Origin of the sequence: Chitinophaga sp. 180180018-3 (assembly GCF_037893185.1) — a bacterium.
GTDB lineage: Bacteria > Bacteroidota > Bacteroidia > Chitinophagales > Chitinophagaceae > Chitinophaga.
Window position 1 is genome coordinate 7,153,701 of the sequence record NZ_CP140772.1, and the last position, 57,671, is coordinate 7,211,371.

At 46.2% G+C, this 57,671-nt stretch carries 49 protein-coding genes (2 of these 49 cut by a window edge); 23 read left to right on the forward strand and 26 right to left on the reverse strand.

The genetic code is table 11. From position 1 onward, the window contains the following. From gmk to UNH61_RS28135, 3 genes are all read right to left on the reverse strand, one after another. Window positions 1-186: the 5' portion of a guanylate kinase gene (gmk, locus tag UNH61_RS28125; RefSeq protein WP_326995332.1), read on the reverse strand. Its footprint begins 384 nt before the window's first position; only the first 186 of its 570 coding nucleotides appear in the window; the start codon lies at window positions 184-186; its stop codon lies off the left edge, out of view. A gap of 86 nt (window positions 187-272) precedes the next feature. After that, a complete protein-coding gene (gene murA, locus UNH61_RS28130) occupies window positions 273-1,586 on the reverse strand; it encodes a UDP-N-acetylglucosamine 1-carboxyvinyltransferase (protein WP_326995333.1) in 1,314 nt (437 codons plus the stop codon). Further along, window positions 1,583-2,293 carry a DUF4290 domain-containing protein gene (locus UNH61_RS28135; protein ID WP_326995334.1) on the reverse strand — a complete coding sequence of 237 codons (711 nt, stop codon included), beginning with the start codon at window positions 2,291-2,293 and terminating at the stop codon, window positions 1,583-1,585. The genes murA and UNH61_RS28135 overlap by 4 nt, the downstream gene beginning before the upstream one ends. A 198-nt stretch (window positions 2,294-2,491) precedes the next feature. Here UNH61_RS28135 and UNH61_RS28140 point away from each other — a divergent pair, with 198 nt between their 5' ends. Continuing rightward, window positions 2,492-3,199, forward strand: coding sequence for an alpha/beta hydrolase (locus tag UNH61_RS28140; protein ID WP_326995335.1), 708 nt, complete (start codon window positions 2,492-2,494; stop codon window positions 3,197-3,199). 5 nt (window positions 3,200-3,204) lie between these two features. On the opposite strand, the gene UNH61_RS28145 is transcribed toward UNH61_RS28140, so the two are convergent. Beyond that, a complete protein-coding gene (locus UNH61_RS28145; protein ID WP_326995336.1) occupies window positions 3,205-4,134 on the reverse strand; it encodes a tryptophan 2,3-dioxygenase family protein in 930 nt (309 codons plus the stop codon). A gap of 59 nt (window positions 4,135-4,193) precedes the next feature. Next, window positions 4,194-4,661, reverse strand: a complete 468-nt coding sequence (locus tag UNH61_RS28150) for an Lrp/AsnC ligand binding domain-containing protein (RefSeq protein ID WP_079471223.1) — start codon at window positions 4,659-4,661, stop codon at window positions 4,194-4,196. A 472-nt stretch (window positions 4,662-5,133) separates the two neighbouring features. Between UNH61_RS28150 and trmB the strand changes: the two genes are divergently transcribed. From trmB to UNH61_RS28195, 9 genes are all read left to right on the forward strand, one after another. Next, the gene (gene trmB / locus UNH61_RS28155; RefSeq protein WP_326995337.1) at window positions 5,134-5,841 is read left to right on the forward strand and encodes a tRNA (guanosine(46)-N7)-methyltransferase TrmB; all 708 of its coding nucleotides are present in this window, start codon (window positions 5,134-5,136) and stop codon (window positions 5,839-5,841) included. After that, window positions 5,813-6,019 carry a DUF5522 domain-containing protein gene (locus tag UNH61_RS28160; protein WP_326995338.1) on the forward strand — a complete coding sequence of 69 codons (207 nt, stop codon included), beginning with the start codon at window positions 5,813-5,815 and terminating at the stop codon, window positions 6,017-6,019. Before trmB ends, UNH61_RS28160 begins: the two co-directional genes overlap by 29 nt. Beyond that, a complete protein-coding gene (locus UNH61_RS28165; protein WP_326995339.1) occupies window positions 5,943-6,371 on the forward strand; it encodes an MGMT family protein in 429 nt (142 codons plus the stop codon). The genes UNH61_RS28160 and UNH61_RS28165 overlap by 77 nt, the downstream gene beginning before the upstream one ends. A gap of 43 nt (window positions 6,372-6,414) precedes the next feature. Then, window positions 6,415-6,858: an IPExxxVDY family protein gene (locus UNH61_RS28170; RefSeq protein WP_326995340.1), complete on the forward strand. Its 444-nt coding sequence runs from the start codon at window positions 6,415-6,417 to the stop codon at window positions 6,856-6,858. Window positions 6,859-6,943: 85 nt separating this feature from the next. Continuing rightward, window positions 6,944-7,174 carry a 4a-hydroxytetrahydrobiopterin dehydratase gene (locus tag UNH61_RS28175; protein ID WP_326995341.1) on the forward strand — a complete coding sequence of 77 codons (231 nt, stop codon included), beginning with the start codon at window positions 6,944-6,946 and terminating at the stop codon, window positions 7,172-7,174. 21 nt (window positions 7,175-7,195) lie between these two features. Further along, complete coding sequence (locus UNH61_RS28180; protein WP_326995342.1) at window positions 7,196-9,280, forward strand: histidine kinase; 2,085 nt, start codon at window positions 7,196-7,198, stop codon at window positions 9,278-9,280. A 26-nt stretch (window positions 9,281-9,306) separates the two neighbouring features. Beyond that, the gene (locus tag UNH61_RS28185) at window positions 9,307-10,056 is read left to right on the forward strand and encodes a response regulator (RefSeq protein WP_326995343.1); all 750 of its coding nucleotides are present in this window, start codon (window positions 9,307-9,309) and stop codon (window positions 10,054-10,056) included. A gap of 251 nt (window positions 10,057-10,307) precedes the next feature. Continuing rightward, window positions 10,308-10,934 carry a TetR/AcrR family transcriptional regulator gene (locus tag UNH61_RS28190; RefSeq protein ID WP_326995344.1) on the forward strand — a complete coding sequence of 209 codons (627 nt, stop codon included), beginning with the start codon at window positions 10,308-10,310 and terminating at the stop codon, window positions 10,932-10,934. Window positions 10,935-11,005: 71 nt separating this feature from the next. Further along, window positions 11,006-11,611, forward strand: a complete 606-nt coding sequence (locus UNH61_RS28195) for an outer membrane beta-barrel protein (RefSeq protein ID WP_326995345.1) — start codon at window positions 11,006-11,008, stop codon at window positions 11,609-11,611. An 80-nt stretch (window positions 11,612-11,691) separates the two neighbouring features. Here UNH61_RS28195 and UNH61_RS28200 read toward each other — a convergent pair whose 3' ends face one another. Further along, window positions 11,692-11,871 (reverse strand): hypothetical protein, encoded by a 180-nt coding sequence (locus tag UNH61_RS28200; protein WP_326995346.1) that lies wholly within the window; start codon window positions 11,869-11,871, stop codon window positions 11,692-11,694. Between the two features lie 92 nt (window positions 11,872-11,963). After that, window positions 11,964-13,688 carry a transcription termination factor Rho gene (gene rho, locus UNH61_RS28205; protein ID WP_326995347.1) on the reverse strand — a complete coding sequence of 575 codons (1,725 nt, stop codon included), beginning with the start codon at window positions 13,686-13,688 and terminating at the stop codon, window positions 11,964-11,966. A 440-nt stretch (window positions 13,689-14,128) separates the two neighbouring features. On the opposite strand from rho, the gene asnS reads away from it, so the two are divergent. From asnS to chrA, 4 genes are all read left to right on the forward strand, one after another. Further along, window positions 14,129-15,568 carry an asparagine--tRNA ligase gene (gene asnS, locus UNH61_RS28210; RefSeq protein WP_326995348.1) on the forward strand — a complete coding sequence of 480 codons (1,440 nt, stop codon included), beginning with the start codon at window positions 14,129-14,131 and terminating at the stop codon, window positions 15,566-15,568. Window positions 15,569-15,784: 216 nt separating this feature from the next. Beyond that, window positions 15,785-16,330 carry a biopolymer transporter ExbD gene (locus UNH61_RS28215; RefSeq protein ID WP_326995349.1) on the forward strand — a complete coding sequence of 182 codons (546 nt, stop codon included), beginning with the start codon at window positions 15,785-15,787 and terminating at the stop codon, window positions 16,328-16,330. A gap of 55 nt (window positions 16,331-16,385) precedes the next feature. Then, complete coding sequence (locus tag UNH61_RS28220) at window positions 16,386-17,342, forward strand: 2-oxoglutarate and iron-dependent oxygenase domain-containing protein (protein WP_326995350.1); 957 nt, start codon at window positions 16,386-16,388, stop codon at window positions 17,340-17,342. A gap of 363 nt (window positions 17,343-17,705) precedes the next feature. Then, complete coding sequence (chrA, locus tag UNH61_RS28225) at window positions 17,706-18,866, forward strand: chromate efflux transporter (protein WP_326996176.1); 1,161 nt, start codon at window positions 17,706-17,708, stop codon at window positions 18,864-18,866. Here chrA and UNH61_RS28230 read toward each other — a convergent pair. The 3 genes from UNH61_RS28230 to UNH61_RS28240 all read right to left on the reverse strand — a co-directional run bounded on the left by UNH61_RS28230 (window position 18,861) and on the right by UNH61_RS28240 (window position 22,220). Further along, the gene (locus UNH61_RS28230) at window positions 18,861-20,204 is read right to left on the reverse strand and encodes a sigma-54 dependent transcriptional regulator (RefSeq protein ID WP_326995351.1); all 1,344 of its coding nucleotides are present in this window, start codon (window positions 20,202-20,204) and stop codon (window positions 18,861-18,863) included. The genes chrA and UNH61_RS28230 overlap by 6 nt on opposite strands. A 61-nt stretch (window positions 20,205-20,265) precedes the next feature. After that, window positions 20,266-21,441, reverse strand: a complete 1,176-nt coding sequence (locus UNH61_RS28235) for a DNA polymerase ligase N-terminal domain-containing protein (protein ID WP_326995352.1) — start codon at window positions 21,439-21,441, stop codon at window positions 20,266-20,268. Beyond that, entirely contained in the window at window positions 21,438-22,220 is a 783-nt protein-coding gene (locus UNH61_RS28240; protein ID WP_326995353.1) for a Ku protein, read from the reverse strand. Before UNH61_RS28240 ends, UNH61_RS28235 begins: the two co-directional genes overlap by 4 nt. 105 nt (window positions 22,221-22,325) lie before the next feature. On the opposite strand from UNH61_RS28240, the gene UNH61_RS28245 reads away from it, so the two are divergent. The 3 genes from UNH61_RS28245 to UNH61_RS28255 all read left to right on the forward strand — a co-directional run bounded on the left by UNH61_RS28245 (window position 22,326) and on the right by UNH61_RS28255 (window position 26,048). Then, window positions 22,326-22,673 (forward strand): hypothetical protein, encoded by a 348-nt coding sequence (locus UNH61_RS28245; RefSeq protein WP_326995354.1) that lies wholly within the window; start codon window positions 22,326-22,328, stop codon window positions 22,671-22,673. 461 nt (window positions 22,674-23,134) lie between these two features. Then, complete coding sequence (locus UNH61_RS28250) at window positions 23,135-24,571, forward strand: ATP-binding protein (protein ID WP_326995355.1); 1,437 nt, start codon at window positions 23,135-23,137, stop codon at window positions 24,569-24,571. 46 nt (window positions 24,572-24,617) lie between these two features. Beyond that, window positions 24,618-26,048 carry an ATP-binding protein gene (locus UNH61_RS28255; RefSeq protein WP_326995356.1) on the forward strand — a complete coding sequence of 477 codons (1,431 nt, stop codon included), beginning with the start codon at window positions 24,618-24,620 and terminating at the stop codon, window positions 26,046-26,048. Between the two features lie 50 nt (window positions 26,049-26,098). On the opposite strand, the gene UNH61_RS28260 is transcribed toward UNH61_RS28255, so the two are convergent. From UNH61_RS28260 to UNH61_RS28270, 3 genes are all read right to left on the reverse strand, one after another. Next, a complete protein-coding gene (locus UNH61_RS28260; protein WP_326995358.1) occupies window positions 26,099-27,532 on the reverse strand; it encodes a sigma-54 dependent transcriptional regulator in 1,434 nt (477 codons plus the stop codon). Window positions 27,533-27,602: 70 nt separating this feature from the next. Next, window positions 27,603-27,965, reverse strand: a complete 363-nt coding sequence (locus tag UNH61_RS28265) for a response regulator (RefSeq protein WP_326995359.1) — start codon at window positions 27,963-27,965, stop codon at window positions 27,603-27,605. A 7-nt stretch (window positions 27,966-27,972) separates the two neighbouring features. After that, window positions 27,973-30,246, reverse strand: coding sequence for a glycosyltransferase (locus tag UNH61_RS28270; RefSeq protein WP_326995360.1), 2,274 nt, complete (start codon window positions 30,244-30,246; stop codon window positions 27,973-27,975). A 409-nt stretch (window positions 30,247-30,655) separates the two neighbouring features. Here UNH61_RS28270 and UNH61_RS28275 point away from each other — a divergent pair, with 409 nt between their 5' ends. Then, window positions 30,656-30,934 carry a hypothetical protein gene (locus tag UNH61_RS28275; RefSeq protein WP_326995361.1) on the forward strand — a complete coding sequence of 93 codons (279 nt, stop codon included), beginning with the start codon at window positions 30,656-30,658 and terminating at the stop codon, window positions 30,932-30,934. An 87-nt stretch (window positions 30,935-31,021) separates the two neighbouring features. Here UNH61_RS28275 and UNH61_RS28280 read toward each other — a convergent pair whose 3' ends face one another. The 11 genes from UNH61_RS28280 to UNH61_RS28330 form a co-directional block, all read right to left on the reverse strand. Then, window positions 31,022-32,044, reverse strand: a complete 1,023-nt coding sequence (locus tag UNH61_RS28280) for an NAD(P)H-dependent glycerol-3-phosphate dehydrogenase (protein ID WP_326995362.1) — start codon at window positions 32,042-32,044, stop codon at window positions 31,022-31,024. A 103-nt stretch (window positions 32,045-32,147) separates the two neighbouring features. Next, window positions 32,148-33,533, reverse strand: a complete 1,386-nt coding sequence (locus tag UNH61_RS28285) for an efflux RND transporter periplasmic adaptor subunit (RefSeq protein ID WP_326995363.1) — start codon at window positions 33,531-33,533, stop codon at window positions 32,148-32,150. A gap of 24 nt (window positions 33,534-33,557) precedes the next feature. Then, complete coding sequence (locus tag UNH61_RS28290) at window positions 33,558-34,907, reverse strand: TolC family protein (protein WP_326995364.1); 1,350 nt, start codon at window positions 34,905-34,907, stop codon at window positions 33,558-33,560. A gap of 146 nt (window positions 34,908-35,053) precedes the next feature. Then, complete coding sequence (locus UNH61_RS28295) at window positions 35,054-35,719, reverse strand: ABC transporter ATP-binding protein (protein ID WP_326995365.1); 666 nt, start codon at window positions 35,717-35,719, stop codon at window positions 35,054-35,056. A gap of 80 nt (window positions 35,720-35,799) precedes the next feature. Then, a complete protein-coding gene (locus tag UNH61_RS28300) occupies window positions 35,800-38,175 on the reverse strand; it encodes an ABC transporter permease (protein ID WP_326995366.1) in 2,376 nt (791 codons plus the stop codon). A gap of 71 nt (window positions 38,176-38,246) precedes the next feature. Continuing rightward, a complete protein-coding gene (locus tag UNH61_RS28305; protein ID WP_326995367.1) occupies window positions 38,247-40,637 on the reverse strand; it encodes an ABC transporter permease in 2,391 nt (796 codons plus the stop codon). Between the two features lie 5 nt (window positions 40,638-40,642). Beyond that, on the reverse strand, window positions 40,643-43,033 hold the full coding sequence (locus tag UNH61_RS28310) for an ABC transporter permease (protein WP_326995368.1): 2,391 nt from the start codon (window positions 43,031-43,033) through the stop codon (window positions 40,643-40,645). Window position 43,034: 1 nt separating this feature from the next. Beyond that, window positions 43,035-45,389, reverse strand: coding sequence for an ABC transporter permease (locus UNH61_RS28315; RefSeq protein WP_326995369.1), 2,355 nt, complete (start codon window positions 45,387-45,389; stop codon window positions 43,035-43,037). 1 nt (window position 45,390) lies between these two features. Then, window positions 45,391-47,805: an ABC transporter permease gene (locus UNH61_RS28320; protein WP_326995370.1), complete on the reverse strand. Its 2,415-nt coding sequence runs from the start codon at window positions 47,803-47,805 to the stop codon at window positions 45,391-45,393. Window positions 47,806-47,832: 27 nt separating this feature from the next. Beyond that, window positions 47,833-48,522: an ABC transporter ATP-binding protein gene (locus tag UNH61_RS28325; RefSeq protein WP_326995371.1), complete on the reverse strand. Its 690-nt coding sequence runs from the start codon at window positions 48,520-48,522 to the stop codon at window positions 47,833-47,835. Between the two features lie 50 nt (window positions 48,523-48,572). After that, window positions 48,573-49,820: an efflux RND transporter periplasmic adaptor subunit gene (locus UNH61_RS28330; RefSeq protein ID WP_326995372.1), complete on the reverse strand. Its 1,248-nt coding sequence runs from the start codon at window positions 49,818-49,820 to the stop codon at window positions 48,573-48,575. Between the two features lie 215 nt (window positions 49,821-50,035). Between UNH61_RS28330 and UNH61_RS28335 the strand changes: the two genes are divergently transcribed. The 5 genes from UNH61_RS28335 (at window position 50,036) to UNH61_RS28355 (ending at window position 56,144) form a co-directional block, all read left to right on the forward strand. After that, complete coding sequence (locus UNH61_RS28335) at window positions 50,036-51,388, forward strand: sigma-54 dependent transcriptional regulator (protein WP_339071586.1); 1,353 nt, start codon at window positions 50,036-50,038, stop codon at window positions 51,386-51,388. Window positions 51,389-51,491: 103 nt separating this feature from the next. Continuing rightward, window positions 51,492-52,832 carry an ATP-binding protein gene (locus tag UNH61_RS28340; protein ID WP_326995374.1) on the forward strand — a complete coding sequence of 447 codons (1,341 nt, stop codon included), beginning with the start codon at window positions 51,492-51,494 and terminating at the stop codon, window positions 52,830-52,832. Window positions 52,833-52,865: 33 nt separating this feature from the next. Next, window positions 52,866-53,537 carry a lysoplasmalogenase gene (locus UNH61_RS28345; RefSeq protein ID WP_326995375.1) on the forward strand — a complete coding sequence of 224 codons (672 nt, stop codon included), beginning with the start codon at window positions 52,866-52,868 and terminating at the stop codon, window positions 53,535-53,537. A gap of 90 nt (window positions 53,538-53,627) precedes the next feature. Then, a complete protein-coding gene (gene nadB / locus UNH61_RS28350; protein WP_326995376.1) occupies window positions 53,628-55,226 on the forward strand; it encodes an L-aspartate oxidase in 1,599 nt (532 codons plus the stop codon). 42 nt (window positions 55,227-55,268) lie between these two features. Continuing rightward, on the forward strand, window positions 55,269-56,144 hold the full coding sequence (locus tag UNH61_RS28355; RefSeq protein WP_326995377.1) for a lysophospholipid acyltransferase family protein: 876 nt from the start codon (window positions 55,269-55,271) through the stop codon (window positions 56,142-56,144). A gap of 67 nt (window positions 56,145-56,211) precedes the next feature. On the opposite strand, the gene UNH61_RS28360 is transcribed toward UNH61_RS28355, so the two are convergent. Continuing rightward, window positions 56,212-56,697, reverse strand: a complete 486-nt coding sequence (locus UNH61_RS28360) for a BON domain-containing protein (RefSeq protein ID WP_326995378.1) — start codon at window positions 56,695-56,697, stop codon at window positions 56,212-56,214. A gap of 133 nt (window positions 56,698-56,830) precedes the next feature. Next, window positions 56,831-57,671 carry the 3' portion of an MBL fold metallo-hydrolase gene (locus UNH61_RS28365; protein WP_326995379.1) on the reverse strand. The gene runs 563 nt beyond the window's last position, so 841 of the gene's 1,404 nt are visible here — the last part of the coding sequence; the start codon falls outside the window, past its right edge — the gene reads right to left on this strand; it ends in the stop codon at window positions 56,831-56,833.

Consider the following 57,671-nt stretch of genomic DNA (forward strand, 5'->3'; position numbering starts at 1 on the left):
CCGGTGGTGAAATTCGTCTGTAGTTAGAAAATAATAATCCTTTCCGTGTACTTCATTGGCGCGTGGCGTGCGAGTGCTGGCGGAAACAGAAAAGGCCAGGACCGGCATGCTTGCCAGTAATTTTCTGACGATGGTGGTTTTACCGGCTCCGGATGGTGCGGTAACGATGATGATTTTTTTCTCCATTATGTTGTTTGCTTCAAATGCAAAACCCAAAAACCAGTGAAATGTTCGGCTGGTATTTGGGTTCTGACCGGCTATAAACGGTTTTGCTATATTCTTTTGATATCTGCTCCCAGTTTTCTCAGACGCTCGTCGATGTACTGGTAGCCGCGATCGATCTGATCGATATTCTGGATAGTGCTTTTTCCTTCTGCGCTCAGCGCTGCAATCAGGAGCGATACACCGGCCCGGATATCGGGCGATGACATGGTAATGCCGCGTAACGCGTGCTGGCGGCCCAATCCGATTACTACCGCACGGTGGGGATCACACAAAACAATCTGGGCGCCCATGTCGATCAGCTTATCGACGAAGAACAAACGGCTTTCGAACATCTTCTGATGGATCATTACACTTCCCTTTGCCTGGGTAGCTACCACCAGCACGATACTCAGCAGGTCCGGGGTAAAGCCCGGCCAGGGGTGATCCGCGATAGTAAGGATAGATCCATCCAGGAAGGTCTGTATCTCGTAGCTGTCCTGCGAAGGAATATAAATATCGTTATCCCTGATCTCCATCTGAATACCGAGTTGACGGAATTTTTCGGGGATGATGCCGAGATGTTCCACCCCTGCATTCTTGATAGTGATTTCGCTCTGGGTCATTGCAGCCAGTCCGATGAAAGAGCCAATCTCGATCATATCGGGCAGCATGCTGTGTTCGCAGCCACCGAGGTGTTTCACGCCTTCGATGGTGAGCAGGTTGGAACCTACGCCGCTGATACGGGCGCCCATTCGATTGAGCATCTTGCAAAGCTGCTGCAGGTAAGGCTCACAGGCTGCATTGTAAATAGTGGTGGTACCTTCTGCCATTACAGCTGCCATCACAATGTTAGCAGTTCCTGTAACGCTGGGCTCATCCAGCAGCATATAAGTGCCTTTTAGTCCACCATCGCCTGTTTCAAGGCGGAAATAGTTATCATCGGCTGCATATACAAAACGGGCACCCAGTTTTTCGAATCCGATGATATGGGTATCCAGCCTGCGGCGGCCTATTTTATCGCCTCCCGGTTTGGGAATAAATGCGCGGCCGAACCTGGCAAGCAGGGGGCCTGCAATCATCACCGAACCACGAAGACGGCCTGATTTCTTTTTGAATTCGGGGCTTTCCAGGTATTTCAGGTCTACTGCATCCGCCTGAAATTCGCAGGTATCCCTGCTGATACGGTTAATTTTAACACCAGCATCTCCAAGCAACTCTATCAGCAGATTTACATCTACGATATCCGGAATGTTTGTGATAGTCACTTTTTCCGGGGTCAGCATCACTGCACTGATGATCTGTAAAGCTTCGTTTTTGGCACCCTGGGGCACAATTTCCCCCTTTAAGCGGTTGCCGCCTCTTACTTCAAAAGCGCTGCTCACTTGTTCCTGTTTTTATTGAATTGTTTATTGTGCTTGTTGCTGTTGTTACCTTTATTACCGCTGTTTCCGCCGCCTTTGAATTTATTCTGCTGGAAATTCTTGCGTTTTCCGGAACGGAATTGCTCTCCACTGCTACTGGTCGGCTGTCCTCCGCCCGCGCTAAAGCTGGTTGTGCCAACCGGTGCATTACCCGGATGATACTCGAGTTGATTTTCGCTGATCGACATCAGTTCGCCCCTGATAGCATCATCATGAACACTTTCCTTATGCCAGTTGGTATAAGCGAGTTTCATATAGTTGGCGATACATTGTGTAAATCCTTCTTTTTTCTCCGGATTCTCTTCATGTATGGCTTTATCGATGATCAGTTCCAGGTTCTTACCGAAGTGGCGATTCCTGGGATATTTTTTAGGATAGGGCAACCTATCCGGTTTTGCTCTCAGTTTTTCTATAGTAGGTATCGGATAAGGCGATTCTACTTTCAGGGTGAAATTGGAAATATTAAAGATGTGGTCCCACAATTTATGCCTGAAGTCCTCCACATTCCTCAAATGCGGATTCAGCGTTCCCATCAGCTCTATCACGGCCATAGCATTGCGTTGGCGCTCATTGTCGTCTTCTATTGTAGACAGGTACTCCACCATTTTCTGGATATTCCTGCCGTACTCCTTCATTATCAGGTGATTACGAGTGGTATTGTATTCCATTATTTGTATTTAAAAAATGATTTGATGCTGGGACATCATAAGTGAAGCATAATAACCGGCAACAATTCATGCAAACATAATAAAAATTACGAATTACGAATTACGAAATAACGGGGAGATAACAGCGAAGTTGATCTTCGTGTTTACTATCTCCCCGTTATTTCGTAATTCGTAATTCCTAATTCGTAATTTTATTCAATGGAACAAGCTAAATTCCCGATACTTCTCCTCCACGGCTCTCTGGGTGCCGCCTCTCAATTTCAGCCATTAGCTGCCGGTTTATCGCCACACTACGATGTACATCAGCTTAATTTCAGCGGGCATGGAGATGCTCCGTTCTCTGAACAGGGCTTCAATATTCAGGTTTTTGCAGGCGAGGTGCTGTCTTACATGGAAAGCCGGCAACTGGACTTTGTAAATATTTTTGGTTACAGCATGGGGGGTTATGTGGCGATGTACCTGGCCCGACACTATCCGGAGAAAACCGGCCGGGTGATTACGCTGGGCACAAAATTCAACTGGAATGAAGCCACTGCGGGCAAAGAGGTCAGGCAACTGAATCCGGATCTGATACTTGAAAAGGTGCCGGCCTTTGCACAACTGCTGGAAGCCAGGCATACTGCGGCCGACTGGCGAACAGTAGTTTCACGTACTGCCCAGCTGATAGAAGAACTGGGGCACCAGGCTTTACTCAGGCAGGGCGATTTTGCGCAGATTGCCACTCCCTGTATGCTGATGATGGGCGACCGCGACAATATGGTGTCTTTCCAGGAAACTATTGAGGTATATAAATCCCTGCCCTTAGCGCAGCTGACCGTAATGCCGGATACGGCACATCCGCTCGAGAAAGCTGATGTACCGCTGCTGGCATATTATATAAGAAGATTTATTACGCAGCCGTTCTAGCGCTATTACTCATCCATGGCCATTTTTCCCCAGTTGGCATATTCTTCTTCCGTCCACAGTTCCGGGAAAAATACAATGCGCTTGTTTTTGGGCGGGAGATATTGCTGCCAGTTGGTACCTCCGGTAGCGGCAATGTCTTCCGGCTTTTGGTGCAGGTACCTGACGGCAGATTTATAATGCATGAGCGGCCAGCGCACGTTGATATTGAGGTCATATTCCCTGAGGAGTGGAATAACAGCCTGTTGTTCATCGGGACTCAGCTGCTTATAACGGGCCTGCATATTACAATCGCGGTAACGGGTAGCCAGTTGCAGGAAGGTATCCATATATTTCAGCTCAAACTGCTTCAGTGTCAGGGTTTTATTGCCGGTGGCCAGTTCAGTGGCACCACTTCTCCAGTATATCTTCTCCAGTATATCCTTCAGCTCCAGGTGTTGTACTTCCCTGCGGGCAGGCTCATATACCAGGTTCGTTAATTCCGTGGAACAAATCTCGATCATACGGAATTGTCCGCTCTGAAATCCGCTGGCGGGCAACAGTGCCATCCTGAACTGCAGGAACTGATCCTTATCCATTCCATCTACCATGATTTCGAAGGAGTGAATGAGGTTGCGGAAATAATTATTAATCCTTTTAAGCTGGGTATTGAATATTTCTGCAGTCAGTACAGGAGCAAGACAGATCTGTTCAATGGCCTGAAGGCTTAATTTAAAATACAATTCCGTGATCTGATGATAAATAATAAAAATGTTCTCATCAGGAATCGGCGTGCGGGGATGTTGTAAATTCAGCAGTACATCCAGTTGAATATAATCCCAGTATGTGAGGTAGTCCGCGTACAGTAATCCATCCAGGTAAGACGACAAGTTCTGACCCATAGCGGCATACTTTTCTTCCAGCCGCTTTATTTTTTCGGCAATTTCTGCGGTAACCATGATGAAAATTAATCATTAAGAATGAAATGGCCCAAACAGGCCGTCATCCTTAAAAATTATTATTCCACCACGTTGATAGTCCGGTAAAAGCTTTCTTCCAGGGAGATCAGGGTTTCAGTTCTTTCAATGCCTTTTATTTTCTGCAGTTCATCGTGGAGTATGCGACGCAGCTGGGTAATATCCTTACAGATGATCTCTGCAAACATACTATAGCTGCCTGTGGTATAGTTCAGTCGTACCATTTCAGGGATCTTACGCAATTCTTTTGCTACAGTGTCGTACATGGAACTTTTCTCCAGGTAAATACCTATAAAGGCAATTACATCGTAGCCTATCATTTTTAAATCTACATGTAATTTAGTACCTTTAACTACACCCAGTTCTTGCAATTTCTTCATTCTCACGTGGATAGTACCGCCGGAAACGAAAAGTTTCTTCCCCAGATCGGCGTATGAGATCTCAGCATTAGACATCATCTCGCTGATAATCTGTAAATCGAGTTTGTCAATATTCAAATTGTGGCTCATTTTTACAATTTGTTTTTGAATGTATTAAAGTTAAGTGCAAATATTTAAAAAATATCGAAAATTCCAAAATTCTTCTTAAAAAATTTGCAAGAAACTACCCTTCTATTTAGATTTGCATCATAATCATTACGAAAACGGCTATAGGAAAGCATTAGCAGTAAATGGTTAATAATATACTGTGGGATGATGAAATTGGCAGACATGCCCTCTTGTCTCGGGGGTGGGGATCACAGGATAAACGTAGTATAATTGGGTTGACCACTAATCTTATTTGTGCTATGGCTAACTGCCTCGTGGAGGTTCGACTCCTCCTCCTACAGCTAATTGGTTTAAAGAGCTCGTAAGCTACCATGCTTCCGGGCTTTTTTTTATTTTAACCGGGGCCCTTCCCCGACGGGCTCTCCGCCCGGGTAACTAAAAGCTGACAGCCAAAGGCTAAAAGCTGTTTTCTATTTTCCTATTTTTGCGCCAAATGGGACAAAAGAAATTACAACGATTTGCAGATATTGAAACTTTCCCTAATGTATTGATATACCCGGAGGGTATGCAGGGAAAGTGGAATGAATTCTTTAAAAATAACCACCCTGTTACATTGGAACTGGCTTGTGGGAAAGGGGATTATACGGTGGGCCTTGCGCGGTTATTCCCGGATCAGAACTTTATAGGGGTTGATCTGAAAGGCAATCGTATCTGGAGAGGGGCTAAAACCGCCCTGGATGAGACGCTGAACAATGCCGCTTTCCTGCGTACACAGATCGACAAGCTCAATAACTATTTTGCGGCGGGCGAAGTAAAAGATATCTGGATCACTTTTCCGGATCCATTTCTGCGTAAATCGAAAGCCAAAAAGAGATTGACACATCCTAAGTTCCTGCAGCTTTTTCAGCCGTTGCTGGCACCGGGAGCTACCATTAACCTGAAAACCGACTCAACTGAGTTATATGAGTTTACCCAGGAAGTGATTGCTGTTACCGGATGTACAGTGGTAGAAAATATTCCGGACGTATATGCGTTACCCGAAGTACCACCTCTGCTGAAGATACAGACCTATTATGAGGGCATGCACCTGGCAGATGGCAGAACTATCCGCTATCTGAAATTCAGATTACCGGATGCTGTGTTGAACTGGAGAGAAATAAAACTACCTTCCGATGAAGCAACCGTTGGTGGAGAAGATTGATTTCTACTATAACGCCGAGGGTTATATGGTATTTACAGAAAAATATCACCTGGAACGGGGATATTGCTGCGGAAACGGTTGTAAACACTGTCCTTTTGAATATGAAAAAGTACCTGAACCCAAAAGATCCGCCCTCCTTGCCAGTCGCAGGGAAGAAAAAGGAAGAGAAAACCACTAAAACGGACTCTTTCTTTCAAGTCGTTTTTAAGATTGCAAGAACGATTCCCCGTGGCAGGGTCACTTCTTATGGCGCCATTGCTGATGCGTCGGGATTGAAACTCACCGGCCGGATGGTGGGCTGGGCCATGAATGCAGCAGGCAGTGCCAAACCGGCCGTACCAGCCCATCGCGTGGTAAACAGCAAAGGAGAACTAAGTGGCAGAAGTCACTTCGCCACTCCTACCCTTATGCAGGAACTACTGGAGCAGGAGGGTGTCAAAGTAAAGGGCGATAAAATAGAGCATTTTAAAACCGTATTCTGGGATCCGGCCCAACCTGAAAAAAAGGCCAGACGGAGCAGGAAAGATTAAGTATTTATCCGGCATCCGGTTGAGGTGCAGCATTATATTCAATATGACAATACTAAAGTTAAAGCTGGATCAGGATCAATTAGTGGAAGACTTCTTCGAAAGTTCTTTCCTGATCGGTATTGCATCTTCTGTACGGGATTACCAACTGTGCTGGCATATTAATCATCACCTGCGTACCAGCTTCAGGATAAACAATCATCTCGAGATCACGTTGTCCAAAAAAACAAGATCGTTTTATTTCCCTGTATTCGAATTCCAGGAGCCTACAATATCCGTAACCCATTATTTATACAATAATCATTGCCATGCGGAATTCCTGTTGCCAGAGCTGAAACACATCGATTTTTTGTGGATGATCAAGGGAGATTATTATCAACCCGCAGAGATAAAAAAATTATTGGAAGAATTGCGCCTTGTTCCGCCTGTACAATTAGTATCTTTACTGGACATCAGGGAAATTAAAAACAAGATGAACCTTATTTTTTAGCGAAGGTATTGTTTACCTCCGCAAGATATTTTGACCAGATTCCGATGACGGACCCCAAAATTTTACTTACTTAAATACCTGATCTATGTGGGAAGAAAAACACAACTCGCTTTACAGGGCATTTGTATTCAAGGATTTTAGGGATGCTTTTGCTTTTATGACAAAAGTTGCGCTGATCGCGGAAAAAATGGACCATCACCCCAACTGGAGCAACGTCTACAATAAAGTAGAAATATCCCTCAGCACACATGATGCCGGTGATATTGTGACTGCAAAAGACAAGTTAATGGCAGAGGCCATCGACAAATTGCTTTAACCAAATTTATAATAGCCTTTTGTGAAGCGCATTATTTTAGTGTTGCTGCTGTATTGTTATTCAGCAGAATCGTTTGCTGTAACCGACCGCGCTCCGTCAGATACATTGATAGCAGATGCCACATTTTCACTGGTGAAAATGGACTTACTGCCTTATATACAAGTGCTCTCCGGTAATGATCAATACCCAGGCATTGCGCAGGTCAGCAGACTCCCGTTTTCCAGACAGGAGCACATTTTCCATAATTATACAAGAAACAATGGCCAGGTGAACGACTCCTGGCTAAAGCTGATCATAAAAAACACATCCGGCCAGCCTTTGTCGGCAGTATTTTTTACGGGCTGGCATGACTTTATGTACTGGTTTTCGCAGTCTCCGGGCGACACGCCTCAGCACCTGATATCCACTGGTCTGATGCTCGACAACGGCAATGTGGAAAGATGGAACCACTACGGGTTTCCGGTACAGGTACCTGCCGGCAGCGTCCGTTCTTTCTACCTTCATATCATCAATAAATCCTACAATGAAAATGCCCTGATGCCGATACTGCTGAGTAAGGATGCATATGCAACGCTGCGCGATCAGCAACAGCATGCATTCCGGAAGGAAGCAGTTGTTATCCAGGTATTACTGGGAGCATTACTGGTGTTTTTCAGCATCTCGGTCATCAACTACATACAATTACCTGACAGATCCTATATTTACTTTGCGACCTATGTGATGGGGCTGATCCTGTTCTTTGCATTGCGGCTGGAAACCAAGCCCTATCAGCTTTCATTCTTTCATCAATGGCCCATGCTGAAATACTACTGGGATATCCCGGGGCTGTTGTTTTGCTTTTACCTGATGTACCTGCTATTTGGCAATTCATTCCTGAATCTGACGGAACGTTATCCTTTCATGGAGAAGGCGTTCACCTGGGTGGCTGCCATTGTAGGCGGGCTGATCATCCTCTGTATGTACAGCATTGCGGAGCAGCAATTTCACCTGCCTGTAATCATATACAGCTATGTTTATTTTGTGACCCTGATACCGTTGCTGGCGGTGTTTGTAGCATTGGCAAAGCGCTCCAGACATCATCCGCTGGTCAGGTTCTTCCTCTATGGATCGGTGTGCCTGTACCTCGCCTGCCTGGGCTCTTTCCTAACGCAGGTTTGGCCACTGGGGCTACTAAGCGCGCTGGGCGAACTGGCCTCCCCTTCGGTGCTGCTGATCAGCGGCGTATCTTTACAGGCCATGTTTTTCCTGGCCGGACTCAGCTACCGGAACAAGCTGGTGCACCAGGAGCGGACACGCACCCAGGAGCTGCTTATCCGCCAACTGAATAAAAATAAGGAACTCCAGCGCAAGCTGAACGAACAACTGGAAGAGCTGGTGAAAGAACAAACCACTGAGATACTGCGCAAAAAACAGGAACTGGAAGAACAACGAAAAATACAACTGGAAACTGAGTACGACAAAAAACTCACGGAAATAGAACTGAAGGCTATCAGAGCACAGATCAACCCGCATTTTATTTTCAACTGTCTGAATTCCATACAGCTTTTCGTCATGCAGCGGGATTATGAATATGCCCAGAAATATCTTTCCGATTTTTCTTACCTTATCCGTAAAACGCTGGATTTCTCCCGTCGTAATTTTATTACGCTGGCAGATGAGATAACCTATTTGAATACTTACCTGGGACTAGAGAAGATGCGTTTCGAAAACAGAATGGAATATGAAATAGTGGTGGATCCCGTTATTGCTACAGCAGAGCTGGAAATACCCGCCATGTTATTACAACCTTATGTTGAGAACGCTGTCAAACACGGTATGACCAACCCCAGGCAGCCAACAGGTAAACTATCTATTTTCTTTAACCAGGTAGCTTCAGATATGCTGGAATGTATAATAGCAGACAACGGTATCGGTATCACGCGTGCACGTTCCATGCGGATGCTCCCCAGGAGTCATCAGTCGTCTGGTATGGAGATCAGCCAAAACCGGGCGGAGCTGCTGAATAAAATGTACAATACAGGTATTCATATAGAAATCATTGACCGATCTACTGCCGACGAATCCGATAGTGGTACTACCGTAAAGATCCTTATACCCCAATTATAATTTAGTGTATCCGTTAATGTTATGTTATGATCAAGGCAATTATAATAGATGATGAAAGAAACAGCAGGGATATTATTGCCCTGATGCTGGAGAAGTATTGTCCGGAAATCACCATTGCAGACATGGCATCAGATTGCGCAGACGGGATAGCAAAAATAAAACAGCATCAACCCCAATTAGTTTTTCTAGACCTCGAAATGCCCGATGGTACCGGATTCGACGTACTTGCCGGCACGTTACCGGAGATCCCATTCGAAGCTGTATTCGTTACTGCTTTCGAAAAGAAATTCCTGCACGTGATTCGTTTCAGCGATGTAGAACTGATACTCAAGCCTATAGATAAAGAAAGCCTCTTACAGGCCGTAGCTCAGGTATCTGCCCGCCTGGGCAACAACTACCAACGTAACCGGTACCAGGTATTATTGGAAAACTTCAACAACAGCAATCCTTCAGCATGGCAACTGTTGATACCAGCCACTAACGGTCAGGCATATATTATCACGATGCCGTCGATTGACTACCTGGAAGTAGTGGGCGAAAACTGTATGTTCTGTTTAAACACCCGCGAGCAGATAGTTGCAATGCAGTCATTCCGCTACTATGCTGATCTTTTCTCCACATTACAATTCTATCAGATCAACAACAGCCAGATGGCGCAAATACCTAATATCCGCAGAATAGATAACAACGGAAAAGTGGTGATGAAAAGCGGAACCCTGCTGGATATTACAGAGCGCAGGCAACGAGACCTGCTACACAGGATCTCGCATAAATAATTTTTCGTGTATGCCTTTCCGTATTTATATAATTTCAATTTTTCAAGGGCCTTCTCTTAGATTTTATCAAATAAACCGGCTTATAACTCCACTGTCTGTACTTTAATACCCGATAATTTCCTTTTTTAACATTTGCGCGAAGAATACGTAACAATTTCTTAACAAAAAAATTGGGTGGAATAACTTTAGGTTGTACATTTGACTCGCAAAACAAAAAAGTCAAACGGTCAGTTTTGTTTGCACCCGGACTTATGGCAGAACAAGACCAGAAACGAACTATCATACTGGAGGCGGCTTTAAAGCGCTTCAAACGGTTCGGCTTGTCTAAAACTACCATGGAGGAAATAGCCAGGGATCTGGAAATTTCAAAAGGTTCTTTGTACTACTATTTTTCAGATAAAGAGTCCATCTATGCAGCGGTAGTGGAGCGGATGATAGCTGATTGTTTTATAGACATGTCGGCTTACGTGAATGAAGCACCTTCGACCATGGCAATTGTGGACCGTTATCTGGCATTGAAAGAAAAGATGTTGCTGGAATATCATTTCCTGTTCGGGGTAAACGAATGGATAAAGGATGTTCCATCAAACCGGATGCGGCAGACCATTGAGCTGTTGCAACAGGTTGAAATTTCTTTCCTCTCCGACACCATAGCAAAAGGCGTGGCCAGTGGAGAACTCAATGGGGATACGGATCCGGACCCAACTGCGCAGTTATTGGTGAATGTATTATTCGGTTTATGGGTAATATGGTGCAAGTGGCAGGCAGCGGGTTTTGATCCTCATGATCGGGAAGCATTAAAATGTTTCATGGCCCGTGAAAAGCAAGTATTGACCATTTTTTTTAATGGGTTAAGATATCGACCAGGAATCAACTAAGGATCGCAAAGATTAATGTAGAGAATCAATATACAGGAATAGTTTTAATGAATATTTAAATTTAACGACAGATGAAAAAGTTGATTGTAATGGCCGCAGTAGCACTGTTTGGCACACAAGTAGCAAAGGCTCAGTTTTCGAAAGGCGATGTTATTTTAGGTGGTAATCTGAATGTTCACTCCCGTTCAGATAAAGAAAAGGATGCAGATCAGAAAAAAACTTCCACTTCCTTTGGCATTAGCCCTAAAGTTGGTGTTGCCCTGAATCAAAATTGGGTAGTCGGCGTATTTGCCAGCTCTGACTTCGGTTTCGCTAAAGCTTACGACGGAACTAAAACAAAAACTTATACCGTAACTCCAGGTATCTTCGCACGTAACTACCATATGCTGGGTCAGAGCAAGTTTGCTTTCTTCGCAGAAGCTAACGCTGGTTATCACTTTGGTGGTGAAAAAGTAAAAGATGTTAAGACTGCTACCTACAATGGCTTTACAGTAAATGTACTGCCTGGTATCTCTTACTTCGTAACTAAACACTTCATGATTGAAGGTGCTTTTGGTGGTCTGAGCTATAACTATGATCAGAAGAAAACTGAAGCAACAGGAGCTAAAACCAACACCAGCAAATTTGATTTCGATTTCCCGAGCAAATTCATGCTGGGTGTAAACTGGATTTTTTAGTCTTTAGTTAACTATTAGTAATAACAAGAAGACCTTAGCGATTTTAATATCTGCTAAGGTCTTCTTGTTATTGTTAAATACTAATATTGTTTCTTCTGTTGTCCGGGAGCAAATGGTTTGGCCGATTTGGTGCCATATATTTTCTTTTGTTGTCCGGGCGGCAGGTTCTGCGAAGTGCCTTCAACCGGGTAAGTAGTAACACAACTGCTGTAAACAACAGCCATTATCAAAAGCGACAGTAGCAGTTTAATGTTTTGCATGGCAGAATTGATTTAGAGTTTCTATTAAATGCAACGGAGATCACCATATCAATACTATGTGATCTCCGCTGCAATTGTTAAAATGCTAAAAACTAGCTATTCATCGAAATGAGGAATTCTTCGTTATTCTTTGTTCCGCGCATATGTTGCAGCATGAAGTGCATAGATTCATCTGTATTCATATCACCCAGGTGATTACGCAGGATGTGTATACGTTTGAGAGAATCTTTATCCAGCAGCAGATCATCGCGACGGGTAGAGGAAGCAGAAACATCGATGGCCGGGAAAATACGTTTGTTCGCCAGTTTACGATCCAGCACCAGTTCCATGTTACCGGTACCTTTAAATTCTTCAAAGATCACTTCGTCCATTTTAGAACCAGTATCGATCAGCGCAGTAGCAAGGATGGTCAGTGAGCCACCGTGCTCTATTTTACGCGCAGCACCGAAGAACTGTTTAGGTTTCTGCATGGCGTTGGCTTCCACACCACCGCTCAATACTTTACCGGAAGCCGGAGCCACGGTATTGTGGGCCCTTGCCAGACGGGTTATTGAGTCGAGCAGAATCACCACATCATGCCCACATTCTACCAGGCGTTTAGCTTTCTGAAGGGCAATGGCAGATACTTTCACGTGTTTTTCCGCAGGTTCATCGAAAGTAGAAGCAATTACTTCCGCCTTCACGTTACGTTCCATATCGGTTACCTCTTCCGGACGCTCATCTATCAGCACCACCATCAGGTAAATTTCCGGGTGGTTGGTGGCAATAGCGTTAGCCACTTCTTTCAGCAACATGGTTTTACCCACCTTCGGTTGTGCAACGATCAGTCCACGCTGACCTTTACCGATAGGTGTAAACATATCCATAATACGGGTAGAGTAGTTATTGGAAGTAGTAGTCAATCTCAGTTTCTCAAATGGAAACAGTGGTGTCAGATAGTCGAAAGGCACGCGGTCGCGTACTTCTTCGGGTGACTTGTTATTGATTGTTTCTACTTTCAGGAGGGCAAAGTATTTCTCACCTTCTTTAGGCGGACGAACAGAGCCTCTCACCGTATCGCCGGTTTTCAGACCAAAGAGTTTGATTTGGGAAGGCGATACATAAATATCATCAGGAGAACTAAGGTAGTTGTAATCTGAAGAGCGGAGGAAACCATAGCCGTCGGGCATCATTTCCAGCACGCCTTCGCTCACGATCACGCCATCGAATTCTATATTGAAAACCGGTTCTTTCTTGTTACTATTACTAGTGCTTGGAAAGCGATTCTTCTGTGCAGCAGGAGCTACGCTGACTTCAACTTCACTCGGCATTACAAAATCATCTTCTTCCGCTTCATCTTCTGCCGGTGGAATTACCACAACTTCTTCTTCCTCTTCCGGTTCTTCATCTTCTGTGAAGGAAGGGATGATAACATCATCGTCATCATCGAAAGTAAGGGAAGGAATGCTATCCAGATCTATTTCAAAATCTTTGATCTTAGGCTTTGCAGAAGCTGCAGGAGCTGGTTCTGGCTCATGCTCTTTTGTTTTACCGCTTACTTTTTTCGCTGTTTTCTTAGCAGCAGGTTTTTCTTCAGCGGGTGCTGCTTCTTCAGCATGGCTAGGCTCGTCTTTCTTTACAGGTTTGCGTTTGCGTGCTTTCTTTTCGTCTCCGTTGGCTTGGTTATCTTCTGAGGCTAATACTGCTTGTTTATCAAGGATTTTGTAGATAAGGTCCTGTTTGTTCAGTTTTTTTGCGTTGGGAACTTCCAGTTTCTCTGCAATATCAAGCAGCTCAGGAACGAGCATGTCGTTCAGTTGTAAGATGTCGTACATCATCTGTGTTGTCAAATTTTAGAAGTGTTGTGAGGCGGGTACCACTGCATACCAACATACACCAATTACAAATAATTGTTTTTGAGTCAATAAATTTAATTAGCTTATTAAATTTGATAGGGAATGATTGAGTTTAGGAACTGCTGATGAAGATGGAAAATGAACTTAATCAGGCAGAATATACCGCAAGATTAAAACAAGTTTTATTATTATCCAAAAAATTTTAAGTAATCATGCCCCAAAGTCTGCCCGTGTAGCGCACTCCGATAGGCCGGGCAAGAGTGTCAGAAGCACGCTCAAACCGCCATTCCACGCGTCTGAAGGCATTCCGGGGTCACTTTTTAACATTTCCTTTGCATCCCGGGCGTTGAAAAACGCTGACCGTGGGGGTATATACTATGAAGTTTTCCACTTATTTTTGCAATCCTAAAAATTTAATTCATATGAGCCAAAGGGTGAAAGTCAAACAGATCCTGTCGGACGACAGGATGAACTACGAAGTTACAGTTAAGGGTTGGGTGCGTTCTTTCCGCAACAACCAGTTTATAGCTTTGAACGATGGCTCCACCAATAATAATTTACAGATCGTTATCAATCAGGAACAGCTGGATGCCGCGCTGCTGAAGCGTATCACCACCGGCGCCTCTATAAGCGCCACCGGTGAGATCATTCCTTCGCTGGGTAAAGGTCAGCGTGTGGAACTGAAGGTCTCCACCCTGGAGGTGCTGGGCGATTGTGATCCTGAGAAATATCCGCTGCAGCTGAAAAACAAGCCCAGCCTGGAATACCTGCGCGAGATTGCGCACCTGCGCTTCAGAACCAATACCTTTGGCGCCGTTTTCCGCGTGCGTCATGCGCTGGCATTTGCAGTGCACCGCTTCTTTAACGATCGTGGTTTTGTATACCTGCATACCCCTATCATCACTGCATCAGATGCAGAAGGCGCAGGTGAAATGTTCAGGGTAACTACCCTGGATCCTAAAAATCCGCCAGTGACCGAAAGCGGGGATGTAGACTATAAGGAAGATTTCTTCGGAAAGTCTACCAACCTTACTGTTTCCGGACAGCTGGAAGGAGAACTGGGGGCCATGGCATTCGGAGAGATCTATACTTTCGGCCCAACTTTCAGGGCGGAAAACTCTAATACTGCCCGCCACCTGGCTGAATTCTGGATGATAGAGCCGGAAATGGCGTTCTATGAACTGGAAGACAACATGGACCTGGCCGAAGCTTTCATCAAATCTGTGATTGGATACGTGCTGGAAAACAACCGCGATGATCTCGACTTCCTCGCAGCCCGCCTGGTGGAAGAGGAAAAGCAGAAGCCACAGCAGGAACGCAGTGAAATGGGCCTGATAGAAAAGCTGGAGTTTGTGCTTCACAACGAGTTTATGCGCATCACCTACACTGAAGCGATCGATATTCTGAAAAACAGCAAACATAACAAGAATAAGAAGTTCCAGTACCTGATCGAAGACTGGGGCGCCGATCTGCAAAGCGAGCACGAACGCTACCTTGTTGAAAAACACTTTAAGAAACCTGTAATACTGACTGATTATCCCAAAGAAATCAAGTCGTTTTACATGAAGCTTAACAGCGACAATAAAACAGTACGCGCCATGGATATCCTGTTCCCCGGAATAGGTGAGATGGTAGGCGGCTCCCAGCGTGAGGAAGACTACGACAAACTCGTTAACCGCATGAGGGAAATGCATGTACCGGTAGAAGAACTGAGCTGGTACCTGGATACCCGCCGCTTCGGCACCGCCCCGCACTCCGGCTTTGGCCTGGGCTTCGAGCGCCTGATCCTTTTCGTAACCGGTATGACTAATATCCGCGACGTAATTCCATTTCCAAGAACCCCGAAAAACGCAGAGTTCTAAACAGCTATTAGCCATTAGTTATAAAGAGAAAGACCAGAGCGAATAATATTTGCTCTGGTCTTTCTCTTTATAACTAATGGCTAATAGCTTTATGGATTTCTATGTTGGTTGCATCTCTATTCATGAAAGCCACCCAAAGCTGTTTATCACGCTGGTATTCGCGTTACTAACTGCTAAAGGCTAACAGCTATTTTCGTATACCCTAAACCGTTAACTATGGCTGAAATGAACACCGCTCCGGAAGGAGGCAAAAAAAGAGGTACCCGCGGCAATAAAAAATCTACACGTGTAGATATGACACCTATGGTAGATCTGGGATTTTTACTGATCACATTTTTTATGCTCACCACTACCCTCGCCCAGCCCAAAACCATGGATCTGCTGATGCCGAGAGACGACGGAAAACCTATGCCCCTGGCCGCAAAGAAAGCACTGACTGTTATTCTTGGTCCGGATAACCGTATTGCCTGGTACGAGGGAATGGGCGACGATCCGGCAACGCCGCCGGCCGTGCATTACTGCAGCTATGCCAATCAGAAAGGAATCCGTGATGTCATCATCCGAAAAAAAGAAGAAGTACAGGAAGCCTTCCGGAAAAACGACCTGATGGTATTAATCAAAGCAGATAAAAAAGCGAACTACAAGAACATGGTGGATATCATGGATGAAATGCTTATCAACAAGATAGACCGGTACGCTGTGGCAGACATTACTCCCCGGGAAGAAAATTACTTTAACCAGCAGCCAGCGGCGGTCCGTTAACCGTTAGCTGCTGAATTTTTCCCTACCTTTACCGTTCCAAAACAATAATTCACATATGGCAACAACCCACTCTATCCCCTCAGTGGATCTTGCAGATTTCACTTCCGGTGATGCAGGCCGAAAAGCTGCCTTCGTGCAGCAATTAGGGAAGGCTTATGAAGAAGTTGGTTTTGTAGCGGTAAAGAATCATGGGATTCCTGATGAATTGATTGCAGACCTCTACAATTACGTACAACAATTCTTCAAACTACCTTTCACAACAAAGCATACCTACGAGATCCCCGAACTGGCAGGCCAGCGTGGCTACACTTCCTTCGGGAAAGAACATGCAAAAGGCTACGACGCACCAGATCTGAAAGAGTTCTTCCAGTTTGGCCAGACCGTGGAAGATAAAGATCCTATTGCCGTCGAATACCCGGGCAATGTACAGGTAGCTGAAGTACCCGCATTCACGCCTACTTTTTTTAAAGCGTACCGCGGCTTTGAGCAATCAGGCAAATACCTGCTGCAGGCCATCGCCCTGTTCCTGGGACTGGACGAACATTATTTCGATAACAAAGTACACAATGGGAATTCTATTCTGAGAGCGATTCATTATCCTCCTATTACAGAAGAGCCTAAGTCGGCTATCAGAGCGGAACAGCATGAAGATATTAACCTGATCACCCTGCTGGTAGGCGCCTCCGCCGATGGATTGCAGATACTCGACAAACAAAATAACTGGGTACCGGTAACTTCCCTGCCGGAACAGATCGTGGTAAATGTGGGAGACATGTTGCAGCGGTTAACCAACAACCGCCTAAAATCAACTACCCACCGCGTAGTAAATCCACCCCGCGAACTGTGGAATACTTCGCGTTATTCCATTCCGTTTTTCCTCCATCCTCAGTCGGGCATGAAACTGGATTGCCTGGAAAGCTGCGTGACAGCGGAAAATCCACTGGCATATGAACCTATTACTGCCGGCGAATACCTGGATGAGCGCTTACGCGAGATCGGACTGAAAAAATAATATCATAAATAGTAAAGTCCCGGCAAACTAGTGTTTACCGGGACTTTACAAATAATATCCTGCACATAGGCAAGTCATTCCTTAATGGTTTTCAATCTGGTTATTCTTAAAATCCGAGCTTTCCCGACGTTGATGGGCAATTAACCTATCCAGTAATAACAACTGATCACAACGGACAAAAGGCCATAATCGCTATAACTTTTACGGATATTACAAGTATTGTGCCTTTATTATTCCGGTGCCTTAGCAATATTGGCAACACGGTTGTATTTTGTCGGGATATTTGATTACCTTATAGCCGTTGAATCGGGATTTCACTTAAAATAAGCTGTGTTTCTACGTCATATTCCTTTTTTGAGAGCTGTGCTACTACATAGCATCACTGCCTACGGAGGCCCGCAAGGACATCTGGCAATGATGATGAAAACATTTGTACAGCAGCGCAAGGATGTAACAGAGCAGGAGTTGATGGAGTACAATGCCTTTTGCCAATTGTTACCGGGTGCTTCTTCCTCTCAGACCCTTACGCTGATTGGTTATAAACGCGGAGGTGTAGTGCTGGCTGTTATTACCCTCCTGATATGGATTGCGCCTGCCTGCCTGATCATGGGTTCTCTTAGTTTTCTGTTACAGTATTTCGGGAAAACCGCGCTCCATACTGATATTTTCAAGTACGTGCAACCTATGGCAGTGGGTTTCCTGGCCTACGGCGGCATCCGCGCGTTCAAGATAAGTATCAATAGTGTGGCCACTTTCGCCATTATGGTCGTGTCCATGTTTACCGCGTTCTACCTTAAATCGCCGTGGACTTTCCCGGCGTTGATAATTCTGGGCGGAATCGTTTCCAACTTCAGTAATAAAAGAATCCCGGGAAATACGGAGAAACCCAGGAAGATACAGTGGGGCAACATATGGCTTTTTGCCACGATATTCATATTGGCAGGTATCCTGTCGGAAATGGCCCGAACCCATGAATGGATAACCCGGCGCCCGTTCAACCTGTTTGAAAACTTTTACCGTTTCGGCAGCCTGGTATTCGGCGGCGGCGATATCCTGATTGCGATGATGCTGGAACAATATGTGACCCGCGCCAAATCACAGTACCTGACAGCAGAAGAGCTGCTGACCGGAGCGGGTATTATGAGAGCCCTCCCCGGCCCTACCTTCTCTATTTCTGCTTATGTAGGCGGTATGGCCATGCGCAATCTGGGCATGGGATACCAGTTCCTCGGCTGTATACTGGCGCCTGTTGCCATTTTTTTGCCGAGCCTGCTACTGGTACTTTTCTTTTTCCCTATCTGGAATAATCTAAAAAAGTACGTTGTCATTTACCGTGCCCTGGAAGGGATCAATGCCGTAGTGGTAGGGATTATGTGGGCGGCTACCCTTATCCTGTTTTTCGCCATACCCATTACCTGGTACAACCTGCTGATCATGGCCAGCACGCTGGCATTGCTATGCTTCAGTAAACTACCATCCCCCTTTATTGTACTGACGTGCCTATTATTGGGATGGTTGTTATGATACGGTGATATTATACTCCTTAATCTTGTTATACAGCGTGGTAAGCCCGATTCCCATCAGCTCTGCTGCCCTGGTTTTATTGCCTTTGGCATGAGCCAGTACTTTTACGATATGTTGTTTTTCCATATCCGCCAGCTTTAAGGAAGATGAGTGTTCAATACTTCCCTGTTGAAAATCGAACGGCAACACGGGTGTATCCAGTGTATCCGTATCCGTGAGGATGGCTGCCCGTTCTATAATATTGCGCAGTTCCCTGATATTTCCTTTCCAGCTGTGCTGTTGCAGCGCCTGCAGGAAGGCCGGGGTCATGCCGGTGAAGCGTTTATTCATCTTAGGTGCAATCTGCTGCAGGAACCAGTTTGCCAGCACAGGGATATCTTTCCGTCGCTCATTCAGAGAAGGCAGGGATATCTGGAAAGCAGAAAGCCTGTAAAACAGGTCGGCCCGGAAATGGCCATCAGCTATTTCCTGTTCCAGCTGCCGGTTAGTAGCTGCTATTACACGAACATCCGTTTTTGTTGGCCTGGTTTCTCCTACTTTATAGAACTCCTGGGTTTCCAGCACCCGTAGCAGTTTGGCCTGCAGCTCAATGGCCATCTCCCCTATTTCATCGAGGAAAATGGTGCCTCCGCGGGCCTCTTCAAAGAAACCTTTCTTGTCTTTTACCGCACCGGTAAATGCACCGGCCACATGCCCGAACAACTCACTCTCGAGTATTTCCCTGCCGATGGCGCTACAGTTAACGGCAACGAAAGGATGCTGCCGGCGCTGGCTGCCTTCGTGAATCGCATGGGCGAATACCTCCTTCCCGGCGCCTGTTTCTCCCAGGAGCAACACGGTCATATCGGAAGGTGATACTTTCTCCGCCAATGCAATGGCGGCGCGTATTTCAGGAGATTCTCCGAGTATGCTGCTGAAATCATACTTTCCGCCTATTTTCTTTTCCAGATCACGGATACGGAATTGCAGACGGGCTTTGTCCATCGCTTTACTTACCAGCGGCAACACCCGGTTATTATCATCTCCCTTGGTAATATAATCAAATGCCCCGTTCTTGATAGCCTGTACCCCATCGGCGATATTGCCATAGGCAGTGAGTACAATGGTTTCTGTTTCCGGGTATTTTGCACGTATCTGTTGTACCAGCTCTACACCATTACCATCCGGTAGTTTTACATCAGACAGGATTACCTGAATTTCTTCTTTTTCCAGGATCTTCATGGCCGCCCGTACATTGGGCGCCTCGTGCAGCGTATAGCCCTCCAGGGCCAGCAGCCTGCTGAGCAGCTTACGCAGCTGATCTTCGTCGTCGATAATTAAAATATGGCCTTTAGACATAGCCCTGCAAAGATAATAATAGGTCCTATGCCTTGTTGAATTTTATCTGTTGGCAAACGGGTCATCTTTTTATTTCGAGCCAGTTCTTACTCCGCTTACCTTCTTCATAGCGGCTGCTGGCCTTTCTGGCTATGATACCCGGCCACTGCTGTTGGGCGGCCTTTTCAAAAAGTGCCTTGCCATTTTTTTGCGTGTAGGGGGAAAAAAGAAGCGGTTTGCCGGAGTACTGTTCCAGGAGGGCTTCTAATAGCTGCTTACGCTCCAGCAATGGCATCTGTTGCAGGTCGTGCCCATCGAGGTGCAGCAGGTCGAAAATCAGGTACACCGGGTTGTTCTGATCGCGAACGCCATGTTGCTTATCAAGTAAAATAATCTCTCCATCCATCACCACATTGTGCGAAATTTTCTCCACGGCAGCAGCAATAGCCGGAAACTTTTTCAGACAGGATTTTCCGGTTTCATCATACAGGCTAACCTGATGTTCCTGTACCGCAGCTATCGTTCTTTGTCCACCTAAAGCAGCTTCAAAAAGCCAGCCGGGGTCATCGAAGGGAGCTACTGCCTGCGTTGCCAGCATAGGTTTATATCGCTTTTTTATTGCTTGTAAAGGGTCAACATCCGGTTCGTTTGCTAAACCTCTGACGGGTCTGTTCTTCGAAGCTGAGCGGGCTGTTTCTTTTTCTTTCAGTCCGCGTTGTTTCACCGATTCCGGCGTATAGTCTTCACTGTTATATTCCTCAACAGCGTATTTGTCTTTATGCTTGATCAGCAGCCAGGCGTTTGCATCTGCCGTTTTCATCTTTACTACAGCAAACTCCCCTTTCAACTTTTTTCCTTTCAGCACTATTTTCAGATCGCCTTTGTCCAGTTCCTTCAATGCCTCTTTATCAAAATCATCTTTACCCGGGTTCATCAGTTCAAAGGTTCCTTTATCCCAGATATAAACGGTACCCGCCCCGTAGTTGCCGGCAGGAATAGTGCCTTCAAAATCTTTATAATCATATGGATGATCTTCTACGGCCATCGCCAGGCGTTTATCGGCCGGATTCATAGACGGGCCTTTCGGAACGGCCCAGCTCTTCAGCACGCCGTTGATCTCCAGCCTGAAATCGTAATGCAACCGGGTAGCGTGGTGACGCTGCACAACAAATGCATGCGATCCTTTCACCCGTTTGCCTGCAACGGGTTCCGTTGTTTCGCTGAAGTTTCTTTTCTGCTTGTATTTTGCCAGGCTCATGACGCACGTTTTTTAGTGCCGGGCTTACTCAGACTGGCTTTCAGCTGATCAAACAAATCGCTGCTGGTGGTATGTACCACATGCATTTTTTTGATCACCGGTTTCTTTCCGCTGGCTTTGGCTTTGATGATTTTCATCAACTCGGCCTTGTACTCGTCTTTATATTGACTGATATCGAAGTCGGTAGTGTATTGTTTCACCAGTTCCATAGCCATATCCAGCTCTCTTTTTTCTACTTTGATATTAGCAGGAAGCTTCAGGTCATCCGACGAACGGATCTCTTCCTCAAAACGCAATTGCTGTAACAGCAGATAATTTTCCCTGGGTCTGATGACGGCCAGGTGTTCCTGTGTACGCAATACAAAGCGGCTCATACCAGCCTTACCTGCTTTTACAAGCGTTTGCTGCAACAGCGCATAGGCCTTTTCCCCTCCCTTTGCGGGTTCCAGGAAATAAGGCGTTTCAAAATAGATATCGTCGATTTCCCGTTCTTCCACAAACGATTCTATTTCTATGACCTTGCTTTTTTTGGGGCTGGCAGCCTCAAAATCAGTGTCTTCCAATATGATGTATTCATCTTTGTAAAGAAAGCCTTTCACGATCTGTTCCCAGGGCACTTCCTTACCGGTATTTTCATTAATACGCTGATACTTGATATGTGCTCCGTTTTTACCGTCGAGCATGTCCAGATCCAGCCGGCTATCCTGGGTAGCGCTATATAGTTTCACGGGGATATTTACCAACCCGAATCCTATTGATCCTGACCATATTGCACGCATAAATAATGGTTTTAGTTAACAAAAAGTTTACACAAATAGTACCACTATATCTAAACAGCGCGGCATAAGTTTTGGTTTTCCATCAATTAACCAAAACCTTTTTTTATGGAAAAACCAGGAGAAATGACCACATTATTGCGGGTACTGGAGAAACTGCATGAAAAGGGATTTGATCATGAGTTAAAGATGAGCGATCATGGCAGGTTACAGAACCAGGATGCGCAAAAGATCTATAACCCGGAAGATCTTACTATTATCAAAACCTATCGTTTTGAAGGAGAGTCAGATCCTTCAGATGCGTCAGTACTGTATGTGATGGAAGACCGGCAGGGTATCAAAGGCTACGTGCTGGATGCCTACGGCGTTTACAGTTCTCACACAGAGGCCGGTTTCGACGAATTTATTCAAAAGATAAAAGTGGAAGACAGGGAAGAGCAGCTGTTATTCGGCTAGCACGCGAAGAGATTCGAGCAGCACATTTTCATCAGCATACAACCCGCCGTTGGCGGGTTTGCTGTTTTATAACTGCATAAGAAAGCCCCTGCCAATGCAGGGGCTTTCTTATGCAGTTTCTGTTAACAATTATACAAACCCGGCGTTAACCGTGTAAATGCTGAACTAACAGGGCTGTTTTAATGGCCCGCAGGGATATCGAGCAAAGTTCGTTCCATGGCTGCATCAAAGCTGCAGCCTGTCGGAGAAAACATTCGACATATGACGTCTGTAACGGTTAAGCAGAAAGACGAGCTCCTGCATGATTTTTTCCTGCACATAAACAGGATGTAGAATATTCCTCCAATCTGTAGAATATGTTGCGCAGAGAGGACCCTGCACAAAAAACTTATTGCCGGCATTCCTGGTCCTGTATAAAAATTGTACCTTGAAATGCTTTCTCAACATCCGGTATAGCACAGATGCATTTTTCAGTACACAAAAAGATAAGGCTGGGGTTTATCATCGCATTTACCGTCATCGTGGCTGCATCCGTATTTTCTTATATGGTGGCAAAAAACCTGTTGGATAATGCCGGCAGACTTAACCATGCGATAGAAGTATCGAAGCGCCTGGAAGTGATTACCCGGCAACTAAAAGATGCGGAGGCTGCCAGCAGGGGCTTTACCCTTACGGGCGACAGCTCCTTTCTGAATCCCAGTATGCAGGAGCGCAGCAACAAAATAGAACAGGAGTACCTGTTTCTCCGGACCATCACTGCCGATAATCCTGTTCAACAGCGTCACCTGGATACGTTACGGCAGTTACTGGCAGTGAAATACCAGCAACTGGTGAAGGGGAACAAACGATCTGTTAAGTCGGACCAGCAGACGGTAAAAGAAGGCGAAAAGAATATGGATCTTATCGACAATAAGGTGAGGGATATGATACGCATTGAAGAAGGATTGGTACAGGAAAAGTCGGAGCTTTTCCACTTCTTCGCGGTGATGTGGGTACCTATGATCTTTATTTCATCTCTGGTAGCAATTCTTATTGGTATCTATTCCTACATCACGCTCACGAAAGAATTCAGGTTGCAACAGCATATCGAAAACCGGATGAAATCGTACCAGCGCGATCTGCAGCAGAATATCTCACTGCTGAACAAGACTAACCAGGAGCTGGAACAGTTCGCCTATGTGGCTTCTCATGACCTGCAGGAGCCATTACGGAAGATATCTACTTTCAGTGACCGCCTGCAGATGAAATATAAGGATCAGCTTCCTCCGGATGCCACACAACTGATAGACCGTATGGTATCGGCTGTTTCGAGGATGCGGGTATTAATCAATGATTTGCTGATCTTTTCCCGGGCGGGGCGTCTGGCCCCCGAGAGCATTACCCTTGTAGACATGAACAAGTTATTGCAGGAAGTACTCAGCGACCTGGAAGTGCCTCTTGAAGAAAAGAATGCCCTCGTCACATACGATCAGCTGCCGGTTATCGAAGGAAGCGACACCTCATTCCATCAGCTATTCCAGAACCTGCTGGCGAATTCGATAAAGTTTGCGAGCCCCGACCGGCATCTGGAAATATCTATCCATCATCAGGTACTGACGGGGAAAGAATTAGGTATTGTAAAAGAAAACCGGTGGAACGAAGTTTTCTGCCGGATCAGTCTGGATGATAATGGTATTGGTTTTGATCAGACTTATGCCGACCGGATTTTTCTTATTTTCCAGCGACTGCACGGTATCAGCGAATACTCAGGAACCGGGATAGGGCTGGCCATTTGTAAGAAAATCACCGATAGTCACAATGGTTTTATTCAGGCATACAGCGAGCCGGATAAAGGCGCTTCGTTTGTAGTGATCCTGCCATTGAAACAAAAACCCGATATTAATGATCATAAGGCGTGATGTTACTGATATCCGTTCTTATTGCCAAACTACCTAACTATCAGCCATGAGCGATCGCCCGATACATATTTTGATGATAGATGATGATGAAGACGATTTCTTTCTCGTAACAGAGTTACTTCATGATATTTCCCCGGGACAATATGTATTGGAATGGGCGCCGACTTATCAGAAAGGGCTTGAAGCCATCGAACGCCGGGCGCATGATGTATTCCTGGTCGATTACCGTCTGGGGCCTCATACAGGGATCGATATCCTGCACAGGATACAACAGATGCCGGAACAGTTGCCGGTAATCATGTTAACTGGTAAAGGGGATTATAACATCGACCGGGAAGCGATGCTGGCCGGCGCCTATGACTATCTTGTAAAAGGAGAAATCACGGCTGATTTGCTGGAAAGATCCATCCGGTATGCCCTGGATGAATATCACCACCGACGTACGATTGAAGAAGGAGAAAAGAAATACTACGGCATCTTCGAGAAGGCGCAGGATCTGATTATACTGGCCGATTGTGACCGGCATATCATTGACGCCAATCCCGCTGCACTTCGTATACTGGCCTATGACAGGGAAGCAATACTAAAATTGCATCTCCGCGATCTCTTTGCCTCTGCAGAACAGGGCGAGCATTTTCTGGCTGATATCAGCAACACTGCCAATGCCCACTCACGGGAATACGAATTCAAAACATCCGATAACCATAAGCGGACGGTATTAATCAATGCAGTGACGCTGGATGAAGTGGCGCAGATATTCCTTTGTGTGATCCAGGACATCACCGATAAAAAACGGGAGGAGCAGGAAAAGCAACACCAGGAAAAATTCGTCATCACAGGGCGTATTGCCAGGGTGGTAGCACACGAAGTAAGAAACCCGCTTACCAATATATTGCTGGCGGTCAGCCAGTTTAAGGAAGAAGGCACCGACAATGATGAGGTAACACTTTATACAGATATCATCGAAAGAAACTGCACCCGCATCAATCAGCTTATCACAGAGCTGTTGCACAGCACTCGTATGATAGAGCTGCATATAGAACCTGTGGGCATCAATGCGGTTACTGAGAAAGCGTTACAGCTGGCGGAAGACAGGTTGAAACTGAATGAAATCAGCGTAGAGAAAACGTTGGTATCTCCCGACATTACTATCCAGGCAGATGAAGAAAAACTCGTCATCGCTCTCCTCAACATCATTATCAACGCCATAGAAGCCATGGTACCCGGCAAAGGCGTTCTAACCATTACGACTATACGGAATCAGGAAAGAGTAAAGCTATTGATTGGCGACAACGGACATGGTATTCCGGAAGATAAGCTCGCCAGGCTGTTTGATCCGTTTTACACCAGCAAATCCAGAGGTACGGGCCTCGGGCTTACCAGTACGCAGAATATTCTGCTGAATCATAAAGGGACGATCCATGTTGATAGTGAGGCGGGTAAGGGAACAGTTTTTACAATAGCCTTTAGTCTTTAGTGAAATGCAACGTATAATCTCCGCTGCATTTCACTAAAAATTAAAAGCTATCAGTAATTTATATTGAGCAGTCGCAGCTTATTATATAATGTTTTCCGGTCTATATTCAGCACCTGTGCTGCTTTTGTTTTGTTATACTTCACTTCTTTCAGCACATTAATGATTTTATTGTATTCTGCCTGGAGGGCAACTGTTTTCAGGTCGTTGTCGTTGGAGAGGATGGCCAGTTCACCGGAAACGGGAGCTTCTTCGGATGATTGTGCGAATGCTTCTTTCATTTCCAGCGGCAGGGCCGTCATGGTGATTTCCTCCATCTCCGGTGTGAGCAGGCAGGCTCTCCGTATCACATTTTTCAGTTCACGGATATTGCCGGGCCAGTTATATTGTTGAAAACAATCCCATACTTCGGCGGATATTTTACCACAGGTTTTATCCAGTTCTCTTTCCACCTGGTTTACGAAAGCTGCCGTGAACAGGGGCAGATCTTCCCGGCGTTCCCGCAGTGGCGGAATGTAGATGGTAAATTCATTCAGGCGGTGGAAAAGATCTTCTCTGAATTTGCCTCTCTGTACAGATTCAGATAGTTTCTCGTTGGAAGCTACGATGATACGTACATCAATAGGTATTTCCTTGAGGCTTCCCACGCGGCGTATTAATTTCTCCTGCAATACGCGAAGCATGGCCACCTGGATATCGTAGGAGAGGTTAGATATTTCATCGAGGAAGAGTGTACCGCCCTGGGCCTGTTCAAATGCGCCTATTTTGGTACTGATAGCTCCCGTAAAAGAACCTTTTTCATGGCCAAACAGTTCACTGGCAGCCAGTTCCTTGGAAAGGCTACCACAGTCGAGCGCTACAAACGGCTGTTGATTTCTCTTACTGTGATGATGAATAAGATGTGCTACGGATTCCTTACCAGTTCCGGTTTCACCGAAAATGATCACACTGTAATCTGTAGGAGCTACTAATTTGATCTGACGGAATAGTTCACGTGCCCCTTCGCTTTCTCCATACACATATTTATCATTCTTATCGCTCTGACTACGTGTCAGCAGGGTTTCCCGCACCTCCGGCTCTGAGCCCGATTCTACAGGCCGTACCGCCTGTCGTTCCTGTTCGGCATCCTTATGAGCAAATGCTTTATGTACCAGATTGAGTATTTCATCGGGGTACAAGGGTTTGGAAAGATAGTCGTAGGCCCCGTTCTTCACCATTTCCACAGCTACCCTTACATCGGTATATCCAGTGATAATAATTACTATGGTAGCAGGATTGATCTGACGGATATCCTGCAACAGTTGGGCGCCATCTGTATCTTTTAACCGGTAATCGCACAGTACCAGATCATATGTTTTTTCTCTCAGCATCTTCAGTGCTGCAGCACCGGTCATAGTACTGTCCACATCAAATCCATGCTTCCCGAGAAATTTACTCAGGAGCGTACAGATATTTATTTCATCGTCTATGATCAAAATATTTTTCATACTTCTTGTAATATGTGGTCATTGCTAACAAAATAGCAGGTTAAATGTACTAATTATAATAACAGGCTTTTCAGCATTTGATGTTACCTATTAGTTCGTCTACATGTTTTACGCTGAATGGTTTGGCAAGAAAAAAAGCAGCACCGGCATTCAGCGCGGTTTGTTTTTCCATGGCATTATCATAAGCGCTGATAGTGATCACAGGCAGCGACGGGCATTTCTCCTTGATCACCGGCAAAGCTTCCAGGCCTGATCCATCGGGCAGGTGAATATCCAGGAACAGCAGGTCGGGCTGATGTTTCAGGATTGATTGCATCCCTTCGCCCAGTTCATGCACATATTTCACGGAGTAACCATGGCGCACGAGCGTCAGCTGTAAAAGTTTGCATATATCCGGTTCGTCGTCGATGATCAGAATGTTTGGATGCTTCATGGTCTTATTAGTTGAAGCCGAGTCGGACAGGCTCCAGGCTATTGGGTTTCGGTGTAACATACTTGTACTTATTCCATTGTTCCATCAAAAGTCTGGCTATCAGATAACACACTGTTGATTCAGCACCCTGGTTCTGATTGACGTTATTTTTTTCCAATCCATCATAACACCCGTAAGTTAAGGGATTATATACCAATTGCCTTAAATGATTATTTCCCAGATACCAGCTAAAAGCCAGGCGCATTTTTTCCAGATATGAATTATTTTTTGTGATATTATAAAATGTATTCATTGCCAGCATAGTGTATGCAATTTCAATCGACTGTTCTCCACCTTCTTCCGGAGGTATAACAGCGTTTTTATGATACCATGTTTTGTTACTTATTACTTTCATATGACTATCAGTGAAAGTTTTGCTGCAAAGGAAAGCGAGACTGTTTTCTCCTGTGCGGCGATACAATTCCATGCCTGTCACCTGGTAAGCCATCATGATTGCTTCCGGCAGTACAGCATTGCCGTATGTAAGGCAGGACTCATACCAATTCCAGACGCCGTCGGCTTCGTTGCGATAATATTCGTATAGCCGTGCTGCCAGCAGATGCAGGATTTCCACTGCGCGGTCGCCTGGTTTGTACTGGAGGAAATAGTATAGTCCTTTTATCGCAAATGCGATTGCTCTGGGCGATTGTACGGACTCCATCCAGTTGAAGCAGGGACGCAGCAATGACAGGGCGTCCTGTACTACATCGAAAGGCAGGTGCTGATGCTGTGAAAGGGCGTATCCCAGTGCCCATACAGTTCGGCCGTTGGCATCATCGAGGTTCACTTCCCGGTTCATTGCAGAGAAGCTGCCATCAAAGTCCATGTAGTTCAAAAACCTGCCAGATGGTGTCTGGCAGCGTTTTATGAAACCGATATACCTGCGCAGCAGCGAGTTGACGAAGCTGGAAGGTTTCAGTTCACTGCAATACATGCACATGGCTATGAGCGCGCGGGCGTTATCATCGAGGGTGTAGCCATACTCGGGATCAGGTACATCATGCCGGGAGAACTGCAACATGCCCGTTTCGTCGGTCATACGATCGATATGATCGAGGTAAGGAGGTGGCAGGTTAGGCAGGATGCGATCTTCAGAGAGTGCATCACTGATTACTTCCATGTGGGCGATGGCCACATTTTCCCAGATAGAGCTGCGTGTTTTTTCGATAGCGGCTTCGCTCATTTGCCGGCGAAGATCCGGATCGCCCAGCAGTCGCGTTGCGGCGGCGGAGAGCTGTCCGGGTTCATTAAAGCCAATGAGGCAACCGGCGCCATCGTCCAGCATTTCGCGGGCCTGTACAAAAGAAGTGGATATAACTGCACATCCTGCACTCATGGCGTATACAAAAGTACCGCTAACAGCCTGGTGCGGGTCTTTTGATGTGAAGAGGTATATATCAGTCAGCGACAGATAGTCGAGCAGCGTTTCCAGAGAAAGATACGCATTCACAAATCTCACATTATTCTCCAGGCCCAGTTCTTTCACCAATAATTCCAGGGAATCCCGGTATTGCTCTCCTTCATGGGAAAACACCACGGGGTGCGTCTTTCCCAACACCAGGTACATAGCTTCAGGATATTCATCCACAATGTGTTTCATGGCACGAATCCCTGTTTCTATTCCTTTATTCTCGCTCAGCAGGCCAAAGGTACTGAGTACCATTTTGCCATTCAGGTTATATTGTTCTTTCAGCGCAGGTACATCTTCTACTATGTGTGCGTGTGTACCGTGAGGAATGTGTGCAATCTTTTCTGCCGGCACCTGATATACTTCCCTGAGCAGTGTGGCAGACGAGCGGGTCATAACGATCACCTTCGCCGCCAATGTGCTGATGAGACTTACCACTTTTGTGCATTTAATATCGGGGTAGGGTAATACCGTATGGAAGCGTACTATAAAAGGCTTATCCAGCAAGGATATCATCGCGAGCAGGTTATGGCCGAATTCACCTCCATAAAGGCCGAATTCATGTTCAAAGCAGAGCAGATCTATCCGGTTATCCCGATTTATTTTCTGGGCAAAGTCGATGCAGTTATCAATATCAAAAGGGTTTACTGTGTACGTAACTGGCCCTGTGTGCGGATCAGCAGGTTTGCCGGCTTCTCTTAATGCGGCTACCTCTATGCGGAGGTTGCCTGCAAAATTCTTATTCATGGCATTCACCAGATCCTGGGCAAAAGTTGCGATACCGCATTCGCGGGGCGGATAGGAGGTCACAAATAGCAAGGTCCTGACTTTCATAATGACAGTTTTTCACAGTAAACAGTCTCTCCCGCTCCACACTTGTCATGGATCGGGATTCAGGATATTTCAAATATCAATCCAATGCCGGCCCCTTGCGGTTTTACTGATTTATCGTGAACGAAAATGTAGAAATCCTTCCACAAAAATTTGTTAATTGTCCACATGCCAGCCAACCAAAAAAATTCACATTCTATTAACAGTGAATATAAATATTTATATTTACAATTGTAAAACATTTTATCCCGATAGCTGGTTATTGTAGCACATTACTCATCAATAACCTATATATACCCGGATAAATATGTCCATTTGTCCATTTCAGCTTATTTTAGCTAAACCAAGCACCCAGGCTGTCATGTGAAAGACACTAAACCAATCCTTTCGTCATTTAAACCCAATTGGCGCTATGCGAAACATTGCATGCACATTTAATGTAGATGGTGTTCCAACCAAAATCAATTTGCGGAAGCTACCCCGGCAACGACGTTTTCAGGCTATTATCGACCGTAATATCACGGAGTATATTATCTCTGATGAAACTAACGAGATTGAATATTATGAGGGGCCTGTATTGAGCGACTATCTGTCGACCAAGATAGCCGGATTGATCAGGCAGTATTTTCCGAATGTCAGGGCAATAGTAAAAATAGGGGAAGATAACTATGAGGGGTATGATGATTATTAAGATCATCTGCATATGTAGCCTCCGGCTACCGGCGATCCGGTGAACTTAGTCTGTTCCGACCGAAGTTCACCGAATATTCCATTTCTATCAGATAAATCCTTTTTCGAGTGCCTGAAATGCTTCTGCGGGGTGTACCTGCAGCCACAAAATGGCATATACCGCTTGTGCAACCGGCATATAGGCTCCTATTTTTTTGTTCATTTCATGCAGGCATTTGCTGGCATAATAACCTTCTGCTATCATGTTCAGCTCGAGCTGGGCTGCTTTAACGCTGTAGCCTTTGCCTATCATATTGCCAAAGGTGCGGTTCCGGCTGTGCAGAGAATAGCAGGTCACCAGCAGATCGCCGAGATATGCACTGGCGCTGTAATTGTGTGTTACCGGCTCAGTTCCCGCCACAATCGCTTTTAACTCTTCATATTTTTCCAGGAAATGCTGCATTTCCCTGAAACAGTTGGTGATAAACACACTGAGGAAGTTGTCGCCATACTCCCGGCCATGCGCTATACCAGCGCCCAAAGCATATATATTCTTCAACACGGCTGCCAGCTGCACACCTACTACATCGGTGTTCACGATAGTGCGGAGATAACCTGAAGTGAATTTATCAGCGATAGTCTGGGTAGTTTCCAACTGAGTACCAGAAAAAGTGAGGTACGACAGTTTTTCATTGGCTACTTCTTCGGCGTGGCAAGGCCCGGTGATGGTAAAATACCGATCGGCAGTTAATCCGAAATGCTTTAGCAGGTATTCTCCTATCAGGTCGTTATTACTGGGCACGAGCCCTTTAATAGCAGAGATTACTTTTTTATTGTTCAGGGCATTTGCTGCCAGTCCGCTCAACACATTTTCAAGGAAAGCGGAAGGTACTGCCAGTACCAGTTCATCACAGGCAGCTACTATTTTCTGCAGGTCGTTACTAAGTGTCAGCAGGCTGGTATCAAAGTATACGGAGGTCAGATAATGCTTGTTATGATGTCTTAACTGCAGGTGTTGGATAGTGTCATCATTCCTGATCCACCAGTGAATATGATGTCCGTTGTCTGTCAGGATCTTTGCCAGCGCAGTAGCCCAGCTACCGCTGCCTATAATTCCAATACTCTTACTCACATTGCAAATTTTTATGCAATATAGAGAATTAGGAAATAGCGAGAAGACCTTAGCGAATAATTATCCATCGCTAAGGTCTTCTCGCTATTTCCTAATTCTTATATTATTTGGCTTGCCCTTCAAACAGCTGGTTCTTAGGTACCAGCTTTACTTTCTTACCATTATCGAGCAGGCGTGAAATGGCGGAGTAAGGGGCTGAAACTACCTGATCGCCTGCGCTCAGGCCGGAAGTCACTTGTATCCAGGCGTCGTCCTGTACACCGGTTTTTACAGTTATCATCTTCACGGTACCATCTTTCTGTAATACAAAAACCACTTCATTCAATTCCTGTTTTGTGCTGGCAGAAGAAGTAGGCGTTGTATCGTCCTGTGCTGGCTGCTTTTTATCATTTTTATCGCCATGTGCCTTGGAAGTAGTATCCCTGGTAGTTACCGCATTGATGGGGATAGCCAGTACATTGTTCACATACCTGGTTTGTATATTCACGCTGGCACTCATACCCGGACGGAAAGGGAATGTTCTTTTCTGCTTGTTAATAAGATCGTGGTAACTCTCGGGCAGTATACGGATATGTACTATATAACTTGTAACCTGTTCCGCGGAGGAGGCAGTAGCTACGGTGGCAGTGGCCGCACCTTTGCTGGAACTGGCTATCTGGGTTACTACACCTTTGAACTGGCGGTTGTTGTATGCGTCTACTTCGATGAGTGCAGTGTCGCCGAACTTTACTTTGGGGATATCGTTTTCTCCCACATCTACCTGTACTTCCATACTATTCATATCAGCGATGCGGAGCATTTCGGTACCAGTCATCTGTGCTGTACCCACAACACGTTCGCCTTTCTTCACTGAAAGCAGGGATATGATCCCCCCCATCGGTGCTGCAATGGTAGTACGGCCGAGGTTTTTATTTGCCTCATTCAGGTTAGCCTGTGCACTTCGTACGGCGAACTTGTTACCATTGATTTGCTGTACGGCGGCATTATAATCTGCCAGTGAAGCAAGATAAGTGGCCTGAGAGGTTTCAAATTCTGATTTTGAGATCACTTTCTGAGCTAACAGTTCTTTGTTCCTGTTAAAAGCGGCTTTATTCTGATCCAGCCTTGCCTGGAAAGAGTTAAGCGAAGCAGCAGAATTCGCGAGCTGGGCCTGTGTCTGGCTTACGGAGGCAGCAGCCTTATCTACCATGGAGCCATAAATATCCGCGTATATGCGTGCCAGTACCTGTCCCTTTTTTACGGAATCGCCCTCCTGTACAAGGAGGTCGGTGATTTCTCCGGATACGTCGGAGCTGACTTTTACCTCTGTTTCGGGATAAATCTTGCCGCTGGCGGTAACCACCTCTATAATATTACGGTTAGCAGCTTTGTCTACAGCAACTTTAATACCTTCATCTTTACCGATAACTCCGGACGCTTTCAGTACCAGGAGTAAAATAACAAATGAACAAAGTATGCCTATGAGCCAGTAAAGTGTCTTTTTCTTCATAAAGCAATTAATTTCCGGGAATCGCTACAGCGATATTTTCTGGTCTCTGTAGAACTCCAGCAATTTCATTTTAAATATATAGTCGTATTGGGCTATTACTCTATTAGTTTGCGCCTGGTACAATTTACTTTGTGTGGTGATATAATCAATTGTATTCATCAGCCCCAGATTAAACCGTTTGGTCGCAAAATCATATGCTTTCTGTGCGGACATTACCCCCGTGGTGGTGGAATGAAATTTCTGCAGCGCAGCTACGGCATTTGCGTGGGCAGTGTAAATATCCTGCTTCAGTTTCTGACGGTTCAGATCCCGGGTCAGTTCCTGATTCTGTATGGTAGCTTTTGCTTTGGCCACTGCCGTGCGCTGCTGCCAGCCATTAAAGATAGGAATGTTCATTCCAATACCTATTGTTTTCCGGAATGTATTGTCGATCTGTTCATTGAAAGGTATTAACTTATTATTCCGGTCGAAATAGTTATTGGCGTAATAAGTGTTCAGCCCTCCCTGTATACCCAATGAAGGATACAGCTGTGATTTGGTCGCCTGCCAGGATTTTTGGGCGCTTTTGATCATCAGTTCATCAGACTTTACCTGAGGATAATTGGTCAATGCTGCGCTGTAAACCATTTCAGGACCCATTTCCTGCAAAGGCGCCAAAGGCAGCGAGGCGATATTTTCCGGTACTTCAGGCTCGAAAGGAATCTCAAAACCGAGGTTCAGGTATGCCTTCTCCTGAAGTATAGAAAGAATAACATTATTTTTTGCGGTAACCAGGTTAGTACTATCAGAAGCCAGTTGTGCTTCCAGGTCGGCCTGATTACTTTCCGGCACGGAGCCGGCGATCACCAGTTTTTTGGTATTCTCCAGGTTAGAGGTGGTCAGGCGCACATTTTCTTCATTTACCTTTACCTGTTCTATGTTCAATAATATTTGCAGAAAAGCGGTAGCCACATTAAATGCCAGGTCGTTCCGGGCTTTTTCCAGCAGGAAGCTGTTGGCTTCTGCAGTATAGCGGTTGGCAGCTATGGTCCGTTGCTGGGCGAACCAGCTGAACAGGTTACCCTGCAGGTTAAGACCGCCACTGGCACTGAAATAGGTCTGGTTCACGTAGCTGTTGTCTGTCAGACTGGCCGACCTACCATCCGTATACCCTGCATTAGCAGAGCCACTGAGCGCAGGAATCCTCTGGAGCTTACTTTGCATATATGTCAGATCCGCCAGACGCTTTTGTACATCCTGTTGTTTAACACCTATGTTATGTTGCAACGCATAATCCACACACCTTTTAAGGCTCCACGTATCCTGGGCTTCAGCGGATATAGTGTTAGCAAACAATATGATCAGGAACATTCCTGTTATTCGGGATAGCTTCATAACAAACCAAAAATATAATAATTGCGACGATAGTTTCCGGCCGTTCTTGATAGAAGGCGAAAATTTAGTAGGTATGGCAGTATACTCCACTAATTGAGTGTACAACATAGTCTTTTTTTTACAAAAATTTAAAAAGTAATTCGCCTTTATTCATAGATATGACCGTCGCGAAGTTGGATGATCCGATTACCATATGTGGCATTGACATCCGAGTGGGTTACCTGAACAATGGTAATCTTGTCCTGCTCATTCAGGTGCTTGAACAGTTGCATGATCACCTTCGCCTGGTCGGAATGCAGGTTCCCGGTGGGTTCATCCGCCAATATCACGCGGGGTTCTGCCACAATAGCCCTGGCAATACCTACCAGTTGTTGCTGTCCTCCTGAGAGTTGATTGGGGAAAAGGTCTTTTTTGGCCACCATATTGAAACGGTCGAGTACATCAGCTACCCGGCTTTTTCTTTCCGAACTGCTGACATTTTTATATAAGAGCGGAGTTTCGATATTCTCGTAAACGGTCAGTTCATCGATCAGGTGATATGCCTGGAATACAAAACCTATAGCGCCGCGATGCAGCTGGGTTCTTTTCTTCTCGTTCATCTTATCTACCTTCTCCCCGTCGAACAGGTACTGTCCTTCAGAGGGTTCTTCCAATAATCCCATAATATGCAGCAGGGTAGATTTTCCCGATCCGGATGGTCCCATTATAGATACAAATTCTCCTTCGTTGATGGTAAGATCAATATCTTTCAGGATAAAGTTTCTTCCTAATCCCACTGGATAATATCTGGATATTTTCTGCAATTCAATCATGATCTGTCAATTTGTTTGTTGAATGAAATGTTTATATCTGCATATCGGTTTAGCAATATAATTAAAAGTAACCGGCCGGCTTATTCTGATCGCAAACTATCCACCGGGTTTCTCAGGGCAGCCTTTACCGATTGCATACTGGCCGTTGCCATGGCAATAATGATTGCTGCGCCCCCTGCCAGCAGGAACGCTCCGGCCGACATACCGGCATTATACGCAAATGAATTCAGCCAGTGTTGCATGGCATACCATGCCAGCGGAGAGGCAATAAGCAGTGCAATCATCACCAGCTTCATAAAATCCCTGGACAGCAGCAATACCACGCTGCCGGCGGAAGCTCCCAGCACTTTCCTGATCCCTATTTCCCGGGTACGCTGTTCTGCTGTAAATGCCACCAGCCCGAATAGCCCAAGACAAGCCACCAGTATAATGATCGTAGAGAACCCCGCCATTATATACCCGGTTTTGTACTCTTGGGTATACAGGTTATTAAAGTCTTCATCCATAAAATGATACTCGAATGGAATACCTTGCTGATATTCATTCCATAGCTTCCCGATGGCAGCGATCACCTGCTGATTATTCCCCGAAACTTTCACCAGTATCTGTCCAAACCAGTTGTATTCCGGAAAAACGATGATTGGCTCAATTTTGAGCTTCATCGACGCAAAGTGAAAATCTTTCATGACACCTTTTACCGTGCCCGCCCGGCCGTTCATCACCAGTCTTTTCCCCAACGCTGTTTCTGATGTCCATCCCAGCGCTTTTACGGCGGATTCATTCAGGAAGAAGTGGTATACCTGGTCTTTTTCCGCTTTCAGCACATCCTGTATATCAGCATTGGTAAGATCTGATCCGGCCAGGAGGGTGATACCCATTGTACGGAGATAATCTTTCTCTACCGGTATCGCTGTCAGGTTCATCCCAAATTCGGGACGTTTTCCTTCCACCTGGCCTATTGAATAGCCACCGCCAACTGCTACGGGGGAATCATAAGACGCACTCACCGACTGTACGCCTGCCTGCTGCAAGACACGCTCTTTAAATGCTGCCAGTTGCTGCTGGCCAAACCTCCCGCCAGACAGCACCAATACGCCGGACCTGTCGAGCCCCAATTGCTTATGCTGTATATAATGCAACTGCCGTTGTACCACCAGCGTACAGATAATAAAGAATACAGAGGCTGCAAACTGGAAAACAACCAGCGTTTTGCGAATACGCCTTCCACCCAGCGGCGTATGCCCTTTCAACGTTTGAACAGGCCGGAAGCGCGCCAGGAAAAAGGCCGGGTAAGTGCCGGCAACAAAAGCAGTAGTGATAAAAATGAGTGCGAGCAGCGCATATAGCCAGTAGCCGGTAGTGAAATCCAACACTAGTTTTACACCGACAATATTATTGAAAGATGGCAGCAATATCATTGCTATCAGTACCCCGACTATCAGTGCATAACCTGTAATAAGGAATGATTCTGCGATAAATTGCCAGAAAACCTGTCCTCTTACGGCTCCCAATGCCTTACGGACGCCAATCTCCCGGCTTCTTTCTGCAGAACGGGCTGTAGCGAGGTTTACAAAATTGATACAAGCCACCAGCAACAGGAGTATCGCTACAACGGTGAGTATACGGTTGTAACGGATGTCGCCGTATTGTTCTGATCCATCCTGGGCAAGGGAATGCAGATGTAAATCGCCCAGGGCTTCCGGCACAAGGTCGAGTGTCGCCCCTGCCGCCAGTACTTTACCAAACCGATCTTTGATATAACCCTGCAATTGCTGATGCAGTTTATCTGCCGGAATATTATCTGCCAGCATTACATAGGTGAGATAATTAGGTCTGTTCCAGTTATCCTTTTCTCCCAGAGAAGCGTAACTGGCAACAAAATCAAATTTAAGATGTGTATTGGCTGGCGGATCTTTTGCCACACCGGTCACCTGGTAACTTTTGTCGTCAATCTTCAGGAGCTTCCCCACAATATCTGTAGTACCAAAATATCTGCGCGCAGTGGAGGCCGACAAAACCACCATATCCGGCCCGTTTAATGCAGTGGCAGGATCTCCGGCTATCAGCGGAAAAGAGAACATCCGGAAGAAATCAGGATCTGTATAGATAAACTGCTTTTCGGTGGTTATTTTATCTCCATTCCGTACTGTTGACGCCGACGGATATACCCTGCTTACCATTTTCACACCGGAGAAATCCTTTATCAGCGGCGCCAGGGCGTTCATCGTCATAGCAGTATGCACGACCGGCTGGTCTTTTTCTCCGTAATCTGTTCGCATGCGATACAGCTGCTTTCCGTGCTCGTGAAAGCGGTCATAAGTCCATTCGTTCCGCAGATACAGCGATAGCAACAAAAAACAGCCTATCCCCACCGCAAGCCCGGTGACATTGATCAGCGTATATAATTTTCTTTTTACAAGGTTTCTTGCGGCAATCTTCAGGTAACTGATAAACATCCTGGTTGTTTTTATTGTTAAAAAAGAAAAACAGGGCGCGTAGATACGCACTCTGAATTGCTGTTCACTTGTTATTCTACTCGTAATGTTGCGACCGGATTTCGCACGGCGGCTTTCAATGTTTGTGCTCCTATTGCCAGCAGTGCTGTTGCAGCGGCAATACAGGCCGATAACACAAACATCCAGGGTTGCATATGAATACGATATGCAAACTGTTGCAACCATTGGTGCATCAGGTATCCTGCCACCGGCGACGCGATCGCCAATGCTATAATAATCAGCCGGACATACTCTCCGGAAAGCAGCGCTGTAATCTGCAGCACGCTTGCCCCGAGTACTTTCCTGACTCCGATTTCCTTCATCCGCTGTTCCGCCGCAAAAGCGGCCAGCCCCAACAAACCCATTCCTGCGATGAGAATAGTCAGCACCGTAAATCCGTCAAACAAGCCGGAGAGCCTGTCTTCCGCTGTGTACATCTTCTCAAAAGCCTCATCCAGAAAATTGTATTTAAACGGGCCTGCCGGATCATACGCAGTATAGATCTTCCTGATCTGCGCAATCAACGCAGGCAGATCCTGCTCCGGCGCTATTTTTACAAATAAACAGCCGGGGCTTTTACTTCCCCATAGCGCCGACGACGCTGTTTGCACAGTAATCCCCAATGGCGCAATCGCTGAATGAAGGGATTGAAAATGAAAATCTTTTACCACACCTATTACTTCCATTTTATTTCCTCCCAGGTTAACATACCTGCCCACAGGCGACGATGTAAATCCCAGGCGTTCCACCGCTACTTCATTCAGCACTATTTTTTCTTCCATACCTACCTGCGTCATATCCGCCGGAGGTATCTTCCATTGCAATCCTTCCATGTTCAATAAGGGGCGATCCATATCCATCATCCAGAGCGCCAGTCCCGGCCGGGGAGCTTCTTCCTGGATAAACCACATCCCAAGCCCTCCGTACAAAGGATACCTGGCCGTTCCGGTTTCCAATACCCCATTCAGCTCACTCACCTGCTGGCGATAGGCCTGATAGTGGTTTCCCATGGAACTCTGAAATGGCAGCATCAGGATATTTGCTTTACTGATTCCTGTATTGGTGTGGCGGAAGAAATAAAGCTGCCGGTTAATGACTATGCTGCAAATGATCAACAGGGTAGCCATACTGAATTGAGCTACCGTCAATACCTTTCTGACGGATGCACCGCCACTGCTTTTTCTCATCTTCCCCGACAATACCGTTATCGGGTTATAACGCGATAGCACAAACGAAGGGTAGCTCCCGGCCACCACAATAGTGATCAGCAGTAAGGCGGCATATATCGTGAGTACGGTTGGATGAAAAAGAAAACGCAGGTCTGTTTTCAGCTGCAGCAGATTGAAAAACCAATTCCTACCGCAAAAACAAAGCCCCAGGGCTAGTAAAAAGGCCAGCACCGCATACAATGCAGACTCCACATAAAATTGCCGGGCTATATGCTTATGGCCTGCTCCCAACGCCTTTCTTACGCCTATTTCGCGGGCACGAACCGTTGCTCTGGCAGTAGAAAGACTCATATAATTGATCAGCGCCATCAGCAGCACCAGTATAGCCACTACCGGAAACAGTTTCAGATAACGCAAACTGAAACCGGGGTTGAATTGCGGGCTGGTATGCAAATCAGTAAACGGCACCAGCAAAGACCGTCCGGGCTCTCCGTCGGCTGCCTGTTGCCGGCTGATATTACCAGCCACCGCAGTGGCATGGGCCGGCGCATCCAGCTTCAGGTATACATTGAACATTCCCCCGACCCCCTGCGCGTCTGCTGCGAATTGCTTCAGCGACTCAATACCCGGTATACTGGCCATAGAAAGCAGGAAATCGGCCTTAATGGAAGAATTGGAAGGAGCATCGGCCATTACGCCGGTCACCTGGAAAAGATACTGGCTATTGTAACGTAACTGCTTCCCAATCACATCTTCATTACCAAAATACCTGCGGGCAGCCGATGCTGAAATCACTATACTGAAAGGCTGTTTCAGCGCCGTTTCCGGATCTCCCTGCAACAGCGGGAAGGAGAAAAAAATGAAATAACCGGCATCTGTAAACGAGAGGTTGGTCGCTTCTGCTTTGCTCGCAGGATCTGCCGGATTCTCGATAACAGCAGTCTCTCCTACGGGACCGCCTACACGTAAAAAACTTTCTACTGCAGCATTCTGGTGTTGTATTGCCCGGGCAGTGCCGAACTTAAAATGATCTATCTGTAATGTATCGTTACTAAGCTTTATCCGCTGATACAGCGCAAAAATCCTGTCTTTATCTTTATGGAAACGATCATAGCTGTATTCATGTGCCACATACAACATGATCAGCATACATACACAAAGCCCCGCTGCCAGTCCACCGATGTTGATGAAGCTGTACAATTTGCTCTTTATCAGATTACGCCATGCAAGTTTTATGTAGTTAAAAAGTAGCATATCATTTAATCGTTCCTGAGATTATTGACGGGATTAACGTCAATCGCTCTCCACGTTTGTGAAAAAATCGTCACCAATGCGATCAGTACCAGTATGCCAAAGCTGCCTAGCATCGGCAAAACACCGACATTCACCCGGTAAGCAAATAATTGCAGGAATAATGCGCTTCCTATATATCCCAGCGGCAATGCTATACAACCGGCAATAATGATCAGTCTGATGTAGTTGCGCGACAACAGCAGCATCAATCCCATAACAGTAGCGCCCAGCACTTTGCGGATACTGATTTCCTTGCGCCTTGTAAAAGAGGTGTAGGCTACTATCCCCAACAATCCCAGCGAGGCTATCATTGTAGTGATGGATACCAGGAAAGACAACATAGCAACCACTTCTCCTCCGCTGGTACGTTCGTATAACTGTTCGTCCATCCAGCCGGCAGTAAACGTTTCGCCCGGATGCATTTCCTGCCATACCGTTTTCACTCCTGCCAGCTGTTGTTCTTCATTCCCTTTTGCCATTGCCAGCTGCAGCTGGTTGAATTCCTGCGGCGCAAAGCGTATGGCGAACGGCTGGATATTTACTTCTATCGGCTGATAGTTAAAATCTTTTACTACGCCTATTACATTCAACTGAACAGTATCAGAAAGCCACAATGCCTTACCAATAGCATCTGCCGGGCTTTTCAGCCCCATTACGCTTACAGCCCGCTCGTTGATGATAACATATTGTTCCCTGTTTGCCGAAGCTGCTTCCGGGAACGTAGTACCAGCCAGCAACTTCAGGTCCATTATCTTCACAAAATTTGCATCGCCCGCATAGTACCCGAATTCGACAGGTTGTTTGCTGTCGCCCGATCTCAGGCGGCAGAAACTGCATTGCCTGGGCATTCCCAGTGTTCCTGAACTGGCAGTAGCAGCGGTTACACCATTCAGTTGCAGCATCCTTTCTTTCATCAGCTGATAATCCACATCGGCCAGGGGTACATTCAGTATCTCTTTCCGTTGAAATCCCATGTCCATAGCGGCTTTAAAGTGAAACTGCCGGTAAACGGTTACCAGGAAAACGATAGCGGTCAGTGAAAGCGTAAACTGAATAACGATGAGCGTTTTTCTCAGCCCCAATCCTCCGAACAATTTAATATCCACCATATTCTTCAGCACTTTCGCCGGCTGGAACGACGACAGGGCCCAGGCTGGTATTACTCCCGCTACAATCCCTGTAATAAGACTGAAAGAAAAAAACAGTACCAGCAACTGCCAGCTGAACAGGTTGATATCCGGTACAGGTAATATGCTGAAATGAGTGGATTGCATCGCTAACAGCATCAATACCGCCAGCACCAGTGCAATGAAACACATGAATACAGATTCGGTGATAAATTGCATGAACACCTGCCAGCGCATCGCCCCGTTCACCTTACGAACGCCAACTTCACGGGCACGTTGTAAGGAGCGCACAATGGAAAGGTTGGTATAATTAAAGCAGGCACAAATAAGCAGCAGCAGCCCCACCCCTACTTCTGTCAGGATTTTGGCCCAGGGGGGCGTACCGGAGAAATCGTCATAAAGCTCACGGGATGGCGTAATGCGGCTCAATGCCTGTGGCTCAAATACCAGGCTTCCCTTCCCCTTTGCCGGCATATCTGCGTAACGTGTACCGAGCCCGTTCAGCACGGCATCAAGCGCCTTCTCTCCTTTACCTGGCCGCATGAGCACATAGGTATAACTTCCCTGCAGGATATCCCAGTTTTGTAACCTTTCAGGCAAATTATGCACCTGCTCCAATGCGGGCACTGACGACAATGAGGCATAAGCATCGAAGTCGATATGCGATAAGCCCTGATTGGGCTGGAGTATTCCGGTCACAATATAGTTACCCATTTTATCGAAGCTGATCATTTTACCCATGGGGTCTGCAGCACCGAAAAAACGTTGAGCCGTTTCCGTTGTCAGTATAATGCTATTCGGCGAATTCAGCGCCGTACGCGGATCTCCGGCGGCCAGCTTAAACCCGAACACGTCGAAAAAGGACGGAGTGGTAAATACTCCTTTCACATTTATCTTCTTTTTATCTACTCTTCCTTTTTCATTTAACGCAGCATACAGGGTTACTGCTTTCTCTACGGCCGGGTAACTGTTCCTGATCTCTTCTCCCATGGGTAAGGGAGTACTGGCCATATGATATTTCCGTCCATCCGGTGTTTGCACCTGTGTGGTGATCCGCCAGATACGATCGGCATGAGAATGGAATTTATCGTAACTAAAAACATCGCGTTGATGCATCATCACAATCAGGCATATTGTCATGCTGACAGCCAGCCCGGCGATATTGATCAAAGTAAACAACTTTTGCCGGTGCAGATTCCTGATTGCTATGATGAGATAACGCCTGATCATTTTATTCTGCTTTTAGTGAGTGAACGGGATTAGCCAATGCAGCCTTTACAGACTGATAAGCCACTGTTGCCAGGGCAATCAGTATGGCTCCCATTGCGGAGTATATAAATATGCCGGCCGACAAGCCGGTATGATAGGCGAAACCAGACAACCATTTGTTCATCAGATACCAACTCAGCGGTGTAGCCACCAGGATGCTGATGAGCACCAGGCGCAGGAATGCGGATGATAACAGCGTAGTTACATTCGCAACAGATGCGCCCATTACCTTACGGATACTGATTTCCTTTCTGCGCTGCTCAGCGGTGAACACCGACAATCCAAATAATCCCAGACAGGAAATCAGCACGGCTACCACTGCAAATACCTGGGCCAGTTTCTTCAACATACTCTCTGTACGGTAAAGGTTATCAAATAATGTATCCATGAAATGATAATCGGCCGGATGACCAGGGTTCAATGTGTTATAGACCTTCTCTATGGATGCTACCTGTGCAGCTACATCTCCATTTCTCAAACGAATCACCAGGTAGTTGTTATCCTTTGGCTCCAGCATCATTACCATCGGATTGATGTTTTCCCTCATGGATTTAAAATGGAAGTCCTTCACCACCCCGATAATCCTTCCTTTTCCTTTCCAGAAGGAAATCTCCTTCCCTATCGGATCTGCCATACCCATTGTACGGGCAGCTGTTTCATTGATAATATAGGCGCCGGAATCGCTGGCAAAGTCGCGGGAAAAATCACGTCCTTTCATCATCGTCATTCCCATAGTAGCTACATAATCGTATCCCACCTGCAAAGGAGCCGTACTCAGTATCAGCTTCTCCGGCTTTCCCTCCCAGTTCAAATCGGCACTCGACCCGCTGATATCCACCGGCAGATCACTGCTCAGGGTGTAGGATTTAACGGATGGCAATTGATCAATCGCCTGTTCAACGGCCTGCCGGTTCTTTGCAAAATCGTTGTCGAGTTGCAGATACATCACATTTTCCTTATCCACTCCCAGGTTACGGTGATAGATATATTGCATTTGCTGATAAACCACCACACTGCTTACTATGAAGATGAATGAAAGCATGAACTGCACCACTACCAGGTTTCTCCGGAAGAGGGACGTTCCTCCGCTGCCGGTATCTCCCTTCAACACTTTTACCGGCAGGAAACCAGACAATACAAATGCAGGATAACATCCCGCCAGCAAGCCGGTAACCAGTATCAGCGCCAGTAACCCGGGTAGATATTTCATTACCATCTCCCAGGTAAACACAATATGCTTACCGGTAAAATCATTAAATACGGGCATTAACAGGATCACTATCACTGCGGCCAGCAATGCCGCAATGATACTCATCAGCAGCGCTTCGCCGGTGAACTGCATGATCAGGGAATAGCGGGAGGCACCCATTGTTTTTCGTACACCTACCTCTCTTGCTCTCTTAGACGCCTGCGCGGTAGAAAGATTGATGAAGTTAATACAGGCAATAGCCAGTACAATCAATGCCGTAATGAAAAACAATCTTACATACGCAATCCGTCCACCGCTTACTTTCCCGTTGTCATATTTTGAATGTAGATAGATATCAGGGAACGGCTGAAACCAAAACTGCGCATCTACATCGGGAGCTATTTTTTTCATATGCTGCTGCACCTTCTGCGTCAGCTGATCGATGTTGGTACCAGGTTTCACCACCATATAGTTGCAAACAGAGTAGCTTCCTCTTTTAAGCAGCCACGGACTTTGCTTAACGGTTGCTTCGAAAGGCAATAGCAGATCGAATTGCCAGGAAGAAGACGTGGGTACGTCTTTGGCGATGCCTGTAACTATCAGGTTCCTGGCACTGTCCAGCCTCAGGATCTTTCCCATTGCCTGACTGTTGCCAAATATTTTCTTTGCGGTAGAAGCAGTAAGCACCACTGCATCCGGCTGCGTCAACGCGCTGCGCCGGTCTCCTTCCAGCAATGGAAAATCCAGTTCCTCCAGAAAATTAGGTGTAACGTATATGAGATGCTTCAACAACTGTGTACCTCCGGCTGTAGTTACCGGCAGGTTATCATCGAGTGGCCTCAGTTTAACATTAGCAGTGATTTCAGGGAACGCGTTCTTCATATCATCTCCTGCCACAACAGGGGTCACGCCCATTGTTTGCAATCCGCCCCAGTTAACATTCACATTAAGACGATAAATATTTTTCCCGTTGGAATGGAATTGATCGACACTATATTCATCCATCACCCAGCATAAAATAAACATACATACCGCCATTCCGAAGGCCAGACCAGCAATGTTGATGGTCGCAAAGAAGCGGCTTCTCTGAAGATTTCTCCAGGCTATGCGGAAATAGTTTCTAATCATGTTATTCGGATCTAAGTGATTTAACAGGATTGGTTAATGCAGCGCGGATAGCCTGCACACCAACAGTTCCCAGCGCTATAACAATTACCGCCAGCGCGCTGAGGGCATATACCCACCACTGTATATATATCCTGTATTCAAAGTGTTGCAGCCATTTGTTCATCCCGTACCAGGCAAGTGGAGAAGCAATGCAAATGCCTACCAGCACCAGTTTGAGAAAATCTGTAGATAGCAGCACAGAAATATTTGCAACAGATGCTCCTAATACTTTGCGGATACCCACTTCTTTGGTACGTTGGCGGGAAATCAATACCGACAGGCCGAACAAGCCCATACAGGCTATGAAAATTGCCAGGCCTGAAAAGATGCCGAACAGCTTTCCCAATGTGCGTTCGGAGGCATATTGTTTTGCAATGTCGTTTTCAACAAATGAGTAGTTAAAGGGGATATCAGGTTTCAGCTGATTCCAGACGGCTGCTGCTTTTTTCATCGCTGCCACATGATCACCCGGGCGCAGGCGCAGCGTCGCAATAGCAGTTTCCTTCGGGCGCACCAGATAAATAACAGGGGTCACCGCCTGCCGCAGATTACGGACGTTGAAATCCTCCACCATTCCTACGATAGTACCATGCCGGTTCATATACCCCGGCCTCCATTCAATACGTTTGCCGATAGGATCGTTGAGCCCTAACTGCCTTGCTGCGGCTTTATTGACGATAAAGGCATCTGTAGAATCTGTTGCCATTTGCGGATTGAAATCCCTCCCCGCTACCAGTTTGATACCCATTGTTTTTAACAGGTCGAAATCCGATTCAATAATGCCCGCTACAAAAGCTTCTCTATCCTGGCCACCTTCAGCTACTACCGGGTTGTTATTGAATATTCCATCACCCAACAACATATTATGTATGGATGCATTTTCCACTTCCGGCAATTGCAGCAGATGCTCTTTCAGTACCATCTTCTCACTCACGGAGTCAATGCCGGTCAGGTATACATTTACCAGGCGTTCCTTATCAAATCCCAGGTTCTTATCCTGCCAGTATCTCAGTTGGGAATATACTACTACCGTAGAAATGATCAATGCAACCGCTACGGCAAATTGCGATACCACAAGTCCTTTACGCGCAAACACTCCTGAAGCCGATGTAATCAGTGTTCCTTTCAGTACTCTTACCGGCAATAATCCGGAAAGATACAATGCAGGATAACTGCCGGCTACCAGTCCTACAGACAGCACCAGTAACAGCAAACCGGTATAAATAAACGTATCCGCTGAATCAAACAATCTCAGCTCTCCTCCGGTTATCCTGTTAAACGCAGGTAACAGCAACGCGGCCAGTAAAAGTGCCAGTATAAAGGAGATAACACTGATTACCATTGATTCGGTGAGAAACTGAAGAATGAGGTTCTTTCTTTCTGCACCCATCACCTTACGCAGTCCTACTTCTTTCGCCCTTTCATGCGCACGGGCAGTGGTGAGGTTCATAAAATTGATGCAGGCGATCAATACAAGAAATGCAGCAATGGCAACATACAGCCAGATCATCGGGGAATCATCTACGTCTCCCCTATCTCCCAACGGATGCAGATGCGCGCGGGTAATTGGCTGCAATAACAGCTCGAACTGACCACCGATTCTTTTCAGTATAGGGCCAATATGCCGGTCTGTGAATGACCGCATTTCTGCTTCTACCTGCCGGGGGTTGGTATGCTCCGGCAATTGCACAAACGTAAAATTGTTGGAGAAGTTAAACCACTCGCGCTCAATATACCATTTCTCCTTTATCTTCTCATCCACCCATGTTTTATACGACTGGATCATGCTCATTTGCAGCTCGGTATTCGCAGGCATATCCTTCATGACACCAGTAACAGTACAGGCATAGTCGTTACCTACTTTTATGGTTTTTCCTACAGGCGATTCTTTTCCGAAATATTTATTTGCAGCAGCAGCGGAAAGTACTATAGAATAAGGTTCCTTGAGAACGGTGGCAGGATCACCTTCCAGCAGCGGAAAATCAAACATTTTAAAAAAGCCTGCATCAGCGTACCCGGTGTTTTCTTCCCAAATTTTCTTTTCTCCAACAGTAAAAAGGGTATTCCCCGGATAATAGATACGTACTGCGTCTTTGATACTACTGATATCGCTTTTCAAATTCGGACCGATGGGGAACTGAGTGGTTGATCCATAGTCGATCTGCTTGTTACTGGGCCTTTGGAATCCGGTTGTGACCCGGTAAATATCACCAGCATTGCGGTGGAACTTATCGAAACTCAGCTCATTCCGTACATACAAAACAATCAGCATGCAACAGGCCATGCCTACTGCAAGCCCTGCAACATTAATTACAGTAATGAGCTTATGCCTTTTTAAATGGCGGATAGCGATTTTGAAATAATTCCGAAACATCATGATGTGGTTTTAGAATGGCGGAAAAAATCACACATGAAACTGCTCCTTGATATTCTCTGTCACTACCCGACCATCAAACAGATTGATAATACGGTGTGCAAACCCGGCATCATATGGAGAGTGTGTTACCATGATCAGCGTAGTACCTGCATTGTTAAGCTCCTGCAACAGCTTCATTACTTCTTCCCCGTTGGTAGAGTCCAGGTTACCGGTGGGCTCATCCGCCAGTATCAGATTAGGCTTTGCAACTACTGCGCGGGCAATCGCCACACGCTGCTGCTGACCACCCGACAACTGCTGGGGAAAGTGATTCCGCCGGTGCATGATATTCATACGTTCCAGCACTTCCTCTACCTTACCTTTCCTCTCTGCAGCAGGCACCTTCAGATACAATAACGGCAGCTCCACATTTTCAAAAACCGTTAACTCATCTATCAGGTTAAAGCTCTGGAAAACAAAACCGATAGAACCCTTACGAAGCTGCGCCCGCTGACGTTCACTCATACGCGCTACCTCTTTACCCCAGAAGTGATATTCCCCATCAGAAGGGTTATCCAGCAACCCGAGGATGTTCAGTAAAGTAGATTTGCCGCAACCCGACGGCCCCATGATGGCCACAAATTCGCCATCCTGAATTTCCATGTTGATCCCGTTGAGAGCAGTGGTTTCCACTTCTTCTGTTGTAAACAACTTCTGTAAGTTAACAGTGCGTATCATAAGAGTATTTTGTTTTAAGTACTGATTTATTAAGAATGGATGAATGAATATTAAAATGATAAGACGTCTTTGTTCCCGAAGTTTTCGTACGATGAAGTGATCACCTGGTCGCCCGGTTGCAATCCTTCCAGCACTTCAAAATATAAAGGATTTTTGCGGCCCAGTGAAATATTCCTTTTAACAGCCCGCTTGCCACTCTTATCTACTACATATACCCAGTTACCACCGGTATCAGAGAAGAAGCCTCCCAGCGGCAGCAGTATTGCTTCAGCAGATTTACCCAGTACCAGCCGGATGGGCGTCGATTGCCCGCGACGGATACCATCGGGGGTTTGTTTCTCGAAGTTCATATCCGCCTGGAAACGGCCACTTTTTACTTCCGGATAAACTTTGGTAACCACCATGTCGTAACTCTTTCCATCAAATTCAAAAGTCGCTTTCAACCCGGCAAAAACCTGTGATACATAGTGTTCGTCGATATCGGCCCTCAGCTTGAATCCGTTCAAATCGTCGATCTGTCCGATATTCTGGCCGGCAGTAATACTGGATCCTACTTCCACATCAATCGAAGACAGCTGGCCGGCTACCGGGGCTTTTACGATCAGGCTGTTCAGGTTTTCGCGCATCAGCTCCAGGTTCCGCTGGGTACGAGCCAGTGTTCCTTCCAGCTGGGTTATCTGCATTTTGGCGTTCTCGCGCTGGTATTGCTGCGACTGACTCTGGATATCCCGTTGCCGGAGCAATCCCTCCAGTTCATACTTATTCTTGTTGAAGTCCTGACGGGCAACAATTTTTTCCTCTACCAGTTGTTTATTCCGGTCGTACAGGTCCTGGGCGGTCGCAATCTTGGCATCCAGGTCGGAAATGGTCTGCTGCATGGTAAATTCCTGCTGACGGATAGACAAACGGGTATTCTGCAATTCGTTACGTAACCGGTATATTTCGGTTTCATGATTCACAAATTCCATCATCATATGTTGGTTATCCAACCGGAGAATGGAATCGCCGGCTTTCACCATGCTACCTCCTTCCAGGTATTTGCGCGATACATAACCACCCTCTATGGCATCCAGCCGGATGGTCTTTAACGGCATTACTACAGCAGTTACAGCTATATATACATCAAAGGTTCCTTTTTTAACGGCAGATATAGTAATCTTGTCCTTCTCTACGTTAAGAGTAGCCCGGTGATCAGCAAAGATCAGCGTGTACAACAGCAGCATTACCACTACTGCACCACCGCTTATCATCATGATGCGTTTCCTGTTCCAGAACTTCTTTTCTATTTTTCTATCCATGTTATGAGCGAAAAGTTTGCTGACCGGAGAAAGTCAATCCACATGCCAAAGCACAAAACATGCTACCACAGCGCATTACAGCGAATACCCCCTTAAAAAAACGTCCTTTGCCGGACAAGGGGTGTCCATAATCGGACACTTTTAAAAGTTCCTCAAATTAGCTGTGGTATTGAAAGAATCTTTGTTTAATATTGTTGCCTATTCATCTATCGCTTATGACCATCATGCAACCAGCAAAGATTTTAATTGTAGACGATGATGTGGATGTTCTTCGTGCCGCCCGCCTGTTGCTGAAACGACATTTTGAACAGGTTGATTTTGAGAAGAATCCGCAAAAAATACCCTATCTCGTATCCAATTTCGATTACGATGTAATTCTGCTGGATATGAACTTTACCCGTGACCTGAGTAGCGGGAAAGAAGGATTTGAATGGCTGGACCGTATACTTGATATCAAGCCGGAAACTGCCGTGGTGTTGTTTACTGCCTATGGCGATGTAGAAATGGCGGTACGGGCTATTAAGGCCGGAGCAGTTGATTTTGTGCTGAAACCCTGGGAGAATGAAAAGCTCCTGGCTACCATTCAGAATGCCTACAATAAACGGGCAGCATTACTGCACAAACCTGTGGGAGCTGTTCATCAACCCGGAAACGGACAAATCATCGGAAAAAGCCCGGCCATGCTGGCTGTTTTTGATACCGTTTCGCGGGTAGCAGCTACCGATGCCAATATCCTGATACTGGGAGAAAACGGTACCGGGAAAGATATGCTGGCCCGACAGATCCATGCACAATCTAACCGCAGCGGTAAACCCTTTGTGAGTGTTGACCTCGGTGCCATCAGCGAAACCCTGTTTGAAAGCGAGCTTTTCGGACACGTAAAAGGCGCTTTCACTGATGCCCGCGACGACCGCGCCGGCCGCTTTGAAGAATCCAATGGCGGCTCCATTTTCCTGGATGAGATCGGTAATATCTCCATCCCATTTCAGGCTAAACTGCTGACAGTACTGCAAAACAGATCAGTCACCAAAGTAGGCTCCAATAAGAACATACCCATCGACGTCAGGTTGATATGCGCCACTAACCGCAATATACAGCACATGGCCGCCCAGCACCTGTTTCGCCAGGACTTACTCTACCGCATTAACACCATCGAAATACATCTGCCCCCGCTGCGGGAAAGAGTGGAAGATATTATTCCGCTCGCAGAACATTTCATGCAGCTGTACCGCGACAAATACAAACGTCCTGTAAACAGCATACATGAATCGCTGATTGCACAACTGCAGCGGTACGACTGGCCCGGCAATATCCGTGAGCTGCAACATGCTATCGAAAGAGCGGTGATATTGTCACAGGGGAAAACCCTGCAGCCGAAAGATGTATTCGTTAAAAATAACAACAACTCCGATCAGGCCATGGACACCGGTTATAACCTGGAAGAAATGGAACGCAACATGATCACTCAGGCCATGAAAAAATGCAATGGTAATATCACAGAGGCCGCAAAAGAACTGGGATTAAGTCGTGCTGCACTGTACCGGCGCCTGGAGAAGTACAACATATAGCTATTAGCCTTTAGTTGCTGACCGGTGTTTTTATCAAAAATAAAATATCAATCAACAATTAAAGGCTAACAACTTCCTTGCATCAAAACAACCCGCTCCCTGCATGACTCGTTTCAGTATCAATATCTGCCTGCGGGTAATCCTGCTGACAGTCACTCTTGCGGTGGCGATCTGGCTGTTTCTGCAAAATATGCAGCCACTGTCCTTCCTTGTATCACCGCTGATACTGCTGCAGATATATGGGCTTTATTACTACCTGAACCGCGTCAACCGGAAATTAACCCTGTTCCTGGAATCCATTCGTTACGAGGATTTCTCCATCCGGTTCAGCGCCGATAACAAGCTCGGGAAAAGCTTTAGCATGCTGAATCAGCAATTCAATGAAGTACTGGAAGCATTCAGGCAAACCAGGGCAGAGAAAGAAGCCAACCTGAAATATATTGATACCATCGTACAGCATATCAGTATTGGGGTGCTGTCTTTCGATGCAGACGGAAGAATTGAATTGATCAACCCGGCAGCATTTCGCCTGCTGGGTATTTACCGGCTCCGTAATCTGCAGGAATTGAAAACGGTACATCCCGGTCTGGCAGAGCTGTTGATGGAACTCCCTTCCGGCACCAAAACTCTCTATGCTACACGGCAGGAGCAACAGTTATCCATACACGCCGCTACAGTACGGTTACAGGGCCGGCTCATCAAACTCATCTCTATTCAAAACATCCATTCCGAACTGCAAAAGAAAGAGCTGGAGGCCTGGCAAAACCTGACCAAGATCCTTCGGCACGAGATCATGAACTCTGTAACCCCCATCGTATCATTGATCAGTACGATGCAGGAAATAGTTGACCTGGACATCGCTCCCGGCACACCCAATCAGGAAGGAATCTCCGACCTCCGGGAAGCACTGCAAACCGTCGAAAGCCGGAGCAAGGGCATCATGAACTTCGTAAACGCTTACCGCGACTACACGACCCTCCCACAGCCTCAGTTCACCACCGTAAACGTCAAAACCCTCGTCAACTCCGTTGCCAGCTTATTCCAGGCCGATATGAAGCAGGCTGATATCCGGTTCCTGCTGGAGATAGACGCAGACAACACTGAAATACATGCCGATACCTCCCAGCTCCAAATGGTACTCATCAACCTTGTAAAAAACGCCATGGATGCACTGGAGCATACGCCACATGGTACTATCAGTATGAAACTGTATCTTAACAATGCCCAACAGGTCTGTATAGAAATTACGGATAACGGCCCAGGTATTGATGAAGATGCGATGAATAAGATCTTTATTCCTTTCTTTACAACCAAAAAGAAAGGATCCGGTATCGGACTGAGTCTTTCACAACAAATCATACAGATGCATGGAGGGCAACTGAAAGTAATCAGTCCTGGTACTAACGGTAATGGAACAACGTTTTATGTGCTGTTAAATTCATAACCGCTATTTGTGTTACTATAATCCCTTTTTTCTATGTTTCAACCAAAAAGCCTGATTGCCTATTTTATCGTTTTACTGGCCGACCTTCTCCTGATCATTCTTGGAGAAGATCAGTACCGTCATATTACCAAACCTTTACTAACGGTGCTGCTGGCTATTTATGTGCTCTATTCGAAGGTAAAGCTGCCTTCTTCTTTTCTTGTGTTTCTGCTGCTCGCATTGTTTTTCTCTTCCCTTGGCGACGATCTGCTTCTTTTCAATGGCTTTTTCCTGCAGGGCCTCGGCAGCTTCCTGCTGGCGCACATTATGTACACGACCTTCTTTCTGAAGATCAGGTACAGTAACCCCCCGGTTCCGTTTTGCAAGTACCCGTTTATCCTGCTGAATGCGGCAGTGGAGATCGCATTCATTATGTTCCTGCTTCCATACCTCGGCGGCTACACGATACCTGTCATCTTATACGCGATCGCACTGTTCTTCACGTTGCAAAGCGCACTGCACGCTTTCCATTTCCAGTACCAGCCCGCGGGCTGGTACTGTCTTGCCGGCGCTATATTATTCATTCTGTCAGATTCCCTCATAGCAGTTGGTAAATTCTATCATCCTTTTCCCGGCATTAATGTGCTGATTATGCTCACGTACGGACTGGGCCAGTGCGGATTGGTCGTTGGAGGAATCAATTATTTTAAAAGAATTACGGATTAAAAATTACGAATTACGAATCAGGTGCGCACATCTTCTCACCTGATTCGTAATTCGTAATTTTTAATCCGTAATTCTTACATTTGTTCTACTATGCAGCAGACAGATTTTCTCGTTATTGGTTCAGGAATTGCAGGCCTCACATATGCGCTCAAGGTATCACAACAATGCCCGGATAAAAAGATCACCGTTATTACCAAAAGCCGGGAGGATGAAACCAACACCAAGTACGCCCAGGGTGGAGTAGCAGTGGTAAATGATCTGGAAAACGACAGCTTTGAGAAGCATATCGATGATACCCTTATAGCAGGGGATGGGCTTTGTAATGAGCAGGTAGTGAAGATTGTTGTCACGGAAGGCCCTGAGCGGGTTAATGAGATCATCGAATGGGGTGCCAATTTCGACAAAAACCCGGATGGAGATTTTTCCCTGGGCCGGGAAGGCGGACATTCTGTTTTCAGAGTTATTCACCACAAGGATGTAACGGGTAAAGAAATTGAGCGTGCGCTGCTGACGGCTATTCATCGCCGGCACAATATAGAATTGATTTCCCACTGCTTCGTGGTAGATCTGATCACGCAGCACCATCTCGGGTACCTGGTCACCAAAGCAACGCCGGATATTGAATGCTATGGCGTATACGTACTAAATCTCACTACCAATAAAATAGAAAAGATACTTGCCAAGACAACCCTCCTGGCAACCGGGGGGAACGGGCAGGTATACCGCTCTACCACCAATCCAACCATCGCTACCGGCGATGGCGTGGCAATGGTATACCGGGCGAAAGGCCGTATCGAGAACATGGAATTCATCCAGTTCCACCCTACAGCCCTGTACCAGCCGGGCGTCAGCCCTTCTTTCCTGATCACCGAAGCCGTAAGAGGCGATGGCGGTATACTACGCAACATACATGAAGAAGATTTCATGCATAAGTACGATCCCCGGCTGTCGCTGGCGCCCCGCGATATAGTAGCCCGCGCTATCGACAGTGAAATGAAGATCACCGGTACCGAGCATGTATACCTCGATTGCCGGCATATGGATATGGAGAAATTCATTCATCATTTCCCGAATATTTACGAAACCTGTAAAGCCGCAGGGATCGACGTAGCCACACAAATGATACCAGTAGCACCAGCAGCCCATTATAGTTGTGGAGGTATAAAAACCAATGAATGGGGTCAAACGTCCATTCGTAACCTTTACGCTTGTGGGGAATGCGCCAGCACCGGACTTCACGGTGCCAACCGCCTCGCGTCCAACTCCCTGCTGGAAGCAATGGTATTTGCCCATCGCTGCTTCATGGATGCAACTAGTAAGATTGATGCCATCGGCTTCAGGGAAAATGTGCCCGACTGGGATGCCACCGGTACCACCGCCCCCAAAGAAATGATCCTCATCACACAAAGCCTGAAAGAGCTGAAGCAGATTATGAGTGATTATGTAGGGATAGTAAGAACAGATGTCCGCCTGCAACGCGCCATGCGCCGCCTTGATATTCTCCACGAGGAAACCGAACAGCTATACGAGAAAACCATGGTGTCACCACAATTATGTGAGTTACGTAACCTGATCACTGCAGGTTACCTCATTGTGAAAGGCGCTTCCTTCCGCAAAGAAAGCAGAGGCCTGCACTATAACACAGATTATCCATATAAATCCGACCTGGTACAAAATATCGTTCTATAGGCTTTCACTACCTTTGCGGTGGATTTACAACATTAAAGGAATATGTATTACCTGCTGCTTGCTTTTTGCTATGGGATTTCTTTACTGCCTTTGCGGGTACTTTACCTTATCAGCGATCTGTTGTACGGATTGATATACCACATCATCGGATACCGCAAAAAGGTGGTAATGACCAACCTCGCCCAGGCATTTCCTGATAAGTCGGAAGCAGAGCGTATTGCCCTTGCTAAAAAATATTACCACAACCTCACCGATATGATGGTGGAAACCATCAAACTGCTCACCATGAGCAGGAAACAACTACAGAAACGGTTTACTGTCAACCTTGACGTTCTGCGCGACCTGTATGCAAAAGGCAAAAGCTGCCAGATGCACCTGGGCCATAACTTCAACTGGGAATGGGCTAACCTCTATTGTATGCAGCACGTGCAATTTCCCTTCCTTGTGGTGTATATGCCAATTACCAGCAAGCCGGTAGACCGGCTGTTCCGTCACTTCCGGGAGAAATCCGGCTCTATACTCATTCCTGCTAATGATATGGCTAACAGCATGCGGGCGTGGCAAAACAAACAGTATCTTATCGCCCTCGTTGCGGACCAGAACCCGGGCAATCCCCGCAGCTGCTTCTGGTATCCATTTTTGAATAAAATGACAGCGTTCTATAAAGGGCCGGAAATGGCCGCTAAAAGGAGCAATATACCGGTTGTATTCGTAGATATCCGTAGAATAAAAAGAGGTCACTACAAAACCACCCTGACCCTCGCATTTGAAAATCCGCAACAAGAATCGGAAGGAAAAATTACCGAAGCATTTGTGCAATTCCTGGAAAAAAATATCCACGAACAACCCGAAGTATGGGTATGGAGCCACCGGCGGTGGAAACATGAATATAAAGGAGAAAAAATTAAGAATGTATAGGAAGACATTAGTGGATATGGTATCATCAGTCACTATAGTCTTCTCATAACCTCCTGATCTTTCCTGTCTATTTCGTAATTTTTATCTCATTCGTCACCTTCCTGTTGGACAAACGCTGCGCCAGCTGAACTGCCTTATTCAATTGTTTTCTTTTAGCAGTGCCGTTTAACACTATTTCATCTTTAGTTACCACTACAGTAATATCGTTAAACCCATTGACGGAGTAAACAGAATCCAGCGCTTTCTTCAGTAATTCCTCTGGAGTATGCACCACCGGCGGTGTAAGGGGCATTACTACTTTTATACGTATGCTATCCTGAATAGACTTAACACCTTTCATGCCCTTCAACGCGTCTTCTGCGGCTGATTTGGCCACTTCATCACTTACCTCACCACTCAGGGTTACAACACCATTTTTCACATCCGCGCTAATACCAGGAATCATACTCAGCTTTTCATTCACGGCGGCTTTTAATGCTTTATCGGAAGGCTGACAGGCTAACAACATCATATTCATCAAAAAGATAATGGCTATCAGGTGCTTGGTGATCATACCCGAACATTTTTGTAGTAATAAGATAAAGAAAAAATCAGGAATTACGAAATAGAGCGAAGGCCCTGGCAGATAATAATCTAAATGAAATATTATCCGCCAGGGCCTTCGCTCTATTTCGTAATTCCTGATTCTAATTCAGCACGGTCTTCTCCTGAACCACTTCTAACCCTTTCTGATCCTTCATTTTGGCGAAACCGCCTTCTACGTTCCGCAGGTTATGTATTCCTTCTCTTTTCATGATGGAGCAGGCAATGATGCTGCGGTAACCTCCCTGGCAATGAACATAGAGGTTGTAATTATCTTCTATGGAGGCCAGTTTAGTGGTGTCTGTCAGGTCACCCAGCGGCAGGTTAAGAGCATTTTTAATATGCCCGTCTGCGTATTCGATGGGTTTGCGCACATCTACGATCACAAGATTGGGATCGTGCGGAATATCCATCGCTAACTCATCTGCTTCCACCGTAATAATCATATCTCTGGCTTCACCGGCTGCTTCCCAGGCAGGATAACCACCTTTCAGATAGCCCACGACATTATCGAACCCTACGCGCGCCATTCTTACAATCGTTTCTTCCTCTTTGCCAACAGGTGTTACAAGTATAATGTCCTGATCAAATGGCAACAAGCTGCCGGCCCATTCTGCAAAACGGCCTTCAAGACCAATACTGATCGCTCCCGGAACAAATCCATCCCCAAATTCCTTAGCAGGGCGGGCGTCAAGTATCAGTGCGCCAGCCTGGGCTTTTGCCTTGAATTCAGCCGGAGAAAATGGCTGCAGGGCCTTGTCCATCACAGCCTGTAAGGCATCGTAGCCTTCCTTGTTTATCTTGGCATTGATCGGGAAATAAGAGGGTGGCGTAGTTAAACCACTGGTAACTTCGGCTATAAATTGCGCTTTGTCCGTCGCCAGCAAAGCGTAGTTTGTCGCCTTCTCATCGCCTATTGTGCTGTACGTATTAGGGCCCAGGTTC

Excerpts from the sequence above, each read along its gene's own strand:
- UNH61_RS28135 (WP_326995334.1), bottom strand. The coding sequence starts at position 2,293 with ATGGAATACAATACCACTCGTAATCACCTGATAATGAAGGAGTACGGC.
- UNH61_RS28140 (WP_326995335.1), top strand. The coding sequence starts at position 2,492 with ATGGAACAAGCTAAATTCCCGATACTTCTCCTCCACGGCTCTCTGGGT.
- UNH61_RS28145 (WP_326995336.1), bottom strand. The coding sequence starts at position 4,134 with ATGGTTACCGCAGAAATTGCCGAAAAAATAAAGCGGCTGGAAGAAAAG.
- UNH61_RS28150 (WP_079471223.1), bottom strand. The coding sequence starts at position 4,661 with ATGAGCCACAATTTGAATATTGACAAACTCGATTTACAGATTATCAGC.
- trmB (WP_326995337.1), top strand. The coding sequence starts at position 5,134 with ATGGGACAAAAGAAATTACAACGATTTGCAGATATTGAAACTTTCCCT.
- UNH61_RS28160 (WP_326995338.1), top strand. The coding sequence starts at position 5,813 with ATGAAGCAACCGTTGGTGGAGAAGATTGATTTCTACTATAACGCCGAG.
- UNH61_RS28165 (WP_326995339.1), top strand. The coding sequence starts at position 5,943 with ATGAAAAAGTACCTGAACCCAAAAGATCCGCCCTCCTTGCCAGTCGCA.
- UNH61_RS28170 (WP_326995340.1), top strand. The coding sequence starts at position 6,415 with ATGACAATACTAAAGTTAAAGCTGGATCAGGATCAATTAGTGGAAGAC.
- UNH61_RS28175 (WP_326995341.1), top strand. The coding sequence starts at position 6,944 with ATGTGGGAAGAAAAACACAACTCGCTTTACAGGGCATTTGTATTCAAG.
- UNH61_RS28185 (WP_326995343.1), top strand. The coding sequence starts at position 9,307 with ATGATCAAGGCAATTATAATAGATGATGAAAGAAACAGCAGGGATATT.
- UNH61_RS28190 (WP_326995344.1), top strand. The coding sequence starts at position 10,308 with ATGGCAGAACAAGACCAGAAACGAACTATCATACTGGAGGCGGCTTTA.
- UNH61_RS28195 (WP_326995345.1), top strand. The coding sequence starts at position 11,006 with ATGAAAAAGTTGATTGTAATGGCCGCAGTAGCACTGTTTGGCACACAA.
- UNH61_RS28200 (WP_326995346.1), bottom strand. The coding sequence starts at position 11,871 with ATGCAAAACATTAAACTGCTACTGTCGCTTTTGATAATGGCTGTTGTT.
- rho (WP_326995347.1), bottom strand. The coding sequence starts at position 13,688 with ATGATGTACGACATCTTACAACTGAACGACATGCTCGTTCCTGAGCTG.
- asnS (WP_326995348.1), top strand. The coding sequence starts at position 14,129 with ATGAGCCAAAGGGTGAAAGTCAAACAGATCCTGTCGGACGACAGGATG.
- UNH61_RS28215 (WP_326995349.1), top strand. The coding sequence starts at position 15,785 with ATGGCTGAAATGAACACCGCTCCGGAAGGAGGCAAAAAAAGAGGTACC.
- UNH61_RS28220 (WP_326995350.1), top strand. The coding sequence starts at position 16,386 with ATGGCAACAACCCACTCTATCCCCTCAGTGGATCTTGCAGATTTCACT.
- UNH61_RS28230 (WP_326995351.1), bottom strand. The coding sequence starts at position 20,204 with ATGTCTAAAGGCCATATTTTAATTATCGACGACGAAGATCAGCTGCGT.
- UNH61_RS28235 (WP_326995352.1), bottom strand. The coding sequence starts at position 21,441 with ATGAGCCTGGCAAAATACAAGCAGAAAAGAAACTTCAGCGAAACAACG.
- UNH61_RS28240 (WP_326995353.1), bottom strand. The coding sequence starts at position 22,220 with ATGCGTGCAATATGGTCAGGATCAATAGGATTCGGGTTGGTAAATATC.
- UNH61_RS28245 (WP_326995354.1), top strand. The coding sequence starts at position 22,326 with ATGGAAAAACCAGGAGAAATGACCACATTATTGCGGGTACTGGAGAAA.
- UNH61_RS28250 (WP_326995355.1), top strand. The coding sequence starts at position 23,135 with ATGCATTTTTCAGTACACAAAAAGATAAGGCTGGGGTTTATCATCGCA.
- UNH61_RS28255 (WP_326995356.1), top strand. The coding sequence starts at position 24,618 with ATGAGCGATCGCCCGATACATATTTTGATGATAGATGATGATGAAGAC.
- UNH61_RS28260 (WP_326995358.1), bottom strand. The coding sequence starts at position 27,532 with ATGAAAAATATTTTGATCATAGACGATGAAATAAATATCTGTACGCTC.
- UNH61_RS28265 (WP_326995359.1), bottom strand. The coding sequence starts at position 27,965 with ATGAAGCATCCAAACATTCTGATCATCGACGACGAACCGGATATATGC.
- UNH61_RS28270 (WP_326995360.1), bottom strand. The coding sequence starts at position 30,246 with ATGAAAGTCAGGACCTTGCTATTTGTGACCTCCTATCCGCCCCGCGAA.
- UNH61_RS28275 (WP_326995361.1), top strand. The coding sequence starts at position 30,656 with ATGCGAAACATTGCATGCACATTTAATGTAGATGGTGTTCCAACCAAA.
- UNH61_RS28285 (WP_326995363.1), bottom strand. The coding sequence starts at position 33,533 with ATGAAGAAAAAGACACTTTACTGGCTCATAGGCATACTTTGTTCATTT.
- UNH61_RS28290 (WP_326995364.1), bottom strand. The coding sequence starts at position 34,907 with ATGAAGCTATCCCGAATAACAGGAATGTTCCTGATCATATTGTTTGCT.
- UNH61_RS28295 (WP_326995365.1), bottom strand. The coding sequence starts at position 35,719 with ATGATTGAATTGCAGAAAATATCCAGATATTATCCAGTGGGATTAGGA.
- UNH61_RS28300 (WP_326995366.1), bottom strand. The coding sequence starts at position 38,175 with ATGTTTATCAGTTACCTGAAGATTGCCGCAAGAAACCTTGTAAAAAGA.
- UNH61_RS28305 (WP_326995367.1), bottom strand. The coding sequence starts at position 40,637 with ATGCTACTTTTTAACTACATAAAACTTGCATGGCGTAATCTGATAAAG.
- UNH61_RS28310 (WP_326995368.1), bottom strand. The coding sequence starts at position 43,033 with ATGATCAGGCGTTATCTCATCATAGCAATCAGGAATCTGCACCGGCAA.
- UNH61_RS28315 (WP_326995369.1), bottom strand. The coding sequence starts at position 45,389 with ATGATTAGAAACTATTTCCGCATAGCCTGGAGAAATCTTCAGAGAAGC.
- UNH61_RS28320 (WP_326995370.1), bottom strand. The coding sequence starts at position 47,805 with ATGATGTTTCGGAATTATTTCAAAATCGCTATCCGCCATTTAAAAAGG.
- UNH61_RS28325 (WP_326995371.1), bottom strand. The coding sequence starts at position 48,522 with ATGATACGCACTGTTAACTTACAGAAGTTGTTTACAACAGAAGAAGTG.
- UNH61_RS28330 (WP_326995372.1), bottom strand. The coding sequence starts at position 49,820 with ATGGATAGAAAAATAGAAAAGAAGTTCTGGAACAGGAAACGCATCATG.
- UNH61_RS28335 (WP_339071586.1), top strand. The coding sequence starts at position 50,036 with ATGACCATCATGCAACCAGCAAAGATTTTAATTGTAGACGATGATGTG.
- UNH61_RS28340 (WP_326995374.1), top strand. The coding sequence starts at position 51,492 with ATGACTCGTTTCAGTATCAATATCTGCCTGCGGGTAATCCTGCTGACA.
- UNH61_RS28345 (WP_326995375.1), top strand. The coding sequence starts at position 52,866 with ATGTTTCAACCAAAAAGCCTGATTGCCTATTTTATCGTTTTACTGGCC.
- nadB (WP_326995376.1), top strand. The coding sequence starts at position 53,628 with ATGCAGCAGACAGATTTTCTCGTTATTGGTTCAGGAATTGCAGGCCTC.
- UNH61_RS28355 (WP_326995377.1), top strand. The coding sequence starts at position 55,269 with ATGTATTACCTGCTGCTTGCTTTTTGCTATGGGATTTCTTTACTGCCT.
- UNH61_RS28360 (WP_326995378.1), bottom strand. The coding sequence starts at position 56,697 with ATGATCACCAAGCACCTGATAGCCATTATCTTTTTGATGAATATGATG.